General features: G+C 35.5%; 51 protein-coding genes (1 of these 51 only partly in view). 22 read left to right on the plus strand and 29 right to left on the minus strand.

All coding sequences use genetic code 11. From position 1 onward, the window contains the following. From EKM01_RS00230 to EKM01_RS00245, 4 genes are all read left to right on the plus strand, one after another. A protein-coding gene (locus tag EKM01_RS00230) for a gliding motility lipoprotein GldH (protein ID WP_126457707.1) crosses the window boundary here: on the plus strand, positions 1–88 show its final stretch. It extends 392 nt beyond the left edge of the window; only the last 88 of its 480 coding nucleotides appear in the window; the start codon falls outside the window, past its left edge; the stop codon is at positions 86–88. 9 nt (positions 89–97) lie between these two features. Continuing rightward, positions 98–2,407: a penicillin-binding protein 1A gene (locus tag EKM01_RS00235; protein WP_126766123.1), complete on the plus strand. Its 2,310-nt coding sequence runs from the start codon at positions 98–100 to the stop codon at positions 2,405–2,407. 188 nt (positions 2,408–2,595) lie between these two features. After that, positions 2,596–3,297 (plus strand): CoA transferase subunit A, encoded by a 702-nt coding sequence (locus EKM01_RS00240; RefSeq protein WP_126552783.1) that lies wholly within the window; start codon positions 2,596–2,598, stop codon positions 3,295–3,297. A 2-nt stretch (positions 3,298–3,299) separates the two neighbouring features. Continuing rightward, a complete protein-coding gene (locus tag EKM01_RS00245; protein ID WP_126766128.1) occupies positions 3,300–3,959 on the plus strand; it encodes a 3-oxoacid CoA-transferase subunit B in 660 nt (219 codons plus the stop codon). A gap of 73 nt (positions 3,960–4,032) precedes the next feature. Here EKM01_RS00245 and EKM01_RS00250 read toward each other — a convergent pair whose 3' ends face one another. The 14 genes from EKM01_RS00250 to hemA form a co-directional block, all read right to left on the minus strand. Beyond that, on the minus strand, positions 4,033–6,231 hold the full coding sequence (locus tag EKM01_RS00250; RefSeq protein ID WP_126766132.1) for a TonB-dependent siderophore receptor: 2,199 nt from the start codon (positions 6,229–6,231) through the stop codon (positions 4,033–4,035). Positions 6,232–6,538: 307 nt separating this feature from the next. Then, on the minus strand, positions 6,539–7,978 hold the full coding sequence (locus EKM01_RS00255) for a nucleoside recognition domain-containing protein (RefSeq protein WP_126457715.1): 1,440 nt from the start codon (positions 7,976–7,978) through the stop codon (positions 6,539–6,541). Positions 7,979–8,080: 102 nt separating this feature from the next. Then, positions 8,081–8,794, minus strand: a complete 714-nt coding sequence (locus EKM01_RS00260; RefSeq protein ID WP_126766137.1) for a 3'-5' exonuclease — start codon at positions 8,792–8,794, stop codon at positions 8,081–8,083. A gap of 72 nt (positions 8,795–8,866) precedes the next feature. Beyond that, a complete protein-coding gene (locus tag EKM01_RS00265; RefSeq protein ID WP_126552791.1) occupies positions 8,867–9,337 on the minus strand; it encodes a methylated-DNA--[protein]-cysteine S-methyltransferase in 471 nt (156 codons plus the stop codon). Positions 9,338–9,574: 237 nt separating this feature from the next. Then, positions 9,575–9,961, minus strand: coding sequence for a c-type cytochrome (locus tag EKM01_RS00270; RefSeq protein ID WP_126766142.1), 387 nt, complete (start codon positions 9,959–9,961; stop codon positions 9,575–9,577). Between the two features lie 38 nt (positions 9,962–9,999). Next, a complete protein-coding gene (locus tag EKM01_RS00275; protein WP_126563552.1) occupies positions 10,000–10,509 on the minus strand; it encodes a DinB family protein in 510 nt (169 codons plus the stop codon). 2 nt (positions 10,510–10,511) lie between these two features. Continuing rightward, positions 10,512–11,504, minus strand: a complete 993-nt coding sequence (hemB, locus tag EKM01_RS00280; protein ID WP_126563551.1) for a porphobilinogen synthase — start codon at positions 11,502–11,504, stop codon at positions 10,512–10,514. Between the two features lie 80 nt (positions 11,505–11,584). Continuing rightward, entirely contained in the window at positions 11,585–12,487 is a 903-nt protein-coding gene (gene hemF, locus EKM01_RS00285) for an oxygen-dependent coproporphyrinogen oxidase (RefSeq protein WP_126766147.1), read from the minus strand. Beyond that, positions 12,484–13,014 (minus strand): GNAT family N-acetyltransferase, encoded by a 531-nt coding sequence (locus EKM01_RS00290; protein ID WP_126452238.1) that lies wholly within the window; start codon positions 13,012–13,014, stop codon positions 12,484–12,486. The genes hemF and EKM01_RS00290 overlap by 4 nt, the downstream gene beginning before the upstream one ends. A 72-nt stretch (positions 13,015–13,086) precedes the next feature. After that, complete coding sequence (locus tag EKM01_RS00295) at positions 13,087–14,526, minus strand: hypothetical protein (RefSeq protein ID WP_126766151.1); 1,440 nt, start codon at positions 14,524–14,526, stop codon at positions 13,087–13,089. Between the two features lie 97 nt (positions 14,527–14,623). Then, the gene (gene hemE / locus EKM01_RS00300) at positions 14,624–15,649 is read right to left on the minus strand and encodes a uroporphyrinogen decarboxylase (RefSeq protein WP_126452242.1); all 1,026 of its coding nucleotides are present in this window, start codon (positions 15,647–15,649) and stop codon (positions 14,624–14,626) included. Positions 15,650–15,671: 22 nt separating this feature from the next. Beyond that, on the minus strand, positions 15,672–16,355 hold the full coding sequence (locus EKM01_RS00305; protein ID WP_126457723.1) for a uroporphyrinogen-III synthase: 684 nt from the start codon (positions 16,353–16,355) through the stop codon (positions 15,672–15,674). After that, entirely contained in the window at positions 16,355–17,275 is a 921-nt protein-coding gene (hemC, locus tag EKM01_RS00310) for a hydroxymethylbilane synthase (protein WP_126766155.1), read from the minus strand. Before hemC ends, EKM01_RS00305 begins: the two co-directional genes overlap by 1 nt. Before the next feature lie 71 nt (positions 17,276–17,346). Beyond that, entirely contained in the window at positions 17,347–18,603 is a 1,257-nt protein-coding gene (gene hemA / locus EKM01_RS00315; RefSeq protein WP_126452248.1) for a glutamyl-tRNA reductase, read from the minus strand. 228 nt (positions 18,604–18,831) lie between these two features. Here hemA and EKM01_RS00320 point away from each other — a divergent pair, with 228 nt between their 5' ends. From EKM01_RS00320 to EKM01_RS00350, 7 genes are all read left to right on the plus strand, one after another. Then, positions 18,832–19,707: an AraC family transcriptional regulator gene (locus tag EKM01_RS00320; RefSeq protein WP_126457725.1), complete on the plus strand. Its 876-nt coding sequence runs from the start codon at positions 18,832–18,834 to the stop codon at positions 19,705–19,707. Positions 19,708–19,806: 99 nt separating this feature from the next. Next, positions 19,807–20,862, plus strand: a complete 1,056-nt coding sequence (hemH, locus tag EKM01_RS00325) for a ferrochelatase (RefSeq protein ID WP_126457726.1) — start codon at positions 19,807–19,809, stop codon at positions 20,860–20,862. Beyond that, positions 20,863–22,218 (plus strand): MATE family efflux transporter, encoded by a 1,356-nt coding sequence (locus EKM01_RS00330; RefSeq protein WP_126552799.1) that lies wholly within the window; start codon positions 20,863–20,865, stop codon positions 22,216–22,218. It begins immediately after the preceding gene. Further along, entirely contained in the window at positions 22,205–22,759 is a 555-nt protein-coding gene (locus EKM01_RS00335) for a CopD family protein (RefSeq protein ID WP_126457728.1), read from the plus strand. The genes EKM01_RS00330 and EKM01_RS00335 overlap by 14 nt, the downstream gene beginning before the upstream one ends. 2 nt (positions 22,760–22,761) lie before the next feature. Continuing rightward, positions 22,762–24,234: a PAS domain-containing sensor histidine kinase gene (locus EKM01_RS00340; protein WP_370274107.1), complete on the plus strand. Its 1,473-nt coding sequence runs from the start codon at positions 22,762–22,764 to the stop codon at positions 24,232–24,234. Positions 24,235–24,244: 10 nt separating this feature from the next. Next, entirely contained in the window at positions 24,245–25,027 is a 783-nt protein-coding gene (locus tag EKM01_RS00345; RefSeq protein WP_126457729.1) for an enoyl-CoA hydratase/isomerase family protein, read from the plus strand. 146 nt (positions 25,028–25,173) lie between these two features. Continuing rightward, a complete protein-coding gene (locus EKM01_RS00350) occupies positions 25,174–25,578 on the plus strand; it encodes a hypothetical protein (RefSeq protein ID WP_126766159.1) in 405 nt (134 codons plus the stop codon). A 219-nt stretch (positions 25,579–25,797) separates the two neighbouring features. On the opposite strand, the gene EKM01_RS00355 is transcribed toward EKM01_RS00350, so the two are convergent. From EKM01_RS00355 to EKM01_RS00365, 3 genes are all read right to left on the minus strand, one after another. After that, positions 25,798–26,451, minus strand: coding sequence for an HD domain-containing protein (locus EKM01_RS00355; RefSeq protein ID WP_126515313.1), 654 nt, complete (start codon positions 26,449–26,451; stop codon positions 25,798–25,800). A 91-nt stretch (positions 26,452–26,542) separates the two neighbouring features. Then, complete coding sequence (locus tag EKM01_RS00360; RefSeq protein WP_126457732.1) at positions 26,543–27,532, minus strand: acyl-ACP desaturase; 990 nt, start codon at positions 27,530–27,532, stop codon at positions 26,543–26,545. A 10-nt stretch (positions 27,533–27,542) separates the two neighbouring features. Further along, positions 27,543–28,277 carry a 1-acyl-sn-glycerol-3-phosphate acyltransferase gene (locus EKM01_RS00365; RefSeq protein ID WP_126457733.1) on the minus strand — a complete coding sequence of 245 codons (735 nt, stop codon included), beginning with the start codon at positions 28,275–28,277 and terminating at the stop codon, positions 27,543–27,545. Between the two features lie 127 nt (positions 28,278–28,404). On the opposite strand from EKM01_RS00365, the gene rnpA reads away from it, so the two are divergent. The 3 genes from rnpA (at position 28,405) to EKM01_RS00380 (ending at position 31,382) form a co-directional block, all read left to right on the plus strand. After that, complete coding sequence (gene rnpA, locus EKM01_RS00370; RefSeq protein ID WP_126457734.1) at positions 28,405–28,839, plus strand: ribonuclease P protein component; 435 nt, start codon at positions 28,405–28,407, stop codon at positions 28,837–28,839. Between the two features lie 108 nt (positions 28,840–28,947). Then, positions 28,948–30,579: a S41 family peptidase gene (locus tag EKM01_RS00375; RefSeq protein ID WP_126766163.1), complete on the plus strand. Its 1,632-nt coding sequence runs from the start codon at positions 28,948–28,950 to the stop codon at positions 30,577–30,579. Further along, entirely contained in the window at positions 30,576–31,382 is an 807-nt protein-coding gene (locus tag EKM01_RS00380; protein ID WP_126552803.1) for an OmpA family protein, read from the plus strand. The genes EKM01_RS00375 and EKM01_RS00380 overlap by 4 nt, the downstream gene beginning before the upstream one ends. On the opposite strand, the gene EKM01_RS00385 is transcribed toward EKM01_RS00380, so the two are convergent. The 4 genes from EKM01_RS00385 to pgk all read right to left on the minus strand — a co-directional run bounded on the left by EKM01_RS00385 (position 31,371) and on the right by pgk (position 36,221). Next, a complete protein-coding gene (locus EKM01_RS00385; RefSeq protein ID WP_126457737.1) occupies positions 31,371–31,826 on the minus strand; it encodes a GNAT family N-acetyltransferase in 456 nt (151 codons plus the stop codon). The genes EKM01_RS00380 and EKM01_RS00385 overlap by 12 nt on opposite strands. A 47-nt stretch (positions 31,827–31,873) precedes the next feature. Then, complete coding sequence (locus EKM01_RS00390; RefSeq protein WP_126766167.1) at positions 31,874–32,854, minus strand: DUF4837 family protein; 981 nt, start codon at positions 32,852–32,854, stop codon at positions 31,874–31,876. Positions 32,855–32,902: 48 nt separating this feature from the next. Further along, positions 32,903–34,735 carry a LysM peptidoglycan-binding domain-containing protein gene (locus EKM01_RS00395; protein WP_126766171.1) on the minus strand — a complete coding sequence of 611 codons (1,833 nt, stop codon included), beginning with the start codon at positions 34,733–34,735 and terminating at the stop codon, positions 32,903–32,905. Between the two features lie 298 nt (positions 34,736–35,033). Continuing rightward, positions 35,034–36,221, minus strand: coding sequence for a phosphoglycerate kinase (gene pgk / locus EKM01_RS00400; RefSeq protein ID WP_126561377.1), 1,188 nt, complete (start codon positions 36,219–36,221; stop codon positions 35,034–35,036). A 282-nt stretch (positions 36,222–36,503) separates the two neighbouring features. Between pgk and EKM01_RS00405 the strand changes: the two genes are divergently transcribed. The 5 genes from EKM01_RS00405 (at position 36,504) to EKM01_RS00425 (ending at position 40,365) form a co-directional block, all read left to right on the plus strand. Continuing rightward, positions 36,504–37,652: a DNA polymerase III subunit delta' gene (locus tag EKM01_RS00405; RefSeq protein ID WP_126561376.1), complete on the plus strand. Its 1,149-nt coding sequence runs from the start codon at positions 36,504–36,506 to the stop codon at positions 37,650–37,652. A gap of 4 nt (positions 37,653–37,656) precedes the next feature. Further along, entirely contained in the window at positions 37,657–38,040 is a 384-nt protein-coding gene (locus tag EKM01_RS00410) for a DoxX family membrane protein (protein ID WP_126452282.1), read from the plus strand. 45 nt (positions 38,041–38,085) lie between these two features. Then, positions 38,086–38,595 (plus strand): acyl-CoA thioesterase, encoded by a 510-nt coding sequence (locus EKM01_RS00415; RefSeq protein WP_126452284.1) that lies wholly within the window; start codon positions 38,086–38,088, stop codon positions 38,593–38,595. Between the two features lie 202 nt (positions 38,596–38,797). Further along, positions 38,798–39,805 carry a recombinase RecA gene (gene recA, locus EKM01_RS00420; protein ID WP_126452335.1) on the plus strand — a complete coding sequence of 336 codons (1,008 nt, stop codon included), beginning with the start codon at positions 38,798–38,800 and terminating at the stop codon, positions 39,803–39,805. A gap of 143 nt (positions 39,806–39,948) precedes the next feature. After that, positions 39,949–40,365, plus strand: coding sequence for a membrane lipoprotein lipid attachment site-containing protein (locus tag EKM01_RS00425; RefSeq protein WP_126457743.1), 417 nt, complete (start codon positions 39,949–39,951; stop codon positions 40,363–40,365). 296 nt (positions 40,366–40,661) lie between these two features. On the opposite strand, the gene EKM01_RS00430 is transcribed toward EKM01_RS00425, so the two are convergent. Then, on the minus strand, positions 40,662–41,405 hold the full coding sequence (locus EKM01_RS00430) for a 1-acyl-sn-glycerol-3-phosphate acyltransferase (protein ID WP_126766175.1): 744 nt from the start codon (positions 41,403–41,405) through the stop codon (positions 40,662–40,664). 260 nt (positions 41,406–41,665) lie between these two features. On the opposite strand from EKM01_RS00430, the gene trpS reads away from it, so the two are divergent. Next, on the plus strand, positions 41,666–42,640 hold the full coding sequence (gene trpS, locus EKM01_RS00435) for a tryptophan--tRNA ligase (RefSeq protein WP_126766179.1): 975 nt from the start codon (positions 41,666–41,668) through the stop codon (positions 42,638–42,640). Positions 42,641–42,729: 89 nt separating this feature from the next. Here the strand turns inward: trpS and dprA are convergent, their stop codons facing one another. Beyond that, on the minus strand, positions 42,730–43,830 hold the full coding sequence (gene dprA / locus EKM01_RS00440) for a DNA-processing protein DprA (protein ID WP_126766183.1): 1,101 nt from the start codon (positions 43,828–43,830) through the stop codon (positions 42,730–42,732). A gap of 199 nt (positions 43,831–44,029) precedes the next feature. Between dprA and EKM01_RS00445 the strand changes: the two genes are divergently transcribed. After that, a complete protein-coding gene (locus tag EKM01_RS00445) occupies positions 44,030–44,974 on the plus strand; it encodes an SPOR domain-containing protein (protein WP_126457747.1) in 945 nt (314 codons plus the stop codon). A 57-nt stretch (positions 44,975–45,031) separates the two neighbouring features. Here EKM01_RS00445 and EKM01_RS00450 read toward each other — a convergent pair whose 3' ends face one another. The 6 genes from EKM01_RS00450 to EKM01_RS00475 form a co-directional block, all read right to left on the minus strand. Next, positions 45,032–47,299 (minus strand): helix-turn-helix domain-containing protein, encoded by a 2,268-nt coding sequence (locus tag EKM01_RS00450; protein ID WP_126766189.1) that lies wholly within the window; start codon positions 47,297–47,299, stop codon positions 45,032–45,034. A 284-nt stretch (positions 47,300–47,583) separates the two neighbouring features. Then, entirely contained in the window at positions 47,584–48,150 is a 567-nt protein-coding gene (locus tag EKM01_RS00455; protein WP_126553165.1) for an OmpH family outer membrane protein, read from the minus strand. 316 nt (positions 48,151–48,466) lie between these two features. Continuing rightward, complete coding sequence (locus EKM01_RS00460; protein ID WP_126766194.1) at positions 48,467–49,315, minus strand: bifunctional 2-polyprenyl-6-hydroxyphenol methylase/3-demethylubiquinol 3-O-methyltransferase UbiG; 849 nt, start codon at positions 49,313–49,315, stop codon at positions 48,467–48,469. A 221-nt stretch (positions 49,316–49,536) separates the two neighbouring features. Beyond that, entirely contained in the window at positions 49,537–51,408 is a 1,872-nt protein-coding gene (gene mnmG / locus EKM01_RS00465) for a tRNA uridine-5-carboxymethylaminomethyl(34) synthesis enzyme MnmG (RefSeq protein ID WP_126563539.1), read from the minus strand. A 153-nt stretch (positions 51,409–51,561) separates the two neighbouring features. Further along, positions 51,562–51,969 carry an rRNA maturation RNase YbeY gene (gene ybeY, locus EKM01_RS00470; protein WP_126457751.1) on the minus strand — a complete coding sequence of 136 codons (408 nt, stop codon included), beginning with the start codon at positions 51,967–51,969 and terminating at the stop codon, positions 51,562–51,564. After that, the gene (locus tag EKM01_RS00475) at positions 51,966–55,268 is read right to left on the minus strand and encodes a hypothetical protein (RefSeq protein WP_126766198.1); all 3,303 of its coding nucleotides are present in this window, start codon (positions 55,266–55,268) and stop codon (positions 51,966–51,968) included. The genes ybeY and EKM01_RS00475 overlap by 4 nt, the downstream gene beginning before the upstream one ends. A gap of 308 nt (positions 55,269–55,576) precedes the next feature. Here EKM01_RS00475 and gltX point away from each other — a divergent pair, with 308 nt between their 5' ends. Continuing rightward, positions 55,577–57,088: a glutamate--tRNA ligase gene (gltX, locus tag EKM01_RS00480; RefSeq protein WP_126766202.1), complete on the plus strand. Its 1,512-nt coding sequence runs from the start codon at positions 55,577–55,579 to the stop codon at positions 57,086–57,088. Positions 57,089–57,671: the final 583 nt, after the last annotated feature.

Genomic DNA, 57,671 nt, shown 5'->3' on the forward strand with positions numbered 1-57,671 from the left:
AGCAGTCAGAGAAAACGGCAAAGTTCCCGGCGTGACGGCTTTAGACGGAGTTACAGATGTAGGTTTTAGAATAGAAAAAAAAGAATAAAATAGTATTATGGCTATCAAAAAAAACAACAGTCCCGCTAAAGATAATGACAAAGACATGGCTCATTACAAAAATATTTTTTGGAAAATATTCTTTGTAGGGTTAGGAAGTCTTGCTTTATTTTTCCTGTTTGCTTCCTGGGGAATCTTCGGTTCGATGCCCTCTTTTGAAGATTTAGAAAATCCCGATTCTAATTTAGCGACTGAGATCATATCCGCTGACGGAGTGGTTTTAGGGAAATATTTCGAAAAAAACAGATCTCAATTAAAGTATTCTGACTTGCCAAAAAATTTGGTTCAAGCACTAATCGCAACGGAAGATGCTCGTTTTTATGAGCATTCCGGCATTGACGGAAGAGGTACTTTGAGAGCCATCTCGAGCTTAGGAACCAGCGGAGGAGCCAGTACCTTGACGCAGCAATTAGCCAAACAATTATTTCACGGAGAAGGATCTAAATTCCTGCCTTTTAGAATTGTACAAAAAATAAAAGAATGGATTATTGCCATCCGATTAGAAAGACAATACACTAAAAATGAAATCATTGCCATGTATTGTAATGTATACGATTTTGGAAACAATTCTGTCGGAGTTAGTTCAGCCGCAAAAACGTATTTTTCTAAAGAACCAAAGGACTTAACCATCAGCGAGTCGGCAATATTAGTGGGAATGTTTAAAAATTCTGGCCTTTACAATCCTGTGAGAAATCCACAAGGAGTCATAAACCGAAGAAATGTAGTGCTTCTGCAATTAGAAAAAGGAAAAATAATTTCAAAAGAAGAAAAAGAAAGACTGCAAGCTTTACCAATCACATTAAAGTTCAAATTAGAAACGCACAAAGACGGAACAGCAACCTATTTCAGAGAATATTTAAGAGACTACCTAAAAAAATGGGCGGAGGAAAATAAAAAACCGGATGGTTCAGATTATGACATCTACAAAGATGGTCTAAAAATCTATACTACCATTGATTCCAGAATGCAACTGCATGCTGAAAAAGCAGTAACGGAGCACATGGCCAATCTTCAAGAAGAATTTTTCGAGCAATCCAAAACAAATAAAAATGCGCCATTTGTCAACATCTCTTCTGTAGAAACACAACGCATTTTAAGCCAAGCCATGAAATCCTCGAACAGATGGGCGGTATTAAAATCACTGGAAAAAACGGACGAAGAAATTATAGCATCCTTTAGCATAAAAACTAAAATGAGAGTCTTCTCTTGGAAGGGAGAAAAAGACACTATTATGACGCCATTGGATTCCATTCGGTATTACAAACATTTTTTACAATCCGGACTCATGGCGATGGAACCTCAAACGGGAAATATAAAAGCGTGGGTTGGGGGTATCGATTATAAATATTTTCAATACGATCACGTAGGGCAAGGTGCCAGACAAGTTGGTTCCACTTTCAAGCCTTTTGTTTATGCTACAGCCATAGAGCAATTGAATATGTCACCTTGTGATTCCATTATTGATTCCCCTTTTATGATTAGAAAAGGACGTCATAATGTTACCGAAGATTGGGAACCAAAAAACTCCAACAACAGATACAGCGGAATGGTAACCCTAAAACGAGGATTGGCAAATTCCATCAATATTATATCCGCAAAATTAATAGACCGAGTAGGTCCGGCAGCTGTAGTCGATTTAGCCCATAAATTAGGCATCAAATCAGAGATTCCGCTTCAGCCTTCCATTGCTTTGGGAGCCGTTGAAATAACCGTCGAAGATATGGTTGCTGCTTACAGCACCTTTGCCAATCAAGGCGTGTATATGAAACCCCAATTTATATCTCGAATCGAAGATAAAGGTGGCGTAATTATTTACGAACCCATCCCTGAATCACATGATGTTTTAAACAAAGACATCGCGTATGCCGTCATCAAATTATTAGAAGGCGTTACGGAAGGCGGGTCCGGAGATCGTTTGCGCACCACCGGCGGCGGAAACGGAGACAAACGCTGGACAGGATATCCCTATCAATTTAAAAATCCTATTGCTGGTAAAACAGGAACTACACAAAACCAATCTGACGGATGGTTTATGGGAATGGTTCCTAATCTTGTAACTGGAGTCTGGGTGGGTTGCGAGGACCGTTCTGCCCGTTTCAAAAGCATAACTTACGGACAAGGTGCCACAGCAGCACTGCCGGTTTGGGGTTATTTTATGAAACTTTGTTACGAAGATTCCGCTCTAAAAGTATCCAAAGCATCCTTTGAAAGACCCGCAAATCTATCCATAAAAGTAGACTGCTACACCGCTCCAAAAGTAATAGACACCACTAATATTGAACAAAATACCGATGAATTTGAATTGTAAAATTTTCATCTGGAGCTAATCCAGCCATCCGCTATATCTTTTAGTCTCCTTAAAAAAGGAGACTAAAAGGATGTCGCTTCTATCTGGGCTAGGCAATTCGTTCTTAAAATTAAATCTTGTTGTTATTAATACTACAAACAGATTGGGTTCTTCTTTAAATTAAAATTCGTCAACTAGCATTCAATTTTATGATTAACAAAAAAGTAAATAACGTACATGAAGCCCTTCAAGGAATTGAAAACGGGATGACCATCATGCTGGGCGGTTTCGGATTATGCGGTATTCCAGAAAATTCCATCGCCGAATTAGTAAAAAAAGAAACTACGGATTTAACCTGTATCTCAAACAATGCAGGAGTAGATAATTTTGGCCTTGGATTGCTTTTGCAAAAACGCCAAATCAAAAAAATGATTTCTTCTTACGTAGGTGAAAATGCCGAATTTGAGAGTCAAATGCTATCTGGAGAACTCGATGTAGAATTAATCCCGCAAGGAACTCTTGCAGAACGATGTCGTGCGGCACAAGCAGGAATTCCAGCTTTTTTTACCCCTGCCGGTTATGGAACTGAAGTAGCCGAAGGGAAGGAAGCACGGGAATTCAACGGAAAAATGCATCTTATGGAATACGCTTTCAAAGCTGATTTTGCCATCGTAAAAGCATGGAAAGGTGATGAAGCCGGCAACCTAGTTTTCAAAGGAACAGCACGAAACTTTAATCCTTGTATGGCCGGAGCGGCAAAAATAACTATCGCCGAAGTAGAAGAATTATTGCCTGTAGGTAGTTTAGATCCAAACGAAATTCATATTCCAGGAATACTTGTAAATAGAATTTTTCAAGGTGTGAAATATGAAAAAAGAATTGAACAAAGAACCGTGAGAAAAATTTTCTGATTATGGCTTTAGATAAAAATCAAATTGCAAAACGCATTGCAAAAGAATTAAAACACAACTACTATGTGAATCTCGGAATCGGGATTCCAACATTAGTTGCTAATTATGTCCCAGAAGGAATTGACGTTGAATTTCAAAGTGAAAACGGAATTCTCGGTATGGGTCCATTCCCTTTTGAAGGCGATGAAGACGCTGATTTAATCAACGCCGGAAAACAAACCATAACTACTTTGCCTGGAGCCAGTTTCTTCGACTCGTCATTCAGTTTTGGAATGATTCGTGGACAACATGTTGACTTAACAATCCTTGGTGCAATGGAAGTTTCCGAAAATGGTGATATTGCCAACTGGAAAATTCCTGGTAAAATGGTCAAAGGAATGGGTGGGGCAATGGATTTAGTGGCTTCTGCCGAGAATATTATTGTAGCCATGATGCATGTCAACAAAGCTGGCGAATCTAAAATACTTAAAAAATGTACGTTACCATTAACGGGGGTAGGTTGCGTTAAAAAAGTCGTTACTGAACTAGCCGTTTTAGAAGTAACGCCGCAAGGTTTCAAATTATTGGAACGCGCACCGGGTGTAACCGTAGCGCATATCATCGCTTCTACGGAAGCTGATTTAATTATTGAAGGTGATATTCCGGAGATGGTTATTGAGTAGCCCGAGTCTTAAAAACACAAAAAAACCACAATTTAATGAAATTTAGGGCTTTTTGTATTTAGTGATTTAGGTTCTAAAAATTGTATTTCCCTCCAAGGTAAATACTCCTTCCACTAGCATTAATTCCAGAGGCAAAAGTCCTGTATTGTATATCTAAAATATTTTCAATACCGGAATAAACAGTGAACTGTTCCGTTAAAGATAATGATCCTTTCAAATTATAGGTTTCCCAAGAAGGCATTCCATTTTTTGGAGCATATTGCAAATTATCTTCTCCACTAGGCGAGTAATTACTCAACTCTTTTTTTCCATTATACAACATATATAAATCCAAATTTACTAGTTTACTTTCATATTTAAAACCTGTTTTTCCATAAAATGGAGCAACATGGTCTAAAGGAAAATTACCCATCGCATTTTGGACTCTACCGTGAGTAAAATTGAAAGTGCCATAAAACAAGAATGATTTTGTGATATAACTTCTTAAGGTAGAGGAAATTCCGCTAATATTTCCTTTTCCTTGATTTTGATTGGCAAGAATGAGACTGTTTTTTCCTTCATAAACAATCGAAGATTGTCCGTTTAACGTAAAAGAACCCGTTATTATTGCATCATACAGTCTTGTGTAATAAAAAATATTTTCAAACTGAAAACGTTTACCTTCCCAAAAAGTAATGCTCAAATCAGCCGTTACTGATTTTTCAGGCCTCAAATCTTTGTTTGGTACAATTAAAGTTCCTGCTGCCGATTCGAATATTTTTGCTAAATCATCAATGTTTGCAACTCGAAATGCAGAAGCTAAATTAAAACCTATTTTTGTGTTTTCGCTGGCATTATTTACAATTCCAACGGCACCGCTATAGGTAAAGTTTTTTTGTGATACGCTAGTATAAGGTAAATTCAGAAAATTGGTTAAAATTTCGCTATTCAAAGTCGTGTAACCAGCCCTAGCACTTACATTACACGAGGCTGTTTTGTTAATGTCATTGCTGTAGGATGCAAAACCTTCGGCTCTAAAAGTATTGTTTTTTCCATCTGGATAACGCGAATCAGTAATGCTTTCAGCATTAGTTAAAATATTTTTTTTATTTCCTAAAGAATTTAAATTATCATAATAAACATCGGCGCCATAAATAAAATCACCATTACCTATTTTTGTTTTAAAATCAGAATTGATGGCAAATATCGAAACTTTTTCAATCCTTGAACTTTGCGTTGGATTGCCGAAATTACGGGTAATTCTACTTTCTTCGATGTTTTGATAACTGGCAACCAAATTCATATCACTGTTTAAGAATACCTTCTTTTTGTCTAATTTATAAGAAGAAATTAACCTTTTTTGTGGACCATAATTCCAAACTGCAGATTTAAATTTTCCGTTTGAACTCAAATCAGTTAGCCTGTCATATCTGGGAATGTTTGATGTGGTAGAAAATTGTAAATTTATACTATGTCGTGTGCTGATATTCTGCTGAAAAATAATTTTTTGCATAAAATCATATTGTTTATATCCAGAAAATTTTTGCACATATTTATCATCATTAGCAACTTTAATGTCAATACCATCTTTGGTTACCACATAAAAAGGTCTTTCTCCAAAAAAATCATTGCTACCATTTTTATGTTTTCCCATTTTTAAATCCCCATAATCATTATAGGAAAATGAAGTTAAGTAACCCCATTTTTGACCCGCAAAGTTGAAATCTAAATGACCTGATTTTCCTTGGTTTGCAGAGTTATAATTTGTTAAAGCAGTTCCGCTAACCTTTTGGTTTTCCGTATCGGAAAGCAATTTTGCAATTTTAGTTTGTAAATAAATGGCTCCGCCAAGCGCATCACTTCCGTGAATAGTAGATGATGGTCCAAAAAGCACGTCTACATTTTCAAGCATATTTTTATCAACAGTAATTATGTTTTGCAAATGTCCAGCTCTGTAAATTAAGTTATTCATTCGGATTCCATCAACGAGTAATAAAATTCTACTGGATTCAAAACCCCTAATAACAGGGCTTCCGCCGCCCTGTTGCGATTTTTGAACTGCTAAAGTCCCCGAATTCCCTAACACATCGGCACTGGACTGGAAGTTATTAAACTCGATTTCTTTTTTAGAAATACTTTCAATTTGTTGCGTAATTTTTCTTTTTGGTTTTGCAAATCGTTGTGTACTTACAACTACTTCATCTAATCCTATTGAATTTATAATGTCTTTTTTAGTTTGGGAAAATCCCGACAAAGAGTAAATACAAACCATTACGATTATTATTTTTTTCATGTTTGTGTAATTAATTTTGTTTAAAATAGATACTTCAAAAAAAAAACATGGAGTATCTAATAGTGAATAGATAAAGGATCTAGTTTTTAAATTAAATTGAGTATTATGATTTTTAATTATATCAATTTTAAAATCAATTTTAAAACCAAAATTCACTTTGTTTTTTTGTAAGAGGTGATTAAAGAGAAAGATTCGTTTTTACTTACTTTTAAAATAGCATTTGTAGTAATTTCAATCTCAAAACAAAAATCTCAAATAATCAGTTATTTTTGATTTTTACAGGGAAATTCAGCTTTTAATTCAGCTTTTAGAAAAACCAAGTCGCCACAAAAATAGCCGTAATCACACAAATCAAATCGACTATAAGCATCGTTCCTAATGCATAACGCGTATTTTTAATATTTACGGAACCAAAATAAACGGCTATCACATAGAAAGTACTTTCGGCACTACATTGAAAAATACTACTCAATCTTGCCGTTAAGGAATCAGCACCAAAAGTATTCATTGAGTCAATCAAAAATCCTCTTGATCCTGCAGAACTAAAGGGACGAAGCAACGCTACTGGTAAAGCATCCGTGATTTGCTTGCTAACACCCATATTTGAGAAAATGAAAGCAATCCAATTACTAATAATTTCAAATAAACCACTGTTTCTAAATAGTGAAATAGCTACCAACATTCCCAATACATAAGGAAAAATAGTTACTCCAGTTTTCACACCATTGTTTGCTCCTACTACAAAAGAATCAAAAACTGTAGTACTTGCGACCGTAAACTTCTTCTCATTTATAAAGGAGAAAATCAGGGTAAAAGCAATAATTCCAATTAATATTAAAGCAGAAAGATTAGCCGTAAAATAATTTTTCCCGATTAAATCTAAATGGTTCACATACATCAACAAACCAACAATTGCAGCTATTAAAACCATCAATACAATCACTAGAGAAGCACTTTTGAAATTGATTTTTTGCTTCACTCCAACAATTAGAAATGCTGCAATAGTTCCTATAAAAGAAGTGATAATACAAGGTAACATCACATCCGCCGGATTGCTGGCATTAGCCGCAGCACGATACCCTATAATAGAGGTTGCAATCAAAGTAAGACCCGAAGCATGCAAACACATAAACATAATTTGTGCATCACTGGCCTTGTCTTTATCAGGATTTATTTCTTGCAAGCTCTCCATGGCTTTAAGACCAAAAGGAGTTGCAGCAGAATCTAATCCTAAGAAATTAGCAGCAAAATTTAAGGTCATATAGGAAATGGAAGGATGATTTTTAGGAATACTAGGAAACACTTTTACAAAAACTGGACTCAATGCTTTCGCTAACTTTCCAGAAGCTCCGGAAATGATTAAAAGCTCCATTAATCCACAGAAAAAGGCCAAGTAAGCCATCAACGGAAGGACTAAATCAAGCAAAGTACTTTTGCACGTTGGCAGTAAACCATCTGATTTTTGAACACCACTGTATATTTTTACGGTTTTGTTTTTATAAACATAAGTCGTATCCGCATTTAGCGTATCACGATTAATTATCATGGTTTGTTCGGGTGCTTTTTTGATGCTGTCTTTAATAAAGGCAGGAAGTTCTTCGGCAAATTTCTCCGAAACCAGAATTGGATCATCTTTCTTTCCGTTCAAAACGTGGTCAATAGTATAACTGTCTCCCGAAAACAAACTAAACACTACAAATACAATTGCTGAAATAAAAATGACCAACCAAAATCTACTCAATACCATAATCTATAATTTTTGTAAATGTAATTATTTAAGCATACAAAGCACCAAAAATTCAAACACAGATTGTACGGATTTACGCAGATTAAACCTGTGTTACTTCATCTATACATGAATAATCTCGTCCTCAATCAATAATTCTTCCCGTCTTAATCTCAAGAAAATCTGCGCCACGGCAATGGTGTCTTTCTCACAATAGGTTACAATACGATCAATATCTTTGTCTACATAAAATACATGTCCTACCTGGCTACCGTCGATATCGCCTTTTGGCGAAGGTATTCCAAGGACTTTACACATTAATTTCAAAGAAGTAAAATGCTTGTAATCCCCGAATTTCCATAATTCCAAGGTATCCAAATGGGGGATTTCCCATGGTTTTTTTCCAAATAAATTCAGTTTGTTTGGAATGGCGATTTGGTTGATAATCATGCGTCGGGCAAGGAACGGAATATCGAATTCCTTGGCATTGTGCCCACACAAAACATGTTGCGGCTGGTTGAAATGAGTATTCAGCAAAGTATTAAAATCTAACAATAGTTTCTTTTCTTCACCAAAAAAAGAAGTCACCCTAAAATTCCGAATATCGCCTTTGATAGTAAAATAACCCACGGAGATACAAACGATTTTCCCAAACTCGGCCCAAATTCCCGCACGATCGTAGAAATCCTCGGGAGTATATTCGTCTTTACGCTGGTATTGGGTTTTATGTTCCCAAAGATCTTGCATTTCAGAATCTAATGCATTGAAATCTTCGGTTTCCGGAACGGTTTCGATGTCCAGAAACAGAATGTTATTGAGGTTTATTTTTTCTATCATTTGATGGCACGCAGCTTACGTGGATTTTTACAGATTTTCTTAAACGAATATACCAAATTTATTCATCAACAACTAAAACAAACTTTGTTGCGTCGTTGGGTTTTCATGTTCCAATAACCATTTTTTTCGCCATAATCCGCCTGCATATCCTGTTAGTGAACCATCTGTTCCAATGACTCTGTGACAGGGCACGACTATCCAAAGTGGATTTTTCCCGTTAGCAGATGCAACGGCTCTAATGGCTTTGACATCACCCAAAATTTTGGATTGTTCGAGATATGTTCTCGTTTTCCCATAAGGAATGTCCAGTAAAGATTTCCAGACTTTTTGTTGGAATTCAGTCCCTTTTGGATTTAATTTAAAATCGAAATCGGTTCTCTTGCCTTCAAAATATTCGTTGAGTTGTACAACGGCTTGTTGTAAAACAGCCTGAATTGTATTTGAACACAACCCTTCTTCGGTGACTAAAATTCGTGATATTCCACTTTCATCGCCTATGATTTTGGCAATTCCCAATGGCGTTTTGATGTATGCGGTTTCCATATTTTAAAGATAAAAAAAATACCCACATTGTTCCTAAAGAAGTAATAAAGTTCAGAAATAAATGCACTTAAAGTGTTTTGAGCATAAAAAAACCATTCGCAGAGACGAATGGTTCTTGTATTTTAGCCCCGATAGCAGCGGCATCTCGCGATCAAGAAAAACAAGGCTTTTTATCCGTAGTTTTTATTTATCGGGAATACAGCGGATAGCGGGAGTAGCTCCTGAAAAACGCCAGGATTATTTCAAATTGGAATATACGTATGCTTCCAAGGCTTTCAATTCGTCATCAGACATGGCTTTGGTAACCACGAAGTTTGTTTTCATAACTTCGTACTGGCTTGGATCAACAATAGGCTCGCCTTCTCCTTTCAGAAACACTACCATATCTGCATTTTTATCCTTGTAAATCTTAGCAATATCCTGCAAGCTTGGCCCTATCACCTTTTTGTCAACCTGATGGCAGGCCACACAATTTCCTTTCCCTTTGAAAATTTCTTCTCCTAATTCCTCTGGAGTTTGTGCAATTTCCTCGGAAGTGGTTGGGTATAAAGGTTCTTTTTTGGCTTCTTCTTTTTTACAAGAAGTTAAGGCTAAAACGGCTAATAAAAATAATGTCTTTCTCATGTTAATTTCTTTAATTATAGGTGGCTCAGTGGCTAGAATTACCATCCAATATATTTGGGTGGCTGAATTTGATTCAGATTCAAATATACTAAAATTTGTGCTCTGTGATGGGTAACATGGTCTTGCATCAAATTAAGTATTTGCAATTTTGATTTTTGACCCGCAAAAAAAGTAACTTTTTGGGATAATTCAGCATCATTGGTTTTTTGGACAACTCTTTTTGCTGCATCAAAAGAGGTTTTTATCTCTTGGATTATTTGTGCTTTTGAAAGCCCTTTTACGGCTTCTTTTTTCACATATTTCTCTTCCGAAAAATAAGTTGTGCCCAACCAATTCATGTTATCTTGTATGTGAAATAATTGTTCTTTAAAGGACATTTCACGTTCAGCGGGTTTATAATCATATTTATCTTCCGGCATAGCTTCTGCAACGGCCACTAAATAATCTTTGGAATTATCCCATTTCTCTATGAAAGTAGAAACTACTTCCGCTTGTGCAAAAATGCTATTGGAAAGCAATAAAACCACTATTATTAAACATTTTTTCATTTCTATTTGTTAAGAAGTATTGCAGCCTCTTTCGCAAAATAGGTCGAAATCAAACTGGCTCCCGCTCGTTTGATACACATTAATTGCTCCATCATAATTTTATCGTGATCGAGCCAACCTCTTTCGGCAGCGGCTTTGATCATTGCATATTCACCCGAAACGTGGTAGACTGTTACCGGCACATTTACCGCATTTTTAACTTCGCGAACGATATCTAAATACGCAATTCCCGGTTTTACCATCACCATATCAGCACCTTCCTCTACGTCCCACAAGGCTTCTTTTATGGCTTCAATGCGATTGGCATAATCCATTTGGTATGTTTTTTTATCTTTTGGAATTTCAGTGGCGTCAACAGGAGCGCTGTCTAACGCGTCACGGAACGGCCCGTAAAATGCCGACGCGTATTTAGCCGAATAACTCATGATGCCTACGTTATGAAAACCGGCAGTATCCAGACCCTCGCGCAAACGCAATACACGTCCGTCCATCATGTCCGATGGCGCTACAAAATCGGCTCCGGCCTGCGCATGAGAAACAGCCATTTTTACCAAAGCATCATTCGTCGAATCGTTTTCTATATCACCTTTTGCAATGATTCCGTCATGTCCATAAATAGAATAAGGATCCAAAGCCACATCAGGCATTACAATCATTTCCGGACAAGCAGCTTTGATGGCACGTATGGCATTTTGCATCAATCCGTTTGGATTCCACGCTTCCAGTCCCGTATTGTCTTTTAAATTTTCACTTACTTTTACATAAATATTTACTGCACGAATGCCCAATGCAAATATTTCTTTGACTTCTTCTACAGTTAAATCTATCGAACGACGGAATATACCCGGCATGGAAGAAATTTCTACTTGTACATTTTCGCCTTCAGCTATAAACATAGGAAACATAAAATCCGATGGACTTAAACTCGTTTCACGAACTAAACTCCTTATGGATTCGTTTGTTCTTAATCTTCTGCCTCTGTGTAATGGGAACATATATTTTCGTTTAAAGTTTCAGGTTTAAAAGTTTAAAGTTAAACCCATTTAAAATTTAAAATTCAGAATTTAAAATAAATCTAAAGCCAATCTCTTGGGTTTTCTAATACGTGAACTAATTTTTCTTCTTCGCTTCCCGCTTCCGGATGATGATCGTACACCCATTGTACATTTGGTGGCAAACTCATCAGGATACTTTCGATTCTTCCGTTGGTTTTTAGTCCAAATAAAGTGCCTTTGTCATGAACCAAATTAAACTCGACATAACGACCGCGGCGTATTTCTTGCCACGTTCTATTTTCTGGCGTATAGGGTAAATCTTTTCTTTTTTCTACAATTGGAACATAGGCTTCGAGGAAACTATTGCCGACTTCTGAAACGTAATTGAACCAATCTTGCATACTCATCTCTGGAGTTACTTTGCAATAATCGAAAAACAAGCCGCCAATTCCTCGTGCTTCATTGCGATGCGCATTCCAGAAATAGGCATCACATTGTTTCTTATATTTTGGATAAAACTCCGGATTGTGTTTGTCGCAAGCAGTTTTACAGGTTTGATGAAAATGAATTGCATCTTCTTCAAACAGATAATAGGGTGTTAAATCTTGTCCGCCACCAAACCATTGCTGAATTACATTTCCGTTATCATCGTACATTTCGAAATAGCGCCAGTTGGCATGAACCGTAGGAACCATTGGATTTTTTGGATGCATTACCAAACTTAATCCACAGGCAAAAAAATCAGCTTCGCCCACATTAAACATTTTTTGCATGGCTTCGGGTAACTTCCCGTGAACTGCCGAAATATTCACGCCACCTTTTTCGAAAACTTTTCCGTTTTCGATCACGCGGGTTCTTCCTCCTCCTCCTTCCGGCCGTTCCCAAAGGTCTTCACGGAATTTGGCTTGACCTTCAACCGCTTCAAGTCCTGCGACGATGGTGTCTTGAAGGTTTTGTATGTAGGTGTAGAATTGTTCTTTCATCTTGTTAGTTCATATAATTCCATATCTAACGGGAGTCCATTTGTTGGAGTAAACTCATTCTTTAATGTTTCGCTCCATACAAATCCGCATTTTTGAGCTACTTTAACACTTCCAAGGTTCGTTTTATGAGAAATAATATGAAGAGTTTTTAACTCTAATTCATCAAAAGAATACTTTGAAATTCCTTTTACAGCAAATGACACCATGCCTCTTCCTTCATATTCTGAACCAATACAATATGCTAACTCTGCTATTCTTTTCTCCCAATCAATTTTTTTAATAATAATTAATCCTGCAATATTTTGAGAATCTTTCTCTCGAATTGCTAAAGTGAAATTTGATTTTTCCTGAATCTCTTTTTCCTTTATTGAAATATATTCTTTTGTCTTTTCAATACTTGAATTACTTGAAAGTGTAAGTGGGAAAAATAGGAGTAATCTTTGATAATTGTCAATCATAAATTGATACAACTGATTTGCATCTGTTAGTTTTAATTTGTCTATGGTGAAGTTTTCTGTTATATGCATTCGTTTTATTTTTTCTTTCCTGAAAGGTTTTTTTAACCTTGTAGGTATTCTTTATTTTGTTATCTGCCTTTATTATTTAATAGTTAAATCTTTCGCACTTCTTTTCAGCCTTCCCATTCCTGTTCGACTTAAGTTGCATTCTTTTCTTATTACTCTTAAATTAGCTTTATCTTTATGATAATTGATGAATTCAGTAGTTAAGTCTTGATTTTTAAATACAATAAAATTATTCTCTCCAAGTGTGTATTCAACTGTTTCTAGGTCGATATTTTTCACTTCTTTAAACCTATCAAGTATTACAGAGAAAGTATTCGGCTGTCTATGGTCAACCGCTAAATCTTCCCATTTTGACAATTCATTTGTTTCTTGACATTTTACATATCCTTTTACGGAATTGGCATTGAAAAAATCTTGTTTTACTAAAAGCATATCTTTTTGAATAGCATTTCTACAAGCTTTGTAAAACAAAGTTTCTGGATTATATTTTGTCTTGTTTAAAATCATTAAATATGAAATGTAATGGCTTGACAAATCATCATAAAATATTTCAAAACATTTTGTGCCATATTGAACTTGGCTAACTTTAATATCAGTTATTTCTATTTCCTTTTCAAAATACTCATCAAAACTTGCTCTTTCATCTAAAATTATATTTTCTCTAACTTCGTCAGAATCGACGTCCCTTAAATGATTTATAGTTTTAAACTTTTCTATTATTTCATCAAAGACAATTTTATTGAAATCAAATAATTCTTCGTTTTCTTCTATAGAAAATTGTTCTATACAATTAGAACTATTCAAATTAGCAGAACCTTGAATAAGGTATTTTCTTCCTCCATTATCATCACTTTGAATTAATACTATCTTTGATTGATTATTGCAAACGGATAATTGAAACTTTTTTTCTACATCTAAAGTTTCATAAATATATTCTATGAGGTTATCTCTTTCATAAGTAAAAAAACGGTCGGATACAATTAAATTTAATTTTTCAATGAACCCCTCTTCCAATAAACTATAAAGGCTGTCAACATTATGTTGAGACATAGATGAAGTAGAAATAGTTAACTCTTTAGCTTTCATATTCCTACACACCAAAAAAGTTTCGATAAAGTCTCCAAAAACAAAGTCTCCATCGATAATACAAAAATACCTTTCATTTTTAAAAATCTGTATATCTCTACTTAATTGTTCAACATTTTCATAGTTAATGATTTTAGTTTTACTTGTCGGACACTTAATATATCTTTTATCTTCATTTTCTAAAACTGCTATTTGATAATTAGAAAAATGATTTTTATCAAAAGTAAAAGTTTCTTTTATATTAGTAGTTTCTGAATCTGTTTCTGAATTATTATCATCCTCCAATAAAAACAAATCAACTATATCGTTGAAATCCTCCTCATTCAAAGATTGTCCAAAGTCATAAGAATTTAAAATCGTTCGATAATGACTAATTGCATCTTTTTTGAATTGGTATGTTTTATCTCCAATAATTAAGGGCTTTCTCATCTTCCACGTTTTTTAAAATTTCATATAATTAAACACCCCTACAAGGTTAAAAAAACCTTGCAGTAAAGACTGCAAACTGAACACTAATTACTGTATACTATTTCCCGTACTCCTTCACCGCATCAATAAACGCTTTCGCGTGATCCACAGGAATATTTGGTAAAATTCCGTGACCTAAATTCACGATGTATTTGTCTTTTCCGAATTCGTCAATCATTTCATGTACCATTTTCTTGATAACCGGAATTGGAGATAACAATCTGGAAGGATCAAAATTTCCTTGTAATGTGATGTTTCCGCCAGACAAGTATCTTGCATTTCTTGGAGAACACGTCCAATCTACACCAAGTGCCGAAGCCCTACTTTTTCCCATTTCATTCAATGCAAACCAACATCCTTTTCCGAAAACAATAACCGGTGCATCATCAGCCAAAGCTTCAATGATTTGATTGATATATTTCCAAGAGAATTCCTGATAATCAACTGGCGATAACATTCCGCCCCAAGAGTCAAAAATTTGAACAGCATCCACTCCTGATTTCACTTTTTCTTTCAAATATAAGATCGTGGTATCAGTGATTTTTTGCAATAAAACATGAGCAGCTTCTGGATGTTCGAAACAAAATCCTTTGGCCATATCAAAGCTTTTAGAACCTTTCCCTTCCACCGCGTAACACATAATTGTCCAAGGTGAACCTGCAAAACCAATTAATGGCACCTCATCATTCAACATTTCTTTGGTCAATTTAATAGCATCAAAAACGTACCCTAATGTTTCATGTACATCTGGAACAATTACTTTCTCCACATCTTGAATCGTACGAATTGGATTTGGTAAAAATGGACCGAAATTTTCTTTCATCAACACTTCAATTCCCATGGCTTGCGGAATTACCAAGATATCTGAAAACAAAATGGCAGCATCCGGAGCAATTCTGCGAATCGGCATCATCGTTATTTCGGCTGCTAATTCCGGAGTCTGACAACGGGTAAAAAAATCATATTTATCACGCAATGCGATAAATTCCGGCAAAAACCGTCCGGCTTGACGCATCATCCAAACTGGCGGACGTTGTACTGTTTCTCCTTTTAGTGCTCTTAAAAATAGGTCGTTTTTGATCATGTATTTAAATTTTAGCGGATTGCTAGATGCTTTCCGGTGTATAATATTCAATAACTTCCAAAATCACGGCTTCGATAGTTGGTGTTTCGGGAATTACTATGTTTTTAATTTTCTTTGTTTCTAATGCTGCTGCTGTAGTAGTGCCTACGCAAAAACAAACTTCATTCTTGATTTTATTATTTGTCAAATAACTTTCAACGGCAGATGGGCTAAAAAACAGAATTCCGTCAAAATTTTCTTGGTCTGATATTTTAAAAGGCGCTAGTGTTGTTTGATACACTTCGATTTCATTAAAAATTATTCCGGCACTTTTTAATGCTTCAGGCAACGTTTCTTTACGCAAATTTCCGCTCAAAAAAGTATAGCTTTCTTTATTGTAAATTAAAGTGATTATTTCGGCTAATTCAGAGGCATAATCCAAATACACATCAACTGTAAAGCCATGCAATTCCAGTAATTCTTTGGTTTTGATCCCTACACAAAAAACAGGTTTAGTCTTTAAAACTTCCCAACCGTTTTGTTCTATCAAACTTAAAACAGCATTTTGGCTGCTAAAAATTAAGTTGTTGTTGATGGTACTGAGTTCGAAAAGGTTGTTTTTTATTTCGATGAAATCTTGTTCCAAAAGATCAAAATTAGCATCAATAAATACTTGCCTTTGTTCTGCCGATAATGTTTTGGTGGATAAAATGCTTGTTTGGCTCATTATTTCTTCAAATTAATTTTAATTGCTGTCATCAATTCTGCTCCGCCATTTTCTAAAATTTCTTTGGCACAATAAAAGCCTAATTTCTTCCATTCCTGCATCGGAACGATTTTTTCTATTTCGATTTTTTGTTTCCCATCAATTGAAAACAAAACGCCTTTGAATACTATTTCCTCTTCTGTAAATACTGCCAAAGCGCCAATTGGTGCCGTACAACCGCCTTCGAGTGTTTTCAGAAACTGTCTTTCAATGTGTGTACATACCTCGGCATCAATATCATTTAACTCAGAAACGGCCTCTCTGCAAAATTCATCTTTTGCCATCGCAACAACCACCATTGCGCCTTGAGCTGGCGCCGGAATCATCCAATCCAAGTCGATATAATTAGAAGGTTTCAAGTTGATTCTTTCCAAACCTGCTGCCGCAAAAACGGCTCCGTTCCAATCGCTTTCCTGCAATTTCTGCATTCTCGTATTGACGTTTCCACGTAAATCAACTACTTTATGGTTGGGGTATTTATTGAGCCATTGTGCCTGACGACGCAAACTGCCTGTGGCAATTGTTCCTGCTCCATTACGAAAATCAAGGGTTCCTTTGTGCACTAGGATATCTAACGTATTGGCTCTTTCCAAAACTGCCGCCTGTACAATTCCTATTGGCAAAGCCGTAGGAACATCTTTCATGGAATGCACTGCAATATCAACCTGACCGTTGATCATGGCAATATCAAGTGTTTTAGTAAAAATGCCTGTGATTCCTAATTCGTAAAGTGGTTTGTCAAGGATAATATCTCCTTGCGATTTTACCGCTATAATTTCGGTTTTATAGCCTAAATCATTTAGTTTTTTTTCGACGGTATGGGCTTGCCATAGTGCGAGTTCACTGCCTCGGGTTCCTATGCGTATTGTTTTGTTTGCCATTTTTATTTTTTCAAACCAAGAGGAATTAAAGGTTTATTTTAATGAAATTTAATTCCTTAATGGTGTAAATTTTATTTTGTAGTCGCTCCTATTTTGAAAACTTTCTCAATCCAATCGATGCTTTCATCCACCATCGTATCATCATCTTTCAAATGGTTGGCAAAATGTGTAGTTATTTTTTGGATAATTCTGTTGCTGATAATCTCTGCTTGTTCTTCGTTGAAATTTGAAATTTTCTTGCTTTGAAAATCCAATTCGGATGTTTTTATCGCATTCAATTTTGCTTTCAAAGCATTGATAGTAGGGGCAAATTTTCTGCCTTTGGTCCACGTAGTAAATTCTTCTTTGATTTCTTCAATGATGGCTTCAGCAGCGGGAATGTGTTTTTTTCTATTTTCTAAAGTTTCATCTGTTAATTGTGACAAATAATCCATGTGAATCAGCGTAACACCTTCTAATTCCTCGACATTTTCATTTACATTTTTAGGAATTGATAGATCCAAAATCAATATTGGTTTTTTCAAATTCAGAATCGCTTTGTCAATAGTAGGATTCTGTGCGCCGGTAGCTACCACAACAACATCTGCTTTTTGTAGTTCCAAATGCAGTTCCGAATAATCTTTCACAATTAGATTCAGTTTTCCGGCTAGTTTCTCTGCTTTTTCTTTGGTTCTGTTGATAAGTGTAATGTGTTCGTTTTTAGTATGTTTTACTAAATTTTCACACGTATTTCTACCAATTTTTCCAGTACCAAACAATAGAATATTTTTGTTCCCAATGTCTTGCACATTGTTAATAATATAACGAACCGCAGCAAAAGAAACCGAAGTAGCTCCAGAACTAATTTCGGTATCGGTTTTTATTTTTTTACTGGCTTGAATCACCGCATTCACCAATCGTTCCATAAAAGCATTGGCTAAGCCCAATGATTTTGATTGTGAAAATGAGTTTCTTATTTGGGCAATAATTTCAAAATCACCCAGAATCTGACTGTCTAAACCCGTTCCCACACGAAACATGTGGCTGACGGCTTCTTGATTTTTATAGACAAAACCCACTTTTTGAAAAGCTTCAACTGAGCCTTGACTGTTCTCGCAGATTAATTTGATCAATTGAAACGGATGTTCCGCATAACCGTAAATCTCTGTACGGTTGCAGGTAGAAGTAACTATTAAACTCTCTATTCCTTCATTCTTAGCTTGTTCCAATACCCGCGTTTTTGCTGCGGCATCTAAACTAAACTTTCCTCTAATCTCAGCATCTGCTTTTTTATAGCTTAATCCTACGGAGTAAAAATAATGATGCTTTGATGTGTTATTGTTTTCCATATTTGCACTTTTCCTAAAAGTGAGGCAAAATTATCACTATAGTATTTATAAAAGTAACGCTAGAAGTTCTTTTTGTATCGCTCAGTGATTTTTTAATTCCAAATGGTCAGAATACTGCAAAAAAGGCTACTTTTGTAATGAATTCAAGTTGTTTGAATTGCTTTATTTAAAGTGGTTCTAAATAAAATAACTTGATGAATATCATTTTCATTTAAAAAAAATATCGCTATGGGTTCTCAGGAAATTATAAAAATTGAGGATGATTTCACACTCATTCGCTTTCAGAATGACAGCAACGATTCTTTTAATGCGCAACGGGAAGTGGGCAGCGGTTTGATTCAGTTTCATTTTGGAATCAAAGGAAAAGCGAAATTCATTTTCAACCAAGGCAATTATGCTTTGGAACTGAAAGAGGAAAAATCATTGTTGCTGTACAACCCACAAAAAGAACTGCCTTTAAATCTGGAGTTAGCACCTAATTCTTGGGTAATCTCTGTGATTATTTCTATCAAAAAATTCCATGCTTTATTTTCGACCGAAGCCGATTATATTACTTTTTTAAGCGCAGATAATAAGGACAAAAAATATTATAACGAAGGTAATATCAGTCCCTCGATGGCGATTGTTTTATCGCAATTGTTTCATTATAACTTGCATCCCTCCATAAAAAACTTGTATTACAAAGGCAAAGGATACGAATTATTGAGTTTGTATTTCAATAGAACTGAAGATCCAAACGCAGAACAATGTCCGTTTCTAATTGATGAGGACAATGTCATGAAAATTAAAAAAGCCAAAGAAATCATCATAGCCAATATGGCTGAACCACCCGGATTACAGGAATTGGCGGATGAAATAGGGCTGAATCTAAAGAAACTAAAAATGGGTTTCAAACAAATTTATGGCGATACCGTTTATGGTTTTCTGTTTGACTACAAAATGGATTTTGCTCGAAAATTACTCGATAGCGGCTCCTATAATGTAAACGAAGTAGGATTGAAAATTGGCTACAGCACCGGAAGCCATTTCATAGCGGCATTTAAGAAAAAATTTGCCACTACGCCCAAAAAATACTTGATGTCGATCAATCCAAATATGTCATAAACAATTGATTTCATATATTAAACAATAAATAAAAAATAGTTAATCGCAATTTATAAAAAAGTAAGTTTATTTACTTTTGTACCAACAAAAAAAGATAACATGAAAGGTGTATTATTAGTTAATTTAGGTTCTCCGGAAAGTCCAACTCCAAAGGATGTAAAATCGTATTTAGATGAATTTTTAATGGACAAATACGTAATTGACGTTCCGTTTTTGTTACGAGCATTATTAGTTCGTGGTATAATTTTGCAAACAAGACCTAAAAAATCTGCTGCCGCTTACGCAAAAATATGGTGGGACGAAGGGTCTCCTCTGGTGGTTATTTCCAAAAGAATGCACGAAAAAGTACAAAAATTAGTTGATGTACCCGTTTCCCTAGCAATGCGTTACGGAAATCCATCCTTATTGTCCGGCTTACAAGAGTTACATGATAAAGGCGTGACCGAGGTGTTGTTTTTTCCTTTGTACCCGCAACATGCAATGGCATCTACCACCACAATAATAGAACTGGCCGAAGAGTACCGTAAAAAGTATTTTCCGGGTATGAAATTCACGATAGTTCCTGCGTTTTACAACAAACCAGATTATCTCAAAAACTTGGCTGATTCCATTAAAGGTCATCTAGAAGGTTTTGACTATGATCATTTATTATTCTCCTACCATGGAATTCCGGAGCGTCATATTCGCAAAACGGATATCACAAAATCACATTGTAAAATTGACGGTTCATGCTGCAACACCCCGTCGCCGGCACATGAGTTTTGTTACCGCCATCAATGTTATGAAACGACCAAACAAGTTGTAAAATTGCTGGGAATTCCAGAAGGAAAATACAGCCAGACTTTTCAATCGCGCTTAGCCGGAGACAAATGGTTGACACCATATACAGACGTTGAAGTAAACAAAATGCCCGAGAAAGGAATCAAAAACCTGGCTGTTGTAACGCCTGCTTTTGTATCGGATTGCTTGGAAACTTTGGAAGAAATTGCCATGGAAGCCAATCATGAATTTAAGGCTCACGGAGGAGAAAATTTTAAAGCAATTCCTTGTTTAAATGATGGTGACGACTGGTGTAAAACCGTAAGTAATTGGATTTCAAGCTGGTCCAATGCTTCATCATCACTTAAACTTGACTCCGAAAAAATTAACGCTTAAATGACTGTTACCGCCGATGAACTAGGAACACAAGACATTAAAAAACTCTTGATAAAACAGGCAGTTCCGTCTTCTATTGGGATTTTATTCATGTCGGTTAATATCTTGATTGATACCATATTTGTTGGACAATGGATTGGTTCTTTGGCCATTGCTGCGGTAACCGTAGTTCTGCCCATCACCTTTTTGATTTCTTCTCTGGGAATGGCGATTGGTGTGGGCGGAGGATCTGTACTTTCCAGAGCATTGGGAGCCAGTCACAAGGAAAAAGCACTTCAAACATTTGGCAACCAAATCATGATGACTTTTTTATTGGCTTCTGTTTTTGTGGTATTTGGTCTTTTTTTTAGTGACGAAATGCTAATGCTTTTTGGCGCGAAAGGAGCCATAATGGAACCCGCAAAAGAATTTTTTATCCCCATAATTATAAGCGTTCCGTTTTTGGCACTTTGCATGATGGGAAACAACGTGATTCGCGCCGAAGGCAAGGCCAAGTTTGCGATGGTCTCCATGATTATTCCTGCATTTGTCAATATTGCATTGGATATTATTTTTATCAAATACTTAGATTTAGGTATGTTTGGCGCTGCTTTGGCTACTGCCATATCCTATTTTACCTGTTTCTTGTTTGTACTTTGGTTTTTTGTTTTCAAAAGTGAACTTCAACTGAAAATGAAGCATTTTAAATTTAAAATGCCCATTGTCAAAGAAATCGCTGAGTTGAGTTTTGTGACTTTTTCAAGACAAGGAGTTGTGAGCATTTTAGCCATCATCCTGAATCATACTTTATATACGTATGGCGGCGAACATTCTGTTGCTATTTATGGAATTATCAGTCGAATGCTGATGTTTTCCTTGTTTCCTATCCTGGGAATTACGCAAGGATTTCTGCCAATTGCCGGTTTCAATTACGGTGCAGGAAATTATGAAAGAGTGAAAGAAAGTGTGCAACTATCCATAAAATATGCCGCATTTCTCGCCTCGCTTATTTTTGTGGTTATTCTAATCTTTGCAAAGCCTATCGTTGCTATTTTTACTACAGACCCACTCGTGATTGACCAAACTCCGGAAGCGTTGCGTTGGGTTTTTGCGGCTTCGCCAATTATTGCTGTACAGCTCATTGGTGCGGCTTATTTTCAAGCTGCAGGAAAGGCAAAAAAAGCACTGCTTTTGACGTTAAGTAAACAAGGATTTTTCCTGATTCCGTTAGTGCTCATTCTACCAAATTTTTTAGGTATTTTTGGAGTGTGGTTTGCATTCCCAATTGCAGATATCTTATCAACAATACTAACTGGCTATTTTCTAAAAAAAGAAATGAATACAAAACTGATTCAAACTAACGATGGAATACTATAATTACCTTAAATCTTTGCACCTCATCTTTGTAATCACATGGTTTGTAGGTCTATTTAATATTGTTCGACTATTTGTTTACCAAATAGAAGCGGCAGATAAACCCTCGCCTGAAAAAGAAATTTTACAAAAACAATTTAAAATAATGACCTACCGCATGTGGTACATTATCACTTGGCCTTCTGCTATTTTAGCGAGTATTTTTGCTTTTTGGATGTTGTTTTTTACTGATTTAGGCAATGCTTGGTTAAAAATGCCCTGGATGCATGTAAAACTTGGCTTTGTATTTGTGTTGTATTTATACCATGCAAAATGCCACCAAATATTCAAGCAATTGCAAAATAATCAAGTCAACTACACCTCTAATTTCATGCGTTTATGGAACGAAGGTGCGACAATAATCCTTTTTGCAGTCGTTTTTTTAGTTATTTTAAAAAATGCTTTCAACTGGATTTATGGTGTAATAGGAATAATTTTGTTTTCTGTTTTAATCATGCTTGGGTTTAAATTTTATAAAAAAATAAGAGAAAGAAATCAATCTTAATTATGTTCAAAAGCTTCAAAATAGCAATGCTCTCGTTACGAATCAGAATCTTCCTTTCGATGATTGTGTTGATATTAATAGCGTCTGTTTTATTAGCTTCTATATCCATCATTCAATTTAAAAACGAAGCCAAAGAGTACCACCAAGAACGCTTAGAACGCAATGAGAATTCTGTAAAAGAGCACATCAATTATGTACTCTCTACCACTACATATCCTTTAAATTCTGCCAATTTAAGTTTGATTTTTAAAGATAAAATCCATGAATTAGCCCACATTCATAATGCGGAAATAAACATCTATGGTCTGGACGGAAAATTACTAAAGTCTTCTAAAGAGTCTTTTTCTGTGGATATAGTGGCGCCTCCTATTCCAAAATACATTTTAAAACTAGTTCGTTCTTCTATCGAAAAAAGATACGTTGATATTAAAACTATAGATGGCAAAAAGAACCGTTCCGCTTTCAGCCAAATCAAAGATCATAAATTCAAACCACTGGGGATATTGAACTTACCTTATGTAGAAGATGATGGATATTATGAAAACGAATTAAAAAGTTTCCTAATTCGTCTGGGACAGGTGTATGCTTTTATGCTTATTATTGCTTTTGCTGTCGCTTATTTCCTTTCCTCTTACATTACAAAATCATTAAAAACAATATCAGATAAGTTAAGTGGAACGAGTTTAAATCAAAAAAATGAAAAAATTGTTCTGGAAGCAAACAGTAAGGAAATCAACTTATTGATCAATGCCTACAACGGAATGGTGGACAAACTGGAGAAAAGCGCCATTAAACTGGCCCAAAGCGAACGAGAAGAAGCGTGGCGCGAAATGGCCAAACAGGTCGCCCATGAAATCAAAAATCCGCTTACGCCAATGCGATTAACGGTACAGAGTTTTCAACGAAAATTTGATCCAAACGATGCCAATGTAAAACAAAAAATGAACGATTACTCCGAAACTTTAATTCAACAAATTGACACCATGAGTGCCGTTGCCTCTGCGTTTTCAAATTTTGCATCAATGCCGGCGCAGCAAAACGAAACCTTGAATGTTGTTGCCGTAGTAGAACTTGCGATGGACATTTTCAATGAAGACTACATTGAATTTCAAAGCGATTCTCCTGAAATTATTTCGAAAATTGACCGTACCCAACTGATCCGGATTATCACGAACCTGGCTAAAAATGCTATTCAGTCTATTCCGGAACAACAAGAAAAAAAATCAGTAGTTCTCCGTATCCATAAAGCAGCAAACAACGTATTAATTACTGTTACCGATAATGGAATTGGGATTCAACTCAAAGATATTGACCGTATATTCGAACCAAAATTTACCACTAAAAGTAGCGGAATGGGTCTTGGTCTTGGAATTATAAAAAACATTATCGAAAATTATAAAGGAACGATTACCTTTGAAACTGAATATGGAAAAGGAACTACTTTTACGGTTTCGCTTCCAATAATTAACACCTAAAAATACAATTATGAACTACGAAAATCTTTTAATTGCAACCGAAAATAACATTGCAACGATTACCATTAATCGTGCTACAAAACTAAATGCGTTGAATGTTGCCACGATTTCTGATTTGAATAAAGCTTTCAAAACATTAGGGAAAAATGATGAAATTCGTGTTATTATTTTAACGGGAAGCGGTGAAAAAGCTTTTGTGGCGGGAGCGGATATCTCTGAATTTGCTGCTTTTTCAGTTGAAGAAGGAACGCAATTGGCCGCTGAAGGACAAGAAAAATTATTTGATTTCATAGAAAATTTAAAAAAACCCGTAATCGCAGCCGTTAATGGTTTTGCATTGGGCGGCGGATTAGAATTAGCCATGGCGTGTCATTTCAGAGTAGCTTCAGAAAATGCAAAAATGGGATTACCTGAAGTTTCGCTGGGTGTAATTCCGGGTTACGGAGGAACGCAACGTTTGCCACAATTGATAGGAAAAGGACGCGCAATGGAAATGATTATGACCGCAGGAATGGTAACAGCGCAAGATGCTTACAGAACGGGACTGGTGAATCACGTAGTCCCTGAAGCTGAACTTTTAGATTACTGTGTGAGTGTAGCCCATAAAATAATCAAGAACTCTCCTTATGCTATCGGCAAAGCCATAAAAGCGGTCAATGCTAATTTTAAAGAAGGAAAAAATGGCTATGAAACCGAAATAAAAGCTTTTGGAAAATGTTTTGGAACCGAAGATTTTAAAGAAGGAACAGCTGCATTTTTAGAGAAAAGAAAAGCAGTGTTTACGGGGAAATAATAACAAAAGAGAACCACGTTGGTTCTCTTTTTAGTTTATAAATGATGTTCCTTTAAAATAATCTTTGCTCAAAAAACAGATTATCTGCTTGACAAGACTTAATTTTGCAATCCTCTTTCGGAATATAACCATCTAAAATTAAACCAATGTCCTTCCAACCTGTATTTGCACTTTTCTGGGAAAATGTAAAAGAAAGCATCCAAAATGGCACTTACGCCAAACTAACACTTGCCAAAACCATTGGTGACACCGAACTGAAAAATATCTACGTTCGTCCCGTTTTGTCAGAAAGTGACGTGTTCAGCCTTTCCGTTACGGCGCGTTATAAAACCGAAGAAATAGAAAGTTTTCATACAATTGACGAAGCTTTTATGGTATTAGCGCCTTTTATGAACAATCCATTTTTAACTGCCTTACTGTTTACAACGGAGAACGACATCACTTTTAAACTCAATAAAAAAAGAGTAGGAACTATTATTGAGCAAGCGCCCACTTTTAAAAATGCTTCGGATGTGATCTTGGAAATGAAAGCAAAAGGGATTTCGATTTAAGATTTTTGATTAATCCCGATAGCTATCGGGACTGATTTTTGATTTAAAAAACCAGCAATCCAAAAAATATCTGAAATTTAAAAATAGTGGTTAGGGACCATAATTTAGTAATCAGTTCATGGCTTGGGTGTAAAGCAAGACTGAAATCGATCTTTTTTAATTAAAGTTGCAGTATTTGGACGTCAACAAACTGAATACTAAAAACTGAACACTGTTTACTTACTTCTCCCCTTCCCATTCCGCATAAAACTGCGCTAGAAATCCTTCCATATACTGGTGTCTTTCTTGTGCAATTTGTTTTCCCGTCTCGGTATTCATCTTATCTTTCAAAAGCAATAATTTTTCGTAAAAATGATTGAGCGTTGGAGAATCGTTCTTCTTGTATTCTTCCTTGGTCATGTTGAAATTTGGAGCAATTTTAGGGTCGTAGATCGCTCTGTTTTTAAATCCGCCATAATTGAATGTTCTGGCAATTCCAATGGCGCCAATCGCATCTAATCGGTCCGCATCCTGAACCACATCTAATTCTATTGAGGAGAATTTCTTTTCGAAATTACCGCCTTTGTATGAGATGTTTTCAATGATCTTGACCACATGTATAATGGTATCTGCGTCAACATTTTCTGATTCTAAAAATGATCTCGCTAGTTTTGGCCCTACAGTTTCGTCACCGTCATGAAACTTACTATCGGCAATATCATGCAGCAAAGCACCCAATTGAACCACCGTGGGATCACAAGCTTCTTTTCTAGCAATCAAAACGGAATTTTTAAACACTCTTTCAATATGAAACCAATCGTGTCCGCCTTCGGCATTTTTTAGTTTTTCCTTTACAAAAAGAATCGTTTTTCGAATTAAATCTGCATTTATCATTCTTTATATACTTTTAAAAAAAAAGTTGAATTTCAAAGTTCTGTAACTTCAAAATTCAACTTTTTTATTCTTTATTTTTGCATTCAAAAAGCTATCGTACTAAAGCGGGTTCTACCCATTTGAAAATATGGGATTCTTTCGGAATGACCAATCGCTCAGAAATTCGTGCCATTCTTCCGGGTAATTTCATCAAATAATCCCGGGCTTTTTCTGCTTCATCAGTTAAGCCTGTAATTTTATCAATTTCCCATTTGTCAATTAATTTTTGCATAATGTCTACATAATCCGCTGCAGTGTACACCCCGATTCGTTGTGCCGAATCCGAAAACTGTTCGAAAGCAGTACTTATTTTTTCACCGGATTCTCTTAAGAAATGTGCTGGCATAACGATTTTTGCTTTCATCATATATTGAAACGCAAGCATCATTTCGCTAGGATCCACCTGAAAAATACGAGTTACAAACTCACTGTAAGCATGATGATGGCGCATCTCGTCACCCGCAATCATTTTGCACATTTTAGACAATTTGTTATCCCCATATTTCTTAGCCATTTGCGCTACTCGGTTATGGGAAACATAGGTTGCCAACTCTTGAAAACTAGTATAAACAAAGTTTTTATAAGGGTCTCTTCCGGTTCCTATGTCAAAACCATCGTTGATGAGGTGTTGGGTAGTCATTTCTACTTCACGCATATTCACGCGACCTGATAAATACAGATATTTGTTGAGCATGTCGCCATGACGATTTTCCTCTCCAGTCCATTGTCGGATCCATTTGGACCAACCGTTTCGTTCTACATTATCTATTCCGTCTACGTCCATTAACCAAGATTCGTAGGTCGGTAAGGCTTCTTCAGTAATCGTGTCACCTACTAAAGTTACCCAAAAATCATAGGGTAATTCTTTTGCAATTTCACGCAATTCTTTGACCTCATCAAAAAAAGTATCACTTTGAGAATTAGGCAAAAAATCCGTTGGTTGCCATATTTTTTCTACTGGTATCAGATACTGATCGACAAAGCTATCTACGTTTTTTTCCAAAAACTGCATTACTTCTAATCGAATGTTTTTTATTGACATTATATATAAATTAAATTTTTATTCCTTGAACAACTGCTTTTTCTGTTTTTTCGATCAAATCAGAAAAATTATAATCTTTAACCGCTAATGGCTTATGAACTACAAAGGTAAGGCGATTTCCTAAACCTAAAGGGAAAAATCCATATTTAACAATTATCCAAGAATTGTTTATGCTTATCGGAACTACATAAGCCGAAGGCGCGTATTTGCATAAAATTTTGAATCCGCTTTGCGCAAATTCCTTTGGCTTCCCAGTCTTGCTTCGTGTTCCTTCCGGAAAAATAACTGCGCAACGATTGTGTTTTTCAATATATTCAGACAAATTTTTGATCGCAGGAATGGCTTGCTTGGGATCTCTACGATCAATAAGAGCAGAACCGCCATGTCGTAAATTAAACGACACACTGGGAATCCCACTTCCCAATTCTTTTTTACTGACAAATTTACAATGAAATCGGCGAAAAAACCAAATCATAGCAATAATATCGTACATACTTTGATGATTGGACACGAAAATTAACGGAACATTTTTTGGGATGCTTTCCACATTTTCAAACCGGTACGATGTTCCTAACAGTCTTGTGCACAAAATCAGAAAAAAATTTAAATAATCGACACTTATTTTATGGGCTTGATACCCAAAAACGTGAAAGCAAACCCATTGAATTGGGTGAAAAATAACCAAGGTAAGACCAAAACATAAATAATAGATTACGGATATGGGATACGAAATTAGTTTTTCCATGCTTTAAAAATTTGCCGTAAAAGTAAGAAATATATTTTTAGCCCGATTTTAAATCCCAAACAATATATGGACTCAACCTTTAATCGTAACTTTGCCAGTCAAAATCCATGTCCTTTTTTCTATTAAAATGAATTTTACTTACTCAAAAAACGAAAAACTAAAAAGCAAGACCACTATTGGATTATTGTTTACCGAAGGGAAATCAGTATCAAAATATCCGTTGCGATTGGTGTATAAAGCCAGCTCTTTTGGCGATCCCGAATCCCGAAACTTCGGGACGGGAGAAAAAATAAAAATGGGAGTTTCGGTTTCCAAAAAGAATTTCAAGAAAGCCGTAGACCGCAATTATTTCAAACGCGTGCTGCGCGAAACCTACCGGCTGAACAAACACCTTTTGATTGACCATCTGGACCAACCCTATTCCTTTATGTTTTTTTATCAAACTAAAGACAGATTGACGTACGCCGAAATTAATACCAAAACCATTCAATTGTTTGAGAAATTTGTTGCTCAAAACATTAAAAAACCAGTATCCGAAAGCGATTCTATTTCTGAAATATAAACAATTCACCTATCCCAATTAAACAAAATCGCCTTTAGATTCAGTCCTGCATCATTATTTCGTGATTTATTGTTATTTTAGTGGTCTCAAATTTAGTTAATTAAACCTATGAGCTTCCTCAAAAAAAAATTCTTAATTCCCCTTGTCGCTTCGGTATTTCTGTTTATTGGAACCAGCTTCAAAGATGATTTTTTTGAAATCGCCAAGCAAATCGAGATATTCACGACCCTTTTCAAGGAATTAAACCGAAATTATGTCGATGAAACGAATCCTGGAGAATTAATGGACAAGGCCATCAAAGGAATGCTGGTTAATTTAGACCCATACACCGTATATTTCAACGAGCAGGATGTAGTGCGATTCAAGATAAACAACACTGGAGAATATACCGGAATAGGCGCTTTACTGACTCGAAAAGAAGATAAATTGATCGTTAAAGAGCCCTATAAAAATTTTCCCGCCGACAAAGCTGGCCTGAAAGCCGGTGACGAAATTATTCAAGTGGGAGATGTCCTTTTGTCTGATTTTAAAGACGAGGCCTCTCAGCTTTTCAAAGGCACCAAAAACACCAAAATAGACCTCAAATACATCCGACAAGGAAAAGTACAAAGTACCCAGATTATCCTGGACGAAGTCGAAATCAAATCGGTGCCCTTTTTTGCAAAAATAGACGACAAGACCGGCTATATCGTATTATCGCATTTTAATAAAAAAGCGTCCTTGGAAACCAAAGAAGCCTTAGAACAACTCAAAAAAGAAGGTGCCGAACGCATTATACTGGATGTCCGAGACAATCCGGGCGGACTCTTGAATGAAGCCGTGAATATTTGTAATTTATTTGTTCCAAAAAACGAAATTATTGTTACTACAAAATCAAAAATAGAGCAACACAACAGCACATATAAAACAACTAAAGACCCTGTAGATACTGACATTCCTTTGATAATACTTGTTAACGGTCACAGCGCTTCAGCATCCGAAATCGTGGCTGGCGCACTTCAAGATTTAGATCGTGCTGTAGTGGTGGGTAGCCGCAGTTTTGGGAAAGGACTCGTGCAAAGACCGGTAGATTTAACGTATGGTACACAACTAAAAGTAACCATTTCCCGTTATTACACGCCATCCGGAAGATGCATTCAAGCTTTAGATTATTCACGAAAAAACAAAAACGGAATGGTTCTAAAAACAGAGGAGAAAAACTATAATGCCTTTAAAACCAGAAAAGGCAGAACCGTTTATGACGGCGGAGGAATTCAGCCGGATGTAGAACTGGAAGAAACTAAATTAAGTCCGATAGCAAATGCTTTGCTTCACAACGACGGGATTTTTAACTATGCCACGACGTATTATTATAAAAATCCAAATTTAGGAAATCGCATTCCTGTTATTTCTGATGTGGAGTATTTAGAGTTCAAACAGTTCCTAAAAACACAAAAATTCTCCTTTGACACGGAAACGGAATTGGCCTTGAAAAACACTTTGGCTATGGCCAAAAAAGAAAAACTAGAGGAATCTATTCTGGTAGAATATCAACAATTAAGTGTTGCGCTTCAAAAAAGTAAAAATGCCTTATTGGACAAAAACCAAAAAGAAATCAAAAACCTGATGGTCGATGAAATCATTAAACGCTATCAATATCAGGAAGGGCTGTATCAGTATTACATCAAAAATAATTCTGAAATCAAACGGGCCATTACTATTTTGAATTCCAATATGGAGTATCAGTCTATCTTAAAATGAAAAAATCGTTCTCCATAGTGCTATTACTTTTTTCGAGCTACGTATCAGCTCAGTGGCAACCTATAGAAACGGTTTATTTTGAATTTGACAAATTCACACTTTATAACGACCAAATACAAACGATAGTCGATTTTATAAAAAACACAGATACCTCAAAAGTAGAATCGATACAAATTTATGGGTATTGTGATGACCGGGGTGCTAACGATTATAATTATGAATTATCAAAAAACAGAGTAATTACGGTACAAAATATACTTATCCAAAATGGTTTCAGTAAAAACAAAATTGTCATTATTGAAGGCAAAGGCCGCGTGATTCTGAAAAAAGATATGATAGAAAACCTATCCGAAACCCGTTCTAAAAACAGGCGAGTCGACTTGTTTCTTGTCAAGAAAAACAGTTTTGGAAACGGCATTTACAATTCGTTTCAGAAGAAGCATAAAGTAGGCGACCGTATTTATCTGGAAAATATCCTTTTTCCACTTGGCAGCAGCACATTAACGGAGAAATCTAAGAAAGAATTAGACAAGATTGTGGTTCTTTTGCAGCAACAAAAAACGTTGGAATTCGAAATCAGAGGCCACGTTTGTTGCACGCCCAGTTATTACCTGGATGCCATAGATAAGGGAACCCGAGAACGCAAGCTTTCCTTGAACCGTGCAAAAAACGTCTATAAATACTTGATAAATAAAGGCGTAAACAGCCTTAGGATGCATTATATAGGAAGCGGAAACAAATTTCCCTTAGGTCAAGGAGAAGCATTAGACCGCAGAGTTGAGTTTCTGATCCTAAAAATTTAGTTCCCCACTTTTCATCTCAATATGCGGAATATCGTCTTCGAGATACATTTCACTGGTTTGCACAAAACCATGACTCTCATAGAATTTCTTTAGGTACAATTGCGCTCCAATAGTGATGTGGCTTTCGCCAAAATGATGCGCTATTCCTGCAATAGATTCCCGCATTAAGTCATGACCCCATTTTCTGTCGCGGTAATTTGAATCAACTGTTACTCGGCCAATTGAGGCATTGTCAAAACTGATTCCTGGTTTGAAAAGTCTGGAATGCGCTACAATTTTACCTTCAAATTCCCCAATAAGATGCAGAGCTAGTTTGTCCTTTCCATCTAGATCGAGATATACACAGTTTTGCTCCACCACGAAAATCTCGCTTCTCAATCTCAGCAGATCGTATAACTCATCCACAGAAAGTTCCTTAAACGACTTTATACTCCATTTTAACATTTTATTTTTTTTAGTTTTTATTAGACTGCAAATAAAAGAAAATAAAACTATTTTTTCAAAACCTCAACTGATTTTATGATGGCTTCTAACTCATGCATTAAGTCTCTTTTTTCTTTGGAGGGCGCATAACAAAAGCCTTCCAAAACTAAAATCCTGTTGTGCTCTGTATCCAGAATAGCATAATTAATAAAAGGGCCTGACATAAAATCGTTTTTCAATTCCCAAGTTCCTTTTGTTTCATACGTTTCCTTTCCGTCCAGACTGATCTTAAAAAAATAAGGCGAATAGCTTTCTCCGGTAATCATTACAGTATTATTCTCTTTTCCGCTGATGTAAAGATTGCCAATAGAATCCCTCATTTTAATAATATTCGTGATCAGATCTGTATCCTTTTTAGTGATGACATTTATAGGAACTTGATAAATCAACAAACTCGTGTTGCCGCTTATAATTTCATTTTTTAACCATATAAAATGCGGTTTATGAAGGACGTATTGATATGAAGAAGGAATATTAATCGAAATTTGAAATTTATTCTTGATGATTTTTGGATTAAGAATAGACTGTTTTATAATGCGTTGGTTTTCGGAAATTTCAGTTTCCTTAATAATTTCAATTATTTTTGGCGAATTTTGCGCTATTATTTCTAGAATATCTGCACTTGTTTTTCCGGAAATATGAAACACATTTTGGGGTGATGCGTATTGATTTTTTTTAATTTCAAATTTATTTTGCTCTTCTTTTTTGACTACGATAATCGTACGGCTGTCCGTCATAAATCCTTCTAAAATTTTAGTAGGATATTGATTTATCGTAAAAAGAGGTTCCTCCTCAGGCAATCCTATAACGGCGGAGGCAAATTTATTTCGAATACTGTCGCCAATCTCACCATTCCACAACTGGTCGTCTATGATAACTGAAATAGTATTAATTTTTCCTGTTGTAGCACGCGGTTGGGGATCCTTTTTTTGGTTGCAAGAACCCAGCAAAATGGCAGTAAGAAGCAATAAAAGAAGGGCTTTATTCATTGTATTTCAATTATAAAATAAAACCCAAATTTAGATAAGATTATTCTATTATCCGTTAATTTTAAGTTTCATTCCTGGTTTGAGTACTTCCCCGCGAATACCGTTCCATTTTTTCAGGTCAGAAATGGTTACGCCTGGATATTTTTTTGATATACTATACAACGAATCCCCTTTTTTTACATAGTAATCAACGGTTTCTTTCTGGGATAATCCGGAACCATTTATTTTTTTATTAAAGTAACTTATCGTTGCTTTATTTGTATTTATTACAGGTTCCTCTTTGGCGACAATCAAAGAACTCCCTAAAATAATTGTCTGCCCGGAAATTTTATTCCATTGTTTCAGAGTAGACGGAGAGGTGCCAAATTTCTTAGCAATGCGCTCTAAATTATCTCCTTTTTGAACTATATAATACGCCTTGCTTTCAGTAGATGCTACAGCTGCGTTTGCCTCTAATGAGGCGGCAACTTGCTTCTCAGAAAGGGCTTGTATTGGATCTGAATTCTTTATTACTTCATTAGAAACAACCGCTTCGTTGCTACTGATTTTTAGGTTTTTACCATACGCGATAACATTGCTGCTTAGCGCATTCCATTGTCTTAAATCAGCAATGCTAACATTGTATTTACTGGCAATAGCTCCCAGATTATCTCCTTTTTTCACCTTGTAATACTGGGTTGTCCGGGATTGCGCTATTCTTTGATTGCCAGTATCTTCACGTTCTTTTTTGGGTGTTGTTTTTGTGGCAAAATAGGGCTTCTCTCGTTTGCTGGATTCGTATTCTGTATAGGCATAAATCGGACCTTCATTAGAGGCAAAAACAGCAATTTTTTCTTGTGGCAATCTCAAATAATGATTTTGATCATGATAAAAAGGAATTATATCAAGCTTGTAGGAGGGATTTAAAACCTGCAATTGAACTACTGGAACATCAAGTAAATCTGATATTTGCTTGAATGTAATTTGCTTCTTGATCAGGATAGTATCCGTAGTAAAATGCTTTATGGTAGCCCGCTGGGGCACGATTCCGTGTTCCTTATGGTATTCATAAAGATACATGGTTGCTAAGAAAGCAGGTACATATCCTTGGGTTTCTCTGGGAAGATTTTTCCTGATATTCCAATAATTTTGCTGACCACCGGAACGTCTGATAGCTTTGGAAACATTTCCCGGACCAGAGTTATAAGAGGCCAAAACCAAATCCCAATCTCCAAATATTTTGTACATATTGGTCATATATTGCGCTGCTGCCTCGGTAGCTTTTAAGGGATCGCTGCGTTCATCCACATACGAATCAATTTTCAACCCATATTGTTTTCCGGTTTGATACATAAATTGCCACAGTCCAGTTGCTCCCATTTTTGAAACTGCTTTTGGATTTAAAGCAGATTCCACAACGGCTAAATATTTTATCTCCAAGGGAATATTTTGTTTGGCCAAAGCCTCCTCAAACATGGGGAAATAATATTCCGAAGTGGCCATTAATCGTTCAAAAGATTTTTTTCGGTATTTTAAAAATGATTTAATAATGTTTTCCAGACCTTGATTGTACGCAATATTAAACGGCGATTTTGCATTCATTGCCGCCAATCTTTCTTTCAGCAGTGCTGTTGGTAACTCATAATCTACTTTTTCATCTATATTTATATTTTCGATGTCTTCTGTAAGATCATTATATAAATCTAAGTTGGTCATTTCATTCATCCATAAACTGTCTACACAAGATGCCAGATCATATTCAACAAAGGAATTCTTAATGGAATCTAAATAGGATAATTTTGCATCAATTTTTTCAAATGCTTTGTTTTCAGTTGCTTTCTGCGAAAATAAATGAATTGATAGCAACAGAAAAAACGATAATGTGGTATTTTTTATAGTCATATTTAAAAGATCAAAGACCTATAATCCAAATGATTAGAAGTCTTATTTTTACAAACTTAAGAGGTTAAAACTAAAATTTTCTTTAAATATTGTTAAAAATATAGTTTTTCAGTCCTTGGTACTGAATTTCTAATCGTTTGTGGGTAAAATTACTTTAAAGATCCAATTGTGAAACTTAAAAAAAACCTCAGCGATACATAAGGTATCGCTAAGGTTTTTATACATGTGATAAAACAGCTGTTTGATTTGAATGCTATTTAGATATCAAACGGCTTTTATTTTAATTTTACTGCATTTATTAGTCTAAAATAGCTGCAATTCCGGGTAACACTCTGCCTTCGAGCATTTCCAGCATTGCTCCTCCGCCTGTAGAAACATAACTCACTTTATCTTCCAGCCCAAATTGTTTTACAGCTGCCACTGAATCCCCTCCACCTACAAGAGAGAATGCTCCGTTTGCAGTAGATTCTGCAATAAAGTTGCCCAATGTAATTGTTCCGTTAGCAAAATTTTCCATTTCAAAAACACCCAATGGACCGTTCCAAAGAATCGTTTTAGAATCCATGATTACTTTTTTGAAGTTTTCCAATGATTTTGGTCCAGCATCCAATCCTTGCCACCCGTCAGGAATTGCTTTGACATCCACAATCTGGGTTTGAGCATCATTTGAAAAAGCATTTGCCGCTACAACATCAACCGGAATATGGATTTGAACTCCTTTTTCTTTGGCTAATCTCAAGATTTCCAAAGCCAATTCTTGTTTGTCATCTTCACAAATTGAATCTCCAATTTTACCGCCTAATGCTTTCACAAAAGTAAAAGTCATTCCGCCACCAATAATCATGTGGTCTACTTTATCCAGAATATTCTCGATTACGGTAATTTTAGAAGATACTTTTGATCCACCAAGGACTGCTGTTACTGGTTTTTCGCTGTTTTTTAAAACTTTGTTCAAGCTTTCTATTTCTTTGGCCAATAATAATCCAAAACATTTTTCGCTTGGAAAAAACTGCGCAATAATTGTAGTCGATGCGTGCGCTCTATGCGCTGTACCAAAAGCGTCGTTTACAAAAATATCACCAAGTGACGCCAGTTCTTTTGCAAAAGCAACATCACCCGCTTCTTCTTCGCTGTGAAAACGTAAATTTTCTAACAATAAAACTTCTCCAGCCTGCAATTTTTCAGCTGCAGCTTTCGCCTCTGAACCAATACAGTTTGAAGCGAACTGAACCGAAACTCCAAGAATTTCAGCAGTTGTTTTCAAAATGTGTTTCAAAGAGTATTTTTCTTCCACTCCTTTTGGCCGACCTAAATGCGACATCAAAATCACGCTTCCGCCTTGCGCAAGAATCGCGTCAATAGTAGGTTTTGCAGCTTCAATACGCGTGGCATCCGTTACATTGAACTTTTCGTCCAAAGGCACATTAAAATCAACCCGAATTATGGCTTTTTTATTTGCAAAATTGAAATCACTTATGGTTTTCATCAGTCTGTTTTTTAGTTTATTTTTTTTGAAAGAGTAACAAATATAGAACTTTTAAATTATTAATAAATTAGAGAAAATCATATAAAATCAATTTTTAGCAACGAAATCGATGTAAATTAATAAATAATGCTTTTATTTATCAATTTGTCTAGATATTATTTTAGATAAAGGCCTGTTAAATTTTAAAAATAAAACATAAATTGACACTTCTATAAACTAGCTTCTGCTGAAACTTTGCCTGCTAAAATTTTAGACTACACCATTTTCTGCTATCTTTGCTTCATGCAATTTTCAGAAATTTTAGGACAAGAACACATCAAAAGTCATTTGACAAAAAGTGCTGATTTGGGCAGAATTCCCCACGCACAACTGTTCGTAGGTCCGGAAGGCAGTGGCACTTTACCCATGGCGATTGCGTATGCACAATACATCATTTGCAGCAATCAAAACGGAGAGAATTCCGGTTCAAATGAAGCGTGCAACCTGAAATTTCAGAAAACTTCCCATCCTGATTTGCATTTTATTTACCCGACTGTCAGTACTGAAGAAGTAAAAACAAAACCCAAAAGCATTGATTTCATAACGGAATGGCGACAGTTTATAGAACAAAATCCGTACGGAAGTTTGTTTGATTGGTACCAAATGCTAGGTGTTAAAAACAAGCAAGGAGAAATTAGGGTCGATGATGCGCAGGAAATCTTGAAATCGCTGGCTTTAAAATCTTATGAAGGCGGATACAAAATAATGATTATTTGGATGGCTGATAAATTGAATATCGCTGCTTCTAATAAATTACTGAAATTATTGGAAGAACCTACAGACAGAACGGTTTTTATCCTGATTTCAGAAAATGAAGAAGATATTATTCAAACGATTCGTTCCCGTTGCCAAGTACTACATTTTAATGGTTTGAGTGAAACTGTCATTGCGGAGGCCTTGGTTTCAAAAGAAAATACGGATTCTAAAATAGCTTTAAAAATAGCGCATCAGGCACAAGGAAATTTCAATAAAGCATTGCAATTAATACAACCGGACAGCGAATCAGTTTTTTTTGAAAAATGGTTTGTCGATTGGGTTCGTGCGGCTTTTAGAGCAAAAGGAAACGCCGCTGCCATTCAGGATTTGATCCAGTGGAGCGAGCAAATTGCTGGTTTGGGAAGAGAAACCCAAAAAAAGTTTTTACATTTTTGTATTGATATGTTTCGTCAGGCCTTGTTGCTCAATTACCAAACGCCAAGTTTAGTCTACATGGAACCACAAGTGGAAAAATTCAAACTGGAGAATTTTGCACCTTTTGTAAATGGCAACAACATAAATGATATTTTTAAAGAACTTTCAGAGGCAATGTATCACATTGAACGCAACGGAAACGCTAAAATTATTTTAACCGATTTATCAATAAAACTTACTCGTTTAATTCACAAAAAATAAAAAAATGAACAATATTACTTCTATTTTAATTTTAATTTTCCTGGCCATCACTTTCCTACAGTCCGGATACGACAAATTGTTTTATTGGAAAGATAATGTCGAATGGTTAAAAGGTCATTTCGCTAAAACACCATTAAAAAACCATGTACCTTTAGCACTACTAAATATCTTGATTTTAGAATTAATTTCCGGTATTTTATGTGTAGTAGGCTGTGTGGAACTGTTCGTGAATAACGGAAGAATTTTTGGTTTTTACGGAGCCGTTTTCTCTTGTATCACGTTGTTGATGTTGCTTTTCGGACAGCGATTGGCCAAAGATTATGATGGAGCCAGAACAATTGTTATTTATTTTATCCCTGCAATATTGGCCGTTTATTGGTTAAACTAGACTTTACAACTTATTATTTTGAACAACTCCTTTTTAAATAAAAAAATGACACCAAAACACCCTTCAGAATCCCTGACGATATTAACTGATTTGGTTTTACCAAGCGAGACCAATCCTTTGAACAATCTTTTTGGTGGCGAATTATTAGCCCGTATGGATCGCGCAGCAAGTATAGCGGCACGCAGACATTCCCGAAGAATTGTAGTTACAGCATCCGTAAATCACGTTGCATTCAACAGAGCCATTCCGTTGGGAAGTGTCGTTACTGTTGAAGCTAAAGTTTCCAGAGCTTTCAAAAGTTCAATGGAAATATTCATTGACATTTGGGTTGAAGACAGAGAATCCGGTAATAAAACCAAAGCCAATGAAGCGATCTATACTTTTGTAGCAGTAGACGATACGGGAAGACCCGTTGAAGTACCCCAAATTGTTCCGGAAACCGAAATAGAAAAACAACGTTTTGAAGCTGCATTGCGACGCAAACAGCTGAGTTTAGTTTTAGCCGGAAAAATGAACCCCCATGATGCAACCGAATTAAAAGCATTGTTCGTGTAAGAAGCAAAATACAACTGACTATTTTTAATTGATAAATAGATTTAAAATATTCTTGAAAGAGAAAATTTTAAATCAAAAAAGAAGTATTTTTACAAAACATATATTCAATATACAAATGAAATTATGGGATAAGTAATCATCCTGTCAGTTTCTTACAGTTATAAACCAATACAAATAGATGAAAGAAAAGGTAAAAGAGAAGATGAGTTCAGAGAAAGAATCTAAATTAAAAGCGCTACAACTTACGCTTGATAAATTAGACAAAACCTACGGAAAAGGGACAGTAATGAAAATGGGCGACAAAGCCATTGAAGAAGTAGAAACTATTTCTTCCGGGTCTTTAGGAATCGATTTGGCATTAGGAGTTGGAGGCTATCCAAGAGGTAGAATTATTGAAATATACGGTCCGGAATCTTCTGGAAAAACCACATTGACGCTTCATGCTATTGCTGAAGCTCAAAAAGCAGGTGGAATTGCAGCTTTTATTGATGCAGAACATGCTTTCGACAGAAACTATGCGGAGAAATTAGGTGTTGACATCGAAAACTTAATCATATCACAACCTGATAATGGAGAACAAGCGTTAGAAATTGCGGAGAACTTGATTCGTTCCGGAGCAATTGACATTGTTGTCATTGACTCGGTTGCAGCTTTGACTCCAAAAAGTGAAATTGAAGGCGAAATGGGAGATTCTAAAATGGGATTACACGCTCGTTTGATGTCTCAAGCATTGCGTAAATTAACGGGAACCATCAGTAAAACAAATTGTACAGTTTTCTTTATTAATCAATTAAGAGAGAAAATTGGTGTGATGTTTGGAAATCCAGAAACTACAACGGGAGGAAATGCATTGAAGTTTTATGCTTCGATTCGTTTGGATATTCGTCGTTCTACTCAAATTAAAGATGGAGATAACGTCCTTGGGAACAGAACCAAAGTAAAAGTGGTGAAAAACAAAGTCGCTCCGCCATTTAAAATCGCGGAATTTGACATCATGTATGGGGAAGGAATTTCAAAAACAGGAGAGATTCTTGATCTTGCTGTTGAGTTTGAAATCATCAAAAAAGCAGGATCTTGGTTCAGTTACGGTGAAACTAAATTAGGACAAGGTCGGGATGCTGTTAAGTCTTTGATTAAAGACAATCCGGAATTAGCGGATGAATTAGAAGAAAAGATTAAAGCCAGAATAAAAGAATTGGCAGAAGCATAAAAAGTAAAACCCGTCTCGTACCTAAAAAACGAGACGGATTTTTTTATTTTTACACGCAACCTTTTGTTGAAATTTTGATCTTTTGCAAAACAGCTTAGAATTCAATTAAGAAACTGAATTGTATAAATTTAAAAAATTAATAAATGAAAAAAATTGTGCTTTTTATTCTGTTCATTACAACCTTGACCGGATGTTCCATTGATAATGACAATCAAGATTCTTATAGCTTTGAAGTGCTGCCTATAGATAGCTATACATTACCCGAAAAATTCATATTGGGAAATACCTATGAGATAAAATTAAAATATACAAGACCAACCGAATGTCATTTATTTCAAGGGATTTATTATGACAAAAATTTGAATGTAAGAACCATAGGCATTCAAACGGCAGTGAATACTAGTCAAGTTTGTACGCAACAAATACCATCACCATCAGAGGTTTCTTTTAATTTTTATGTAACCAATACCGGTTCTTATATTTTTAAATTTTATAAAGGAGAGAATGCTAATGGAGAAAATATCTTTGAAGAAGTAGAAGTTCCTGTCGTTATTAATTAATTCTTGAATAAAATTGTGCGGTTAGACCAATAAATTATTGACTGTAAAAAGCTATTAGGAGCTTACTTGATACATTCGAGTAGTTATCCGGATGCCGAAGAAAATTTACAGATTTGAAGCAAATCCATTTTAGCACTAATGTGAGTACCGGCTTTAAATACCGAATTGTAAAATCATTTCAGATTAATTTTGAACCTATGGTAAAGTATCAAATAAATACTTTTTCAAACAACTCTAGAGACTTTAAACCGCTATTTATTGAGTTGTATTCCGGGATCAGTTACAGTTTTTAAAATTTATTTAGAGTCGAAAGCAACTAATTGCTCGTAAATGATTTCGCGTACTTCTTCGCGAATTTGTTTCCTGTCTGCCCCTGTTTTTCCAAAAGTTTCCACATGAGAATGTATTTTTACCCGCATAAATCCTGGACTTCCTCCCCAAAAAGCATATGGAAATCTTTTTTTATTGTCTCCAAAAGTAATGGGAACAATGGGTATTTGATGCTCAATTGCCAATCGGAAAGCACCATCTTTGAAAGCGTCCAGCAAGACTGATTCATCACATGGAACGCCACCTTCTGGAAAAATACAGATACTCAGTCCTTGATTAATTCTTTTTTGAGCGCGATTAAAGACTTCCATTTTACTTTTTGAAGAATTTCTATCCACCAAAATACAGGTTCTTTTATAGAAAAAGCCAAACAACGGAATTTTTGAAAGTTCTTTTTTACCTACAAAAACAAACGGATTTCTTGTCAGGACAAGCATCAGCATAATATCAGCCATGGAGGTATGATTCGCAACAATCATGTAACTTTTTTGGTACTCCATTGCTTGTGTTCTATCTATTTTATAATGAAAACCCATGCCAAAAAGAATGAATTTTGCCCAAATACGAGCCATCTTAAAAAAATAAGGATACCCGTTTTCCGTCAAAATAGACAGCACCAGAAAAGGAAACATCACCAATATAGGAATGGTCATCAAAATATAAAACCATATACGCCATAGCGCCCAGAAAATAATTTTTAATGCTCTCATAAGTTCAAAAGTAAGAAATCGGATGTTATGATACTCAAAAAATATTCTTGCGTTTTTCAACATATAAGTATTATAAGTTTTCATTTACTGCTCAACTATAATATCTTCGTTTAACCATCAAGGTTTTATTGACTTAAATGTCTGATATGGTTAAAAGAAATTACTAACACGATTTAAAGTAACTTGATTTTTATAATTTGCAAATTTGCGGTAAAAAATAAAAAACTTTGCGAACTTTGCGGTAATAGTTAAAAATCATAATGGCAAAAATACTTACAGGCGTTCAAAGTACCGGAACTCCGCATTTAGGAAACTTACTTGGTGCAATCATTCCCGCAATAGCACTATCAAATAAACCGGAAAACGAATCGTTTCTTTTCATTGCTGATTTGCATTCAATCACGCAAATAAAAAACGGCGAAACTTTAAGAACAAATACTTACAGTACTGCTGCTGCTTGGCTTGCCTGTGGTTTGAATGTAGATAAAGTCGTTTTCTACAGACAATCAGATGTACCGCAAACAGCAGAATTATCCTGGTATTTAAGCTGTTTTTTTCCTTTTCAACGCTTGACATTAGCGCATTCTTTCAAAGACAAAGCGGATAGACTGGAAGATGTCAATGCTGGTTTGTTTTCGTATCCAATGCTGATGGCGGCAGATATTTTATTATACGACGCCGAGTTTGTACCCGTAGGAAAAGACCAATTGCAGCATGTTGAAATCACTCGTGATGTAGCGTCCCGTTTCAACCACCAAATGGGAGAGACTTTCGTACTTCCCGTAGCAAAAATTCAGGAAGACAGCATGCTGATTCCCGGAACTAACGGCGGAAAAATGAGTAAATCAGCTAATAATATTATCAATATATTCTTGGATGATAAGTCCTTACGCAAACAGGTGATGAGTATTGAAACCGACAGCACGCCGCTGGAAGATCCTAAAAATCCGGATACGTGCAATGCGTTTGCCATTTATAAATTATTGGCAAATCAACAACAAATAGCCACAATGACCGCCAATTACTTAAATGGAAATTACGGTTACGGTCACGCCAAACAAGCGTTGTTTGAGTTGATTATAGAAACTTTCAAAACAGAAAGAGAAAAATACAAGTATTACATGAACAACCTTCCTGAAGTAGATGCTTTACTAAAAATTGGTGCTCAAAAAGCAGCTGTTGTTGCCAATGGAGTTTTGGCAAGAGTGAGAGAGAAATTAGGATTTGAGGTTTAAACAATCGATTTTTAAAACATATAAGTCATATAAGTTTTTTTTAAGTTTAATACTATTTTATTAAAGCTTTCATGACTTATATGTTAAAATCAAATCGCCTCAAACAATTTCCCCGGTAAAGGCCGTATCACGCCTTTCAATTCCATATTTAATAGCATTCCTGAGATTTTATAAATAGGAAAATCACAGCGCAAAGCAATAATATCCATTAGTTCTTTGCCTGTTTTAAGGAGGTAGTCGTATACTTTTTGTTCGTCTTCCTCTAAGCTTACAAACAATTGTTTTTGTATGGGTTTGGATTCCTTCTGAATGTCCCAATTCAAAATATAAACTAAATCAGCGGCACTAGTCAATACATTTGCTTTTTGAGTCTTTATGAGGTTGTTGCAGCCTTGGCTATACTTATCTGTAACACGACCCGGAACCGCAAAAACATCACGATTGTACTCATTCGCCATGTTTGCAGTGATTAACGATCCGCCTCTATCGGCAGATTCAATTACAATGGTCGCTTCAGACATTCCTGCAACGATCCTGTTTCTTCGCACGAAATTTTCTTTATCCGGATTGGAGGAACTCCAAAACTCAGTCATAAAACCACCGTTTTGCTCGACTTTAGCAACATATTTTTTATGGGTTTTCGGGTAAATTTGGTTTAAACCATGAGCAACAACACCAATGGTTTGTAGGTTATTTTCCATTGCCAATTGATGCGCCACAATATCGACACCGTAGGCAAAACCACTTACGATTATAGGATCGAGTGGAGCCAAATCTTCGATCAGTTTTCTACAAAATTCAGTACCGTACGAGGTAATTTGGCGCGTTCCTACAATGCTGATTATTCTTCTGTTTTTTAAATTGATATTTCCAGATGTGAATAATAAAAGTGGTCCGTCAATACAATGTTTCAACCGATCTGGATATTCTTCGTCCTGAAAATAAACCGCATTGATTTCATTTGCTTTTATAAACTCCAGTTCCTGAGTCGCTTTTTCGAAAACTGATTTATCTTTTAAATTTTTCAGCAAAACAGATCCTACTCCATCAATAGCAGCGAGTTGCGATGCTTTTGTATTAAAAACCGCTTCTGCTGTTCCAAAATGGGTAAGCAGTTTTTTGGCTATGATGTCGCCCACGCCCTCTATTCTTTGCAATGCCAATAAATAAAATAAATCCTGCTCTTTCATATGTAGATAATACTTGTTTTTTATTGGAATATGGAATACGCCAGTTTAAAAAAATCTTTATTTATGTTTGTATAACGATTAAACATGGCTATTTCATGCTAATTATTTGAGGGTGAAATGTATAAATTTTTATGCGGATTGTTAATAAAAATTGTAAATAAAATTTTGATACCTGTTTTCGTTGTATAACTTTGTGAGTATGAAAATCGAACTATACATCGCGCAGCTTTTATACCGTTATCAATGTGTAACCGTTCCGGGTTTCGGAGCTTTTTTGACCGAAATTCAATCGGCTAAACGGAACGAAAGCACGAACTCGTTTTCTCCTCCCAAAAAAATGATCGCTTTCAATGCTAATTTGAAAAACAATGATGGTTTATTAGCCAATCATATCGCTTTAGCAGAGAAAACGTCTTATGAATACGCCGTTAGTGCCATTCAATATGAAGTTTTTACTTGGAAAAAAACATTAGAAGAAAACGAACTTTTTTCTATCAAAAATGTAGGTGATCTTCATTTGAACGCGGATAAAAATATAGTTTTCACTCCATACGACCAAACGAATTACTTAACCAGCTCTTTTGGGTTGGCTCCCTTTGTTTCACCACTTGTAAAAAGAGCAATCTTCGAAAAAGAAGTAGAAGCAATTGAAGAAAAAGCAACCATCACTATGGTTCCTGAAACCAGAACAGCGAATCCATATTTAAAATACGCCGCTATTTTTGTGTTAGGATTAGGACTTGCGGGAAGTGTTGGTTATCCAATGTATCAAAATCAAATTGCCTCAGAAACGATTCTTGTAGAAACTGCCGTTCAAAAACAAGTTCAAAATAAAATTCAGCAAGCCACATTCTTCATCGAAAGTCCGGTTCCTGCTGTTACACTATCCGTAAAATCGACTATCGAAGCAAAAATGCCGTATCACATTATGGCCGGAGTGTACAGGGAAGAAAAAAATGCGGATAAAACACTGCGGATTTTAAATCGCTTAGGATATGATGCCAAGCGAATCGCTCCTAACCGAAACGGTTATTTTCCGGTTTTGTATGGCAGTTACGCCACATTTGCTGAAGCAGAAAAAGCAAAAAAAGAAATCAATGAAAAGCACAATCCAGAAGCTTGGATATTAATTCAGTCACTATAAAACAAAAACCCTATTCGTACCGAATAGGGTTTTTTAGTTTTAATACTTTCTTATTATTTAATTCAAACTCGCTTTGTACATTCTCGCTTCTTCCCAAGAAAATTTATGACCGTATTTCTCCATCAACGCATTCAGTGATTCTTCTTTATATCCTGCAAAAGCAGCTGCTAAATCCTGCATTTTATCCTCCGATAAAACCTCTGAAATTGAAACTGCTTTGGTTTGTATCAGCTTTACAAAATGGGTGTAAATCGTTTGTTTGGTCAGCACTCTGATAGTTGCAATATCCGCAATTGATTTCTTTTCGACCCACAATTCATAGGTTTCCTGCACCGTTGTTTTTTTAGGTACCGTTGTTTTTGCTTTTTTCGAAGTATAACGCTCTATGTCTTTATCATCGGTAATCAAGGTTATATTTAATTCCTTGAATTGATTTTGTATGGCTTCTGTCTTGCGGATGATGTAATTTTTTATTTCTGAAGAGGTCAATTTTTCTTTCGAAATGGCTTCTCCTGCCACAACGGTTTCTATCAATAATTTGGCCTTCATTAAGCGTAAAACGGCTTTGGTTTGCAATTCTTCCAGCACGATTAATTCATCATAAAACGTTTTTACTTTTTTGATGCGCTTTACTTCTTCAATTTTCCAAAGAATTTCAAAAACCAGCTCGTCCATTGGTTTTAGGAAATAACTGAAAGCGGCTTGAATGCGTTCCGATACGTGATTCAAATCGACCGTTTCCTGACCAAAAAGGGTATTCAACTGCGAAATGAATTTTTTGGATGGATCTAAAAGCTGTTCAATGATTTCTGTTTGCTTTTTGGCCCAAACAGCGTGTTTGGATTTCTCTGAAATTTCTGATTTTTCGTTATAACTGAATTTATGATTGCGCCATTCCTGAGCCAAATCGTTCCAATCAAAGGTGTTTGTCAGATAGTTATGGATGAAATTTTTGGTTTCAAAATGCAAGGCATTCTCTAAAAACGAATCCGAAGCTTTGTTTAATGAGTAATCCATGACATCCTGATCGTTTGAAATGCCATTCATACGCAACGGAGATAGTAAAATAAGCCCTTCTAGTGAGCGCAAACGAGATAATGCCACATAAGCCTGTCCGGGTAGAAAAACTTGCGAAACATCAAGTGCTGCTTTATCAAAGGTTAGTCCCTGGCTTTTATGCACCGTAATCGCCCATGCTAATTTGATGGGATAGTGCACAAAAGTTCCCAAAACCTCTTCATCAATTTCTTTAGTGGTTTCGTCTACTTTGTATCGAATGTTTTGCCATTCATATCTTTCAACTTCTATAGTTTTATTTTCTTCCGGAAAATGAACCAGAATTTCTTTACTCGAAAGGGATTTGATAACGCCCATTTTTCCGTTGAAATAGTGTTTATCAAAGGATAAATCATTTTTTACAAACATGATTTGCGCGCCCACTTTTAACTGCAATTGTTGTTCCACGGGAAATATCTTATCCGGAAAATCTCCGGTAATCTCCGGTTTATAAACCACCAGCTTTCCCTCCAGATCTTGTAAAGCCTGCGCGTTCATCGTATCGGCTTTGTTGTTGTGCGTGGTTAATGTGATGTATCCTTTATTTGCTTTTAAATCGAAATCGGGTTTTACATATTGGTTTAAGGTTTGAATGTCCTGCTGTGAAATCTCATTGTTGCGCAGGTTATTCAAAACCGAAATAAATGTATCGTCAGTCTGGCGAAAAATCTTGGACAATTCAATGTATAAAGGCGGATTTTGTTGCACGACGTGCGAATGAAAAAAGAATTTTCCTTTGTAATAGGTTTTCAGCGTACGCCATTCTTCGTCCCGAATGACCGGCGGCAACTGCAACAAATCACCAATATATAAGACTTGAACACCTCCAAAAGCAGTGTTGCGCTTGCGTACTGCTTGCATCATATAATCCATCGCATCCAGCAAATCCGCACGAAGCATACTGACTTCATCGATAATCAATAATTCCATATTGCGAATCACCGATTTCTTCAAACCACTCATTTTGAAATGCCTGCGCAAGGTAGCTTTGGTTTCAAATTTAGTACTTTCGGAAAATTGAGGTGATGAATTATCTGGAATAAATCCTCCAAACGGCAACTGAAACATGGAGTGAATCGTAACGCCTCCTGCATTTAACGCGGCAATTCCTGTTGGCGCCACCACAACGGTATTTTTGTGCGTGGTTTGGATAATTTCCCGTAAAAGTGTGGTTTTTCCCGTTCCTGCTTTACCGGTCAGGAAAATGGATCGATGAGTTTGATTGATGAATCGTATTGTATAAGCGGCGGCTTCTGAAATGGTTTGCATTAGGCGTGTATATATAAAGCTAAAGTATTGAAAATTAAAAACACTATTGGAATAATTGGAAAATATTTACGATTATAATTCGACTGTTTTTTAGCCCAGATAGCAGCGAAAATCCTCGAAATTTAGAAAAAACACTTGCTACACGAGAGATTACTTCACTATACTTTTATTTCAATTGGAGTTCAGTGAACTACGTTTATAGTGGATAACCGGGTATGGCTTCAAAAAAAAAGCCTTCAATCTAACTATAGACGAAGGCAATCTTTTGAATTAATAGTAAAAATTTATTTTTTAGCCGCTGCTGTTTCTTCCGTTTTTGCAGGAGCTTTATATTTATCGTTCAAGGCTTTGATAATTTCTTTTGTGATATCAAATTTATCTTCTGCGTATAAAATTGAGGCAGCGTCACCGGTTCCATAGATGTAGGCATATCCTTTTTCCTTACCGTAGGATTTAATAAATTTTTTCACACCACTCACCAGAGAATCCATTTCTTTTCCGCTTTCTTGCTGCAATTCCTGAGACAACGCTTGTTGTGCGTAGCTCAATTGTTGTTCTTTTTTTTGCAGTTCAGCTCCTTTTTGTTGTGCCCAAGCCTGCCCGTTAGCTTGTGCCTGAGCTTGGAAACCTGCTGCTTCTTGCTTGAATCGATTAATTTCAGCCTCTAGCTGTCTTCCTTTTTCTTCTGCTTTTGTCTTGTATTTTGCTTCAAGATCTTTGGCCTCTGTATATTCCTTCATTAATTCAGAAGTATCTACGTAAGCAGTTTTCACTTCCTTAACTTCTGCTGGTTTGTTACAAGCAACAATTGAAATTGATAATGCGATAATTACTAATGCTTTTTTACTCATGTTTTTAATATTTATTTTTTGGTATTGCGTTGCCAGTTCGCTAACGCTCGTGTCGTGAATCTTTGATTTCATTTTGATGAATTTCTAGTTTTGAGTATTGGTGACAAAAATATAAAAAAATAGATAGTATTGACATAAAGTTTGAAAAATGCTACTTTTTTATGATATAAGATTTTATTATTGTGATTCACAAATGCATAATCTATGACTATTAAAACCGAGCTTCATATCTTCTAAATAAACGAATTAGTTTAAAAATCCGATAATCACCTTCGATTTCATTAAAAAACACGCTTAAACACACTTAAAATGATTTTTAGGTGTTTTTTAGGATGTAAATGTGTGAGGAATACTCAGAATTCTTCTTCGCTTCCCAATTTGATTGCAATCCAACAAAAAAGGCTTTTATATAATTCATTTTTCCGGTTTTGTATTTTTCCGAAAGCAAAGCAACATAAAACGAATCAAATTTCATGGGAAGCACTTGTACCAATTTCATTTCTTCTTTCTCGAAAAGCATTTTTATAGCCGTTTTAGAAAAATGCCAAAAATGAATTGGCACATCATAAGCGGCCCAAAACGTTCCGTAATGTTTTGCATCGAAGGATTTAAAATTTGGAACAGCAATAATTAAAGTTCCATTAGGTTTTAATAATCGTTTGAGTTCTTTGATTTGGTTTTCCAAATTAGGAACGTGCTCCAAAACATGCCACATCGAAATGACTTCAAAAGAATGATTGTCTAACTCACTGGTTTCGCCAACAAATGAAACGCCTTTCTTTTTGGCAATTGCTTTTGCTTTTTCACTTGGCTCTACTCCTATGGCATGCCAACCGTTTTCTTTGGCAACATATAAAAAATCCCCTGTTCCGGCACCTATATCTAAAATACTCCCTTTGTTGGATTGCAATGAATTAATTAAATTCAATTTATTTTTAAGTGCAATAGTTTTTATAAAATGATATGCTTTTTCAAACAAGGATCGCTTACTGTCTGTATGGGAAATGTAATCCACACTTTCATAATACTTCCCTAAATTTTCTAAACTGGGTTGTGGAGACGTAATCAGCATATCTAATTTGGCGTCATGATACAAGTTAAAAACCTCCTGAGAAACAGAATAATCTTTAACGGTTAAAAAAGGCTGTTGGTTTGAAATGTTCATTAATTAATAGTGCTTTTATATTTTTAATTTTAAACAAAACCCTGAAAACACATACGAATGCTTTCAGGGCTGAATTATTTATTTTTATGATTCTTTAATAATTCCAAGGCTTCACAGCGTAGTTTCACGTGGAACAAATTTTAGTGTTCCGTGTTCAGAGGCGGTATTCAGTATAAATCGACAATTAAACTGATCACTATAAACTGAATACTGATCACTTCCTAACGTCCCATATAAATCAACAACACCGAAACATCACTTGGTGACACACCGCTGATTCTTGATGCTTGCGAAATGGTAACAGGACGAATCTTGCTTAGTTTTTGTTTGGCCTCAATTGACATGGACTTAATTTTATCATAATCAAAATTTTCAGGGATTTTAACATCTTCTAAACGAAGTAACTTATCAGCATTATTTCTTTCTTTTTCTATGTAACCAGAATATTTCACTTGGATTTCGGCTTGTTCTAAAATTTCTTGATCCACATCATTGGCGGCAACATAAGCTACTACTTTCTCGAATTTCATCATGTCCTCTAAATCAATTTGCGGACGTGAAAACACTTTGAACATCTTATCCCCTTGCGAAATCAGCGCCGTCTCTTTTGCTTCTAAAACAGGATTTGCTTCCGCAACCGAAACACTCGTTTCTTTGAAGAAAGCCACCATTTTTTCGGATTCATTTAGTTTGTGTTCCATTCTGCGCAAACGTGCTTCTGAGGCCAAACCTATTTCATGTGACATGGGAGTTAATCTAAAATCGGCATTGTCCTGACGCAACAGCGTTCTATATTCTGCTCGAGACGTAAACATTCTATATGGTTCTTCAGTTCCTTTCGTAATTAAATCATCAATTAAAACTCCGATATAGGCTTCGTCTCTTTTTAAAATTAAGGGTGCTTTTTCATGCACTTTCAAATGCGCATTTATTCCGGCCATCAGTCCTTGAGAAGCTGCTTCTTCATATCCTGTAGTTCCGTTTATTTGACCAGCGAAATACAATCCTTCAATAAGTTTTGTTTCCAAAGTATGCTTCAATTGTGTCGGCGGGAAATAATCATATTCAATTGCATATCCCGGACGAAAGAATTTTACTTTTTCAAATCCTACAACAGAACTCAATGCCTTGAATTGAATATCCTCAGGAAGCGACGTTGAAAATCCATTCACATAAACTTCACAAGTATTCCATCCTTCTGGTTCTACAAACAGTTGATGTCTTTCTTTATCCGCAAAACGATTAATTTTATCTTCAATCGACGGACAATATCTTGGCCCAAGACTTTTTATTCTACCGTTAAACATTGGCGAACGATCAAAACCTTCTCTCAAGATATCGTGAACTTCAAGAGAGGTATAGGTCATATGACACGATTTTTGATGAATCAACGGTGAGGTCACATCTGAATAGGAAAATTTATCCGGCTTCGCATCTCCTTTTTCTTCATTCATTTTTGAATAATCCAAAGATCGTCCATCAACTCTTGGAGGCGTTCCTGTTTTCATTCGTCCTGATTGAAACCCAGCAGCAACTAAATCTTCAGTAATTCCATGTGCAGCACTCTCGCCTGCCCTTCCACCACCAAATTGTTTTTCGCCAATATGAATCAATCCATTCAGGAAAGTTCCATTAGTCAACACAACCGACTTAGACCGAATCTCTACTCCTAGAGAAGTTCGGATTCCTTTTATTTTTCCGTTTTCAATAATCAAACCTTTCACCATTTCCTGATAAAAGTCAAGATTTGGAGTTCCTTCAAGCATCATTCTCCACTCCTCGGCAAAACGCATTCGATCACTTTGAACACGCGGAGACCACATTGCAGGGCCTTTGGATTTGTTCAGCATCTTGAACTGGATTGCAGTTCTATCCGAAACAATTCCAGAGTACCCCCCAAGCGCATCAATCTCGCGTACAATTTGTCCTTTAGCAATTCCACCCATCGCTGGGTTGCATGACATTTGGGCAATATTCTGCAAACTCATTGTTACCAGTAAGGTTTTAGAACCAAGATTTGCAGCAGCGGCAGCAGCCTCAGAACCGGCGTGTCCTGCGCCCACAACTATCACATCATATTCATTTAAAAACATCTTCTTTTATAATTTAATCCGTATTAAGGATTGTGATTTTGAAATCTATTTTATTGTTCCACGTGAAACATTATATACTCAATTTTCAAATCTAAACTAAATGTTCCACGTGAAACACTTTAGATTAAAATAAAGAAAACACTATTATTTCACCTAAAACATAGCGATTTTTTCATCTTCTTTACTACGCATTAAAAGCTCCTCCGACTCTCCTTTGTCTTTGTAGCCACAGTAATGTAAAATTCCGTGAACTAAAACGCGCTTTAATTCTTGCTCAAAAGAGACATTGAAATCAGCGGCATTGTCTTTCACTCTTTCGACAGAAACAAAAATATCACCGTGCAACTCATTACCCATAGAATAATCAAAACTAATTATATCTGTTAGCGTATCATGATTCAAATATTCTACATTGATTTTATGTAGATACTCATCATCACAAAAGATGTAATTAATCTCTCCTTCTTTCTTGTTTTCTGAAGTAATAACATTTTCCAACCAAGCTACAACAGCTTCTTCGTTGTCTAAATTAAAGTCGGTTTCGTAATTAAAATTGATCATTTTTTATTAAAATATTCTTGAACTTTTTGATTAAAATTCGAGCGTAAAGGTAAGGATTGTCTATTTAATATTTCTATGCTATTCAAATAATCTAATAAAGCTGCCGGAAGCACATTAGATGGGTTTTTAAACTCCTTTTTATTGGTTTCGGATTGGCGTTTGTTTTCTTCACCTTGTTGCTGAATAGCGGAATTTAATTTCAACAATTCCTGTTTCACATTCAATATCTTTTGAAGCGTTTCGTTCTTAAAACCTTTGTTTAATAATTGCTTTTCAATTTGCTTCATTTGTTGCAAAGCGCTTTGTCCATTACCAACCAATCCTTGTTTATTTAATTCGTTTTGCAATGCTTCCCTTAATTGCTTTTGTTCTTTGTAAATTTCCATTATAGCTTGTGCATCACCTTCTCCGCCCTCACCCTTTTGTCCCGGTTTTCCTTGATTTCCTTGTTTACCATTTTGTCCTTTTGGACCGTCCCCATACTTATCTCCTTTCTTAATTCCGTCTTTCATTTTCTCGCCAAGACCTTCTTGTTTTTTAATAATATCCGGCAATTGCATTCCTTGTCCTTGACCTAGCTTCGGTTTCCCAGAACCCATTCCTGACATTTGCATTTGCATATTGTAAAGCATGTCACTGAGAAAATCTGCTAGTTTGTTAGCCGATGAAATCGAATATTGTTGGTGAGACAAACCTTTTGGAACTTGAGCGTCGGTTAAACTGGATAACGATTTGTCGACGTTGTAAACTACATTACCAATTTCTTTGGTAATATCCTCCGCAATTTTAGGATTACGCAAGGACATCGCAAATAAACTATCGTCAACATGCTTGAACTGTTGCTTTAAATCCTGTTGAATTTTTATGTTTTTATTGAACGCTGGAGACCCTGATTTATGCCTTTTGAACTGATTCATCAAATCTTCCTGTGACAAAGAAAAAGCTAATAAATTATCTACGATTTGTCGCAACATGACAACATCTTCCTGTAACTGTTCCATATCTCCTTTATCCAAAGTTTGCGCCATTTTTTGCGCCATCTCTTTCATCTTTTTAGAAGCACTTTTTTGGTTTGGTTTGGCTTTATCCTTTTTATCTTTCTTCAATTCCTCAGAAGCTTTCTTTAAATCATCAACAATGCTTTTTTCTATAGCATCATCTTTTGGTAAATCCAATGGTGATTTTAATTCCTTATTTTCTTTTTCCAAATCATTTAAATCTAATTGAATTTTATCAAACTCCGCATTAATATCTTCCTGTTTATCCAGTTTATTTTCATTGTCATCATCAGATAATTTGTCTAGTTTTTTAGAAAGCTTGTCCAGTTTTTCACCTAACTGTTCCGCTTTCTTTTCAACATAAAATCTCTTAGTCAACTCTACCAACTGTTCTAAATTCTTAGTTTGGTTTTTACTGTTTTGTTTAAAATTATCCAACTTGGTCAACAACTCTTCATTCTGGATTTTATCGTTCAGTTCTTTCAACTCGTCTAAAAGCTTTTGGTTTTTTTCCAATTCTTTTTCCGATTTGTCCATTCGGTTTTGAAGCACTTCTTTTAATTCATCTTTTTTATCCGTTTTGAATTGCTCCAAATTGTCATTCATTTTTTTTGTAAATTCTTTCATCATCTCGTCCTGTTTCATTTGACGCTTGATAAAATCATTTACTTTTTGCTGATCTTTGAAATCCAAATTTTCTTTCTCTTTTCCGGTTTTTTGCAACTTTTCTATATCGGCCATTTGCTTGTCCTGGTTTTTTAACGACTTCTCTAAACTGTTAATGTTGTCGTTTTGCTGCTGCAAAATTTGATCTTCCTTTTCTTCATCTGTGGAAACACGATTAGTGAAGACCATAGACTTCGTACTTTTAAAATTGTGAATCGCATCATTATCAAAAACTTCAAAATAATACTCATAAGAAACCCCTTGCTCCACCGGAAGATTACTTGGAAACGAAAACACGAATTGGTCAAAAGAACTTTTCTTAATAGCAATTGTTCCACGTTTTACGGTTTGTGGTTTTTCTATTTCGTAATAAACAATCTGAAGTCTAGACAAACCATAATCATCCGTGATTTGGCCTAAAACATAGTTCTTAGCAATCTTCAAACTGTCCGGTGTATTGTTCACATTGATCGTTGGGAACTGATCTTTGATAACTGTAAGCTGATAATTGAGTTTTTCGTGGTTTTTTACCTTATCATTTGAAGTGAATATTTGATAATCTGTATTTTGAAGTATATTTTTAGATAAAATAAAGGAGTTTTCTGTTTTCGAAAAAGAAGATTTGGAAATTCCGCTCATCCACGCAATATTTTGGGTCGATAGAGTTTCTATTTTCCAAGTTACACGCGTTCCTTCAGGAATAACAGCATTTCCAGTTCCATTTATAGTTTCTGCTTTTTTATTCAAATATGAAGGAAAGTTCAATTGCATTTCGAAATTAGCAATCAAAGGAACGGTTATCACTTTCAATTCATAATCCGGAGAAGAAATAGCATTTCCCTCCACGTGAAACAAAATATTTCCTGAAGGCTTTGCCATCTTAAATTGAAATTCTCCAGCTTTCAATGATTCCATGAAATAACTTTCATCGCCAATGAAAATCATTGCATTCTCCGGAGCTATCTTTCCTTCGGTTTTAATGCGAAGGATAAAATCCTTTCCTTGTTCGGTTTGTAAATTCGAATTTAAAACAACGAATTTAAAAGGAGCCGGTGGCAGAAAATCCGAATTGAAATGCACTACTCTATTCAAACTTTGAGAAATCATGCTGCTGTTTCCAGAAAAATAAAAGAAAGCAAATAACAAAATTGGAATTAAAGCAAAAGGAAAATATTTCCTGTTAACATTATAATTTATGGCGTTCCCAAAAGGGATTGGTTGCAATGCATTGGCTTTTTGTTCAATCGAAGCACCCAATAATTCCGATTTATTTTGATGAATATCCGAATCTGCCAATTGTAAGAAATTTGTCAACTTATCACTCACTTCCGTAAAATGATTTCCAATAATTTCCGAAGCCTGATTGTAATCGATTCCTTTTTGAAGTTTGAATAATTTAAAAATAGGAAACAAAATAAAACGGAACAACAAATAGAATTCTACTCCAATGAAAGTCCAAAATAAAATGGTTCTTCCTATTGGCTTGAGCCAAAGAAAATATTCGACAAAAAGCGTAAAAAGGAAATACAATAATCCTAAACCGACAAAGAAAATAGTTCCCCGTATCAATTCGTTGGTATAAAACTTCCTGATGAAAGCTTCTAATTTTAGATAAATAAATTCCTGAGTTTCCAAAATTTATGCTTTGTTTGTTGTAACCAATAAAAGTAATAATTTATATGCTGGCAATTATCCAAATTCCAAAATATCTGAATCAAAGATTGAAGTCTCTTGGCAAACAGAATCAACGTTTTTACCGCTAATTCGCTAATTTTTATAAAAAAATCTATATTAAATAAACCACTTGATGTAGAATTGCACTAATTAACATCCTAAAATACAAAATTTAGTTTTTCTAAAAATAAATTTGCGGATTTGCGGTTCTTTTAAAAACTGATGTGTTTGCCTACTTGAATTTGTATCTTTGCAAAAAAAATACAGCAATGTCTAGACAAGTTCGGGTGCGTTTTGCACCAAGTCCAACGGGACCTTTACATATTGGCGGAGTTCGTACCGCATTATTCAATTATTTGTTTGCCAAAAAAAACAATGGTGTCTTCTTCCTGAGAATTGAAGATACGGACCAAAATCGTTTTGTTCCCGGAGCCGAAGAATATATCATGGAAGCGCTAGAATGGTTAGGAATTGCACCCGATGAGACTATTGGTAAAAATGAAAAATTTGGTCCATACCGTCAAAGCGAAAGAAAAGAATTGTACCAACAATATGCTGCTGAATTAATCAATTCTGAAAATGCGTATTATGCTTTTGATACAGCCGAAGCATTGGATTCAGCAAGAAAATTAGAAGAAGATCAAGGGAAAACTTTTATTTACAATCATACTAACAGAGAGAAACTAGATACCTCCTTAGTGATTTCTGCAGATGAAACTGCTAAAAGAATTGCTGATGGAGAACATTATGTCATCCGTTTTAAAACTCCAGTGAATGAAACCTTGCATCTGAATGACATAATTCGTGGCGATGTGAAATTTGAAACGAATCTTTTAGACGATAAAGTATTGTTCAAAAGTGACGGAATGCCAACGTACCATTTGGCTAATATTGTGGATGATCATTTAATGGAAACATCACATGTAATTCGCGGTGAAGAATGGTTACCATCAATGCCTTTGCACGTTTTGTTGTACAGAGCATTTGGTTGGGAAGCACCGGAATTTGCACATTTACCATTGATTATGAAACCTGTTGGGAACGGAAAATTATCCAAGCGTGACGGTGATAAAATGGGATTTCCTGTATTTCCATTAGATTGGAAAACTACAGAAGGCATTTCATCGGGTTACAGAGAAAAAGGATTTTTCCCGGAAGCCGTAATCAACTTTTTAGCATTATTAGGTTGGAACGATGGAACAGAAAAAGAATTATTCTCGCTGGAAGAATTAGTGGAAGCATTTGACTTGAACAGAGTTCATAAAGCTGGAGCTAAATTTGATCCAGAAAAAAACAAATGGTTCAATCACCAGTATTTAATCAAGCAGGAAGATGCAACTTTGGCGAAAGCCTATACTCCTATTTTAGCTGAAAAAGGTTTCTCGACTTCACTCGAAATGACAAAGTTGACCAAAATAGTTTCTTTAATCAAAGAACGTGCGGATTTCGTTTCAGAATTTTGGGAAATGAGCGATTTCTTTTTTGTGGCTCCAACAGCCTATGATGAAAAAGCAAGCAAAAATTGGAAAGCAGAAACTCCGGCATTGATGCAAGAATTAATTTCTGTTATAGAAGAAATCACCGATTTCACTTCGATGAACACAGAAACAATTGTCAAAGATTGGATGACAAAAAATGAAATTGGAATGGGAAAAGTAATGCAACCGTTTCGATTGAGCTTGGTTGGCGCACTGAAAGGTCCTCACCTATTTGATATCGTTGAAGTAATAGGAAAAGACGAAACGATTAACAGAATTCAAAAAGCAATTGCTACTCTTTAAAACTAATAAAGCTTCTAGTCTCTTGTAGGCTAGAAGCTTTATATTTTATACAATTCACAAGTAAAATTTTACAAATAAATTATCATATTTCCGTTTAGTATTCCAGGATTTCCTTTGAAGTTGACTCCTAAATTCTTGTTGTTCCATTTTTAAAGCATATTATTGACTCCATATTTATAGGAAACATTAGCTCTAAAATGACGAACGCCAAAAGTGATTCTAACAGTTGGATAACAATTAAAATTTGAAATCTCCCTAATATCTTTAGCTAATAAAGTTATTCCGCAAATAACATTGTTTTTCTCCGTGTTATTTGTATTTAATTTTCTATTTACCGTGTAACACGGGTCCAAACTCAATACTCAAATGATTTTCAATAAGCCTGTAACACATTTGTAAAGACACTTGAGCTCATGCTAATTTATAATTTACATCTTCATTAACTGAAGATAAACTGTTTGTTGCTACAGAAAAATTATTTTCGCTAAACTGAATTACATACACCATATCCCAATTATTATAAAAATTTCCTCGAATAGAAAATTCTGCATTCCAACCCAGTCCTTATTTAGTTTAAAATTAT

Source organism: Flavobacterium sp. RSP46, from assembly GCF_003984825.1.
Taxonomy (GTDB): domain Bacteria; phylum Bacteroidota; class Bacteroidia; order Flavobacteriales; family Flavobacteriaceae; genus Flavobacterium.

Coding starts and splice junctions, on each gene's coding strand:
- EKM01_RS00350 (WP_126766159.1), top strand. CDS start 25,174: ATGTCCTTCCAACCTGTATTTGCACTTTTCTGGGAAAATGTAAAAGAA.
- EKM01_RS00320 (WP_126457725.1), top strand. CDS start 18,832: ATGGGTTCTCAGGAAATTATAAAAATTGAGGATGATTTCACACTCATT.
- EKM01_RS00450 (WP_126766189.1), bottom strand. CDS start 47,299: ATGCAAACCATTTCAGAAGCCGCCGCTTATACAATACGATTCATCAAT.
- EKM01_RS00265 (WP_126552791.1), bottom strand. CDS start 9,337: ATGGAAACCGCATACATCAAAACGCCATTGGGAATTGCCAAAATCATA.
- EKM01_RS00335 (WP_126457728.1), top strand. CDS start 22,205: ATGGAATACTATAATTACCTTAAATCTTTGCACCTCATCTTTGTAATC.
- hemA (WP_126452248.1), bottom strand. CDS start 18,603: ATGGAAAACAATAACACATCAAAGCATCATTATTTTTACTCCGTAGGA.
- hemF (WP_126766147.1), bottom strand. CDS start 12,487: ATGAAAGAACAATTCTACACCTACATACAAAACCTTCAAGACACCATC.
- EKM01_RS00385 (WP_126457737.1), bottom strand. CDS start 31,826: ATGTTAAAATGGAGTATAAAGTCGTTTAAGGAACTTTCTGTGGATGAG.
- gltX (WP_126766202.1), top strand. CDS start 55,577: ATGTCTAGACAAGTTCGGGTGCGTTTTGCACCAAGTCCAACGGGACCT.
- EKM01_RS00425 (WP_126457743.1), top strand. CDS start 39,949: ATGAAAAAAATTGTGCTTTTTATTCTGTTCATTACAACCTTGACCGGA.
- mnmG (WP_126563539.1), bottom strand. CDS start 51,408: ATGTTTTTAAATGAATATGATGTGATAGTTGTGGGCGCAGGACACGCC.
- EKM01_RS00360 (WP_126457732.1), bottom strand. CDS start 27,532: ATGTCAATAAAAAACATTCGATTAGAAGTAATGCAGTTTTTGGAAAAA.
- EKM01_RS00340 (WP_370274107.1), top strand. CDS start 22,762: ATGTTCAAAAGCTTCAAAATAGCAATGCTCTCGTTACGAATCAGAATC.
- EKM01_RS00255 (WP_126457715.1), bottom strand. CDS start 7,978: ATGGTATTGAGTAGATTTTGGTTGGTCATTTTTATTTCAGCAATTGTA.
- EKM01_RS00445 (WP_126457747.1), top strand. CDS start 44,030: ATGAAAATCGAACTATACATCGCGCAGCTTTTATACCGTTATCAATGT.
- EKM01_RS00355 (WP_126515313.1), bottom strand. CDS start 26,451: ATGATAAATGCAGATTTAATTCGAAAAACGATTCTTTTTGTAAAGGAA.
- EKM01_RS00235 (WP_126766123.1), top strand. CDS start 98: ATGGCTATCAAAAAAAACAACAGTCCCGCTAAAGATAATGACAAAGAC.
- EKM01_RS00395 (WP_126766171.1), bottom strand. CDS start 34,735: ATGACTATAAAAAATACCACATTATCGTTTTTTCTGTTGCTATCAATT.
- pgk (WP_126561377.1), bottom strand. CDS start 36,221: ATGAAAACCATAAGTGATTTCAATTTTGCAAATAAAAAAGCCATAATT.
- recA (WP_126452335.1), top strand. CDS start 38,798: ATGAGTTCAGAGAAAGAATCTAAATTAAAAGCGCTACAACTTACGCTT.
- EKM01_RS00375 (WP_126766163.1), top strand. CDS start 28,948: ATGAGCTTCCTCAAAAAAAAATTCTTAATTCCCCTTGTCGCTTCGGTA.
- EKM01_RS00455 (WP_126553165.1), bottom strand. CDS start 48,150: ATGAGTAAAAAAGCATTAGTAATTATCGCATTATCAATTTCAATTGTT.
- EKM01_RS00250 (WP_126766132.1), bottom strand. CDS start 6,231: ATGAAAAAAATAATAATCGTAATGGTTTGTATTTACTCTTTGTCGGGA.
- EKM01_RS00330 (WP_126552799.1), top strand. CDS start 20,863: ATGACTGTTACCGCCGATGAACTAGGAACACAAGACATTAAAAAACTC.
- EKM01_RS00365 (WP_126457733.1), bottom strand. CDS start 28,277: ATGGAAAAACTAATTTCGTATCCCATATCCGTAATCTATTATTTATGT.
- EKM01_RS00380 (WP_126552803.1), top strand. CDS start 30,576: ATGAAAAAATCGTTCTCCATAGTGCTATTACTTTTTTCGAGCTACGTA.
- EKM01_RS00295 (WP_126766151.1), bottom strand. CDS start 14,526: ATGAGAAAGCCCTTAATTATTGGAGATAAAACATACCAATTCAAAAAA.
- trpS (WP_126766179.1), top strand. CDS start 41,666: ATGGCAAAAATACTTACAGGCGTTCAAAGTACCGGAACTCCGCATTTA.
- dprA (WP_126766183.1), bottom strand. CDS start 43,830: ATGAAAGAGCAGGATTTATTTTATTTATTGGCATTGCAAAGAATAGAG.
- EKM01_RS00415 (WP_126452284.1), top strand. CDS start 38,086: ATGACACCAAAACACCCTTCAGAATCCCTGACGATATTAACTGATTTG.
- EKM01_RS00390 (WP_126766167.1), bottom strand. CDS start 32,854: ATGAATAAAGCCCTTCTTTTATTGCTTCTTACTGCCATTTTGCTGGGT.
- EKM01_RS00410 (WP_126452282.1), top strand. CDS start 37,657: ATGAACAATATTACTTCTATTTTAATTTTAATTTTCCTGGCCATCACT.
- hemH (WP_126457726.1), top strand. CDS start 19,807: ATGAAAGGTGTATTATTAGTTAATTTAGGTTCTCCGGAAAGTCCAACT.
- EKM01_RS00260 (WP_126766137.1), bottom strand. CDS start 8,794: ATGATAGAAAAAATAAACCTCAATAACATTCTGTTTCTGGACATCGAA.
- hemC (WP_126766155.1), bottom strand. CDS start 17,275: ATGGCAAACAAAACAATACGCATAGGAACCCGAGGCAGTGAACTCGCA.
- ybeY (WP_126457751.1), bottom strand. CDS start 51,969: ATGATCAATTTTAATTACGAAACCGACTTTAATTTAGACAACGAAGAA.
- EKM01_RS00270 (WP_126766142.1), bottom strand. CDS start 9,961: ATGAGAAAGACATTATTTTTATTAGCCGTTTTAGCCTTAACTTCTTGT.
- EKM01_RS00430 (WP_126766175.1), bottom strand. CDS start 41,405: ATGAGAGCATTAAAAATTATTTTCTGGGCGCTATGGCGTATATGGTTT.
- EKM01_RS00405 (WP_126561376.1), top strand. CDS start 36,504: ATGCAATTTTCAGAAATTTTAGGACAAGAACACATCAAAAGTCATTTG.
- EKM01_RS00245 (WP_126766128.1), top strand. CDS start 3,300: ATGGCTTTAGATAAAAATCAAATTGCAAAACGCATTGCAAAAGAATTA.
- EKM01_RS00460 (WP_126766194.1), bottom strand. CDS start 49,315: ATGAACATTTCAAACCAACAGCCTTTTTTAACCGTTAAAGATTATTCT.
- EKM01_RS00290 (WP_126452238.1), bottom strand. CDS start 13,014: ATGCATATAACAGAAAACTTCACCATAGACAAATTAAAACTAACAGAT.
- EKM01_RS00345 (WP_126457729.1), top strand. CDS start 24,245: ATGAACTACGAAAATCTTTTAATTGCAACCGAAAATAACATTGCAACG.
- rnpA (WP_126457734.1), top strand. CDS start 28,405: ATGAATTTTACTTACTCAAAAAACGAAAAACTAAAAAGCAAGACCACT.
- hemE (WP_126452242.1), bottom strand. CDS start 15,649: ATGATCAAAAACGACCTATTTTTAAGAGCACTAAAAGGAGAAACAGTA.
- hemB (WP_126563551.1), bottom strand. CDS start 11,504: ATGTTCCCATTACACAGAGGCAGAAGATTAAGAACAAACGAATCCATA.
- EKM01_RS00305 (WP_126457723.1), bottom strand. CDS start 16,355: ATGAGCCAAACAAGCATTTTATCCACCAAAACATTATCGGCAGAACAA.
- EKM01_RS00240 (WP_126552783.1), top strand. CDS start 2,596: ATGATTAACAAAAAAGTAAATAACGTACATGAAGCCCTTCAAGGAATT.
- EKM01_RS00275 (WP_126563552.1), bottom strand. CDS start 10,509: ATGAAAAAATGTTTAATAATAGTGGTTTTATTGCTTTCCAATAGCATT.